Below are 54871 nucleotides of genomic sequence, written 5' to 3'. Positions count from 1 at the left end.
TCACTATTGTTGGAATTGCTATCAATAATACTTTGCTTAGTTAGTGAAATATTGTCAGCGATAATAGTGATATTTCCAGCATTATCACCTTCCTCAGTATCAATAATAACAACATGGGGAGATGGGGAGATGGGGAGATGGGGAGTCAGATAAGCAACTGGAACTCCAAGAGCGCGCTCCATCGCTACTCCCTGCTCCCTGCTCCCTCTCTCACTATTGGTGATTTTTCATAACTATATTTTTCACAACTAGTTGAAAATTGTGATAAGATAGTTTTTGGAAAAAATTCAGGATTAATCAAAAGTTTACTCTCGGATAGTAGGGATTTATGGTAATAACTAAAACTTAGTTATTGTTAAAATATTTGCTTTTAACCGATTCCCGATTCCCGATTCCCGATTCCCGATTCCCGATTCCCGATTCCCGATTCCCGATTCCCGATTCCCGATTCCCTGTTCCCTATTCCCTAACGATATGCAAATTATATTTCGTGAGTTTAACCCATTTGATTTGTGGATTTGGATAGAATTTAGCACTGTTCCCTCCTATCGGGAAAAGGAATATGTGGAAGAATTGTTCAATTCCTGGTTTTTATTAGGGAAATTAGGAGGATTTGATGCAGAAAACCTACCGGTGCAAGAGGTTGGCCTAGAAATCAGCTACATGGAATATGATGATAGAGTAGCGGAAAAGAGTTTAATGGCCTTGATGCATAATCAGGGCGAGTTTGAGTATGAAGGCACTTGGGGGCGCTGCTGGTTTGATTTAGGAACTAGTGATGCGATCGCTCTTGATATTTTAATTAATTCTCTCCGGCAACTTGCCAAAGAATATGTGGAGATTGAAAAATTAATTATTGGTGGTGAAAACGACGATTGGCCAGTGTACGATCGGAGCAAATCAATGTTTTACGAATCTAATTCCAACTAATTCCTACTAATCACTTAGCAAATCGTCCCTGGATTTTTGGGTAAGGGTAATGGGTAATCGTCAAGTACCCATTACCCATTACCCATTACCCATTACCCATTAGCACTTAGACCAATTCAAGTAGGGTGGGCAAAGTAATCTAATCATTAATACTCATTTGAACCAAACTGTTTTTGCCCACCCTACAAGCTACAAGCTCAAGCAGATTAGAGATTAAACAGCCTCTAAATTCCTTTCTCCAGTCCTAATCCGGACAACTTGCTCAATGGGACTGATAAAAATTTTCCCGTCGCCGATTTTACCGGTGTGAGCAGCAGCGAGAATTTTTTCTACTGCCATGTCAACTAAGCCATTTTCAACAACGACTTCTAGCTTTACCTTAGGAAGAAAGTCTACCCTGTACTTTGTACCGCGATACTGTTCAGTTTGACCTTTCTGTCGTCCAAATCCCCGAACTTCAGACACGGTCATGCCAACGATACCAGCATTGACTAAAGCGATTTTGACGTCTTCGAGCTTATAGGCTCGGATAATTGCCTCGATTTTTTGCATTTTCCCAGCCCCTTACTGGGGCTACCACTCCAATTGACTAAGACCAGCATGACACATATACCACGAAAAATAAATTTTTCTGTAAAAAATAATACTTTTGTCATAGGTCATTTGTTAACGCCCATGTTCGTGCCTGCCTTGCTCAGAGAGGATAAGGGGGAATCCCCATTTTTTCGTTTAACTTTTACCATTTAACTTTTCCCGTTTAATTTTTATAGCAATTCCCATCACGAGTGAGGTACACAGGTTTTTTTACCACTCCCTACTCCCTACTCCCTACTCCCTACTCCCTACTCCCTACTCCCTAAAACCCAGAAATTTGTACCTCACCCAATTGAGAAGTGCTATATCTTCAATGAAATCCGAGTGCTAAAGCTCCCTGGTAAAATATCAAGCTAGCTACCCAAGCCAAGCCTAAGGAAAACACTAAGGAAAATAGGGTAAATTTCCATGATTTTGCCTCATTAAATAGGGTAACAATAGTAGTTAAACAGGGAGTGTAGATTAAGCAAAAGATACAAAAACTATATCCTTGGATAAATGTCACTGTATCAGTTATATGCTGACTAACAGCCAGGGAGTTAAGTCCATAAATTACGGCTAAAGAGCCAATGACAATTTCTTTAGCAATAAAACCAAAAATTAAGGCTAAGGTTAAATGGGGATTAATACCAATGGGATTCATGATCGGACTTAAAAATTGTCCAATTTGCCCGCCAATGGTATCCAATCCTGTCGCTCCTGGCGGTAAATTCGTGATGAACCAAACAGCAACACAGCCAAAGGTAATAAACCCAGATGCTCGTTGCAAAAATTCTTTGACTTCTCCCCATCCTCTCAGTAAGACTTGTTTGATAGTCGGAATTCGGTAAGGGGGTAATTCTATAATAAAGGGTTCCTCGTTTTTAAAGACTCCTTGGAAAAGAGCAGCAGTGACAATGGCGGCTACAAAACTAAGTAGGTACAGGGAAAATAATACTAAAGCCCCGTTACCATGGGGAAATACAGCGGCAATGATAAAGACAAATACCTGGAGTCTGGCAGCACACAAAGCAAAAGGAATGACTAGCATAGTTAGCAGTCGCAAGGCTTGCGATCGCATAACTCTAGTTCCCATTAATGCGGGCACATTACAGCCAAATCCCATCATTTGCATCACAAAACTGCGACCATCTAACCCCAACCGTTCCATAAAGATATCCATTAAATAGGCAGAACGGGATAGGTAGCCACTATCTTCTAGAATTGCCATTAAGATAAAGAACAGCACAATTAATGGTACAAAGGAAGCAACGGTAGCTAAACCGTTCCAAATCCCATTAATCAAAAAGTCTTGAACCACTGTGGGTAAGGGTTGGATGACAGGCTCAATCATCGCACCTTGAATCCAGCCAGTCATATTATCCATCAGGTCTTGAGAGGGGAGTCCCACAGTCCAAACTACCCAAAATACCAGGAACATTCCTAAGAAAAACAAAGGTAATCCCAATATCGGATGCAGCAGTAACTTATCAATCCTGGCGGTTAAATTGACTGCCATCTCAGAGGGCATTTCTACCGCACCATTGAGGACTGAATCTATCTCTTTAGTGGAGATAGAGCTATGCTCAGATAAACGAGTTTTTAGATTATCTATATTAATCGATTGTTCTTGTGCCTTTAAAGTTTTAGAAATTTCTAGGTATGCCCTCATATAGCCGTCTCCGTATTTGGCACTAATGAGGAACACGGGCATATCCAAATTATCGGATAATAGTTCTGTGTTTATTTTAACTCCATATTGCTTAGCTTCATCAGCCATATTCAGCATCACAACTGCCGGTAAACCTAGGGATTTTACCTGCAATGCTAAGCGAATTTGACTATCAATTTGGGAAGCATTGAGAACAAGAATAAATAGATCAACAGCAAAATTTTCTAAAAAGGTTTTAACAATTTTCTCATCATCAGAAAATCCCTTGAGGTCATAAATTCCTGGTAAATCTACGAATTCCGTAGGTTCGCCATTGAGTTGCACATTAGCTTGTAGTAGATCTACAGTAATGCCGGGCCAATTGCCAACGTGAGCAGTGGTACCTGTGATACGGTTAAAGAAGGTTGATTTGCCCGTGTTGGGCATTCCTAGCAAGGCAACTCGCTTAACCCCTTTGGATTCTTCAATGACAGTGGTGGTGGTATTGTGGCAAGAGGTCATAATGTTACTGCCAGATATTTGTTTAAGTTCTGCAGGCTATCGGGGGGCCTTGAACAGTAACGATTATATAGCAATATTTCCGATTACTATAGCAATACGCGCTTGGGTATTTACAAATAATGGTGAGGGATAAATTGCTACAAGCTTTGTCAAACTTGGCTTTTCTATTGCTAGCATGCCTCTTGCTAGCATGCCTCTTGCCTATTCCCAGCCCGTAGCGCTATGGCTATGAAAGCGAACGCTAAAGTATCGCTGATACAAATTGCAGCTAACCATGACTTGATTGTCTGACCAATTCACCAGTCCCATACTGTAAAGCTTAAATGCCTGTACCTGTTCCAAGGCCACTGGAACTTTTGCCCTAACCACTGCTTCAAAGGCTACGGCTAAATCAGGCTGAAGGTTCAAACGCACAGTTTGGTAACCCTGAGTTTCTGCATGAGCCAGAATCCTCACCATCAGGGATGTTTTCCCCATCTGTCTGGGTGCTTTAATATGAATAAAGGCTCCTGGTTTAACAATCTCTTCGTAACACCTGAATTCATAGGGGACTCGCTCGACATAAAATCGGGAAGCTAAAGGAACTCTTCCCTCTGGTAACTCCAACTGCTGCGATTGAGGATTGAGGATTTGGGATTGGGGATGGTTCGGAAAAGAAACATTTGATATCTGTTCAGTAGCTGTAGATTCCACCTTCCCTTTTTCGTAAGGCTCTAGTCCCTGTTTCAATACCCCAAGCAGCTCCTGAGTATGACTCTATTCTTGATTGACCTGTCGTCTTTCGAGTACACTACGAAAGTTGGTTTTACTAACTTTTTCCCCTAGTGCCTCTGAGAACAGTTTCCATAATTTAGGGGCAACGGTCTGCTTGATATAACTTGCTGAATAGCCTAACTCTTGAGCGATATGGTCATAGGTTTTGCGTTGCCCTTGCCAGGATTTTTGCAAAACTGCTCTTTGGATATCACTGAGAGATTGCCCTGTGTTGGAAAACACTAATTGTTCCGCAAATCCTAATCCTTCCTGAATATCGATCAGGTATTGTAAGTTAAGCACTGCCATTTACTTTGCACCCTACATGATTCTTGGCGGCTAACCTGAGTGTGATATAACCATAGAAAACTGCTAGACTACCGGTTCAGTAATCAAAATTATGGGTAGACGCAAACCAAAAGATGATAGCCCTTTTGCTGAAATCCTAATTGCTTCGTTCTTTGGCTTCGCCTACTTCGTTATTCAAAATGATTAATGTCTCGATGGGGTAGGAGCTAGTCAAGAGTTCGGTGTGTTATATCAAATTCCGTTAGCCTACATCTTTAGTAAGGCTGACGAAAGTTTGCGAACGCGCCCCGCGTGGCCTACGGCCAATCGCGTTAGCTAAACGTATGATTTATGTGTAGGTTATGTATAATATTTATTGAAGCCAAGCTAAACTCAATGGCACGCTCCAATTGCCCTGAGATTAAGCATGATAGCATGATCGCTTTAATACCAAAATCAAGCGAACGCGCCCCGCGTGGCCTACGGCCAATCGCTCTACTCCGACTCCACAAGGGATTGGCTTCATCGTTGCCAGGCTTTGCTGCTGTAGCACCATGAGATGGGACCTAGGAGCCGCTACTTGAGGTGCATCTTGAGGTGAATCAAACCAACCCCAAGGTGGGAAAATTTAGATAAGTATCCGAAAATCCCATTCTCAATCGTGTAGTCTCTAGGAGAATAATCTGGGATCACGTTCTGCTAATTGGCAGTGTTGGATGGTCAGCACCCCCCTGTTGCCTAGACGGGGCGACCTGACTCAACTGCTATGTTTTCCATAACCCTGATGCTAGGTTAGGTAATTATGGCGGAAAAACTTGAGGTAATAATTATGCTTATCCCCTTATCGATGACTTTGATGATCGCCTCAGTAGCCATTTACCTTTGCGTTAAGACTACTGAAGAAATCGTCAAAGTGGCTGCAGCTATAACAGCCTTAATCTGTCTGTTTGTCAGCCTATTTTTTGTTCCTTGGCCAATCAAACTACTAATTTTGATCCTTCCCTTTTTTATTGAAAAACTCCAGCGGGTAGCCTCTCGCTAGGGATTAGCCATGATCGGTTTAGGCTTTAAGTACTAGAAATTAACCATTAACCATTAACCATTAACCCAATACCTAAAACCGTAAGCATATGCTTACCTAAAACCTAACCCCTAAAACCATTCACCTAGCTGCGACCATTACCATTACCATTACCATTGCCAGCGGTGGCCAGCACCCGATCAGCTAGCTTACCTGGCACTTCCTGGAGATGGTCATAGCTCCAATTAAAGAAACCGATCCCTAAAGTAAGCGATCGCAATTCCATGATCAAGTTCTGCATTTCTGCCTGGGGGATATAGCCAGAAACACAATCCCATCCTGTCCAATCAGAACAGGTCTGATAGCCCAGGATTTGACCCCGATGACCGGTGATCAATTGCAGCACCTTAGAGGTGAATTCCTGAGGTGCATAGACCCCAACAGACATAATTGGCTCAAGTAACATTGGCTCACAATCGGGCATACCACCGGTCATAGCTAGCCGTGCTGCTTGTTTAAATGCCTGTTCCGAACTATCTACGGAGTGGTAAGACCCATTGGTTAGAGTCACAGCCACATCTACCACTGGGAAGCCTAAGGGTCCGTGGGACAAGTACTCCTTTACTCCGATCTCCACACCAGGGATATATTGCTTTGGCACCACCCCACCGACAATGGTTTCCGAGAAATTAAACCCTTCACCCCGAGACAAGGGTTGGATATCAAGGTAGACATCACCATATTGCCCATGACCACCACTTTGATGCTTGTAGCGCCCGTGAGAGGTAGTGGATTTGCGGATACTTTCTTTGTAAGGCACTCGGGGTAAGTGAGTGGTCATCGGTAAGTTGTATTTGCGGCTCATCCGGTCTAGAGCAACCTGAAGATGAATATCTCCCTGTCCCCATAGGATGATTTCGTGAGTGTCTCCATGTTGTTCCCACACCAGAGATGGGTCTTCTTCCAGCAGCTTGGTTAAGGCACCACTCAGCTTAACCTCATCTTTGCGCTTCTCAGGAGTAATGGCTAACGCATAGACTGGTTTGGTTCCCTCAGCTATTGGTAATTTAATCTCTGGATTACCCGTATCAGTGGTCAGGGTGTCACCAGTTTTAATGCCCTCTAAGCGTCCCAGGGCAACGATGTCACCAGCAGATACTTGGGAAACTGACTGAGTGTGGTGACCAAACATACGGTATAAGCCTCCGGCCCGGACACCGTTAAAGACCATGCCATCTGTTAGTTTACCTTGCCACACTCGTACTAGGGAGAGTTTTCCACCTTGGGGAGTGTAATAGGTTTTGAGTACCTGTGCCACCGTGCTTGATTCATCACCAGCAATGTCCCGACGCTCGGCAGTGGTTTCTGGGCTTGGTGATTCTCGCAGTAGGGCATCGATCAAGGGGCGAACCCCGTAATCTTGCTGAGCAACACCCATAAATACAGGTACAATCAAGTCGGCCCCCAATTCCATCTTCAGGTCTTGGACAATTTCTTCTTGGGGTGGCTCAATTTCTTCTAGTAGTTCTTCGAGGAGGTGGTCGTCAAAATCTGCTAAGGTTTCTAGTAATTCTGTGCGTGCTTGCTGTTCTGCCTCTTTCAATGACTCTGGCAGTGGGATCGGATCAGCTGGGGCATCAGGATGGTAAAGATAAGCTTGTTCGGTGACTAAATCAATAAACCCGGTGAGGTGTTCTCCCTTACCAATGGGGTATTGGTGCAGTACTAAGGGGCGAGTGGAAACTGAATTGAGGGCATCAAAGACGGACCGTAAGGAGTTACCATTAGCATCATCGGTCAACTCAAACCGATCCATTTTGTTAATAAAGACTAAGTGGGGGATTTCCCAGTCGTCGAGAAATTTGAATAAGGGTGCTAAGGTCAGGACGCGATCGCTTACTGGTTCACAAACCACGACAGCCGCATCCACACCAACTAAGGCGTTGTAGGTTTCTTGAGCAAATTCAATGGAACCGGGACAGTCTATAAAATTGAAGCAGATATCTTGATACTCGGTGCTGGCGGCAGTTACCTCCACACTCATTTGGCGTTGCCTGGCCTCGGTGGCATTATCACCGACGGTGTTGCCTTCCTTTACTGTGCCTTTGCGAGAAATCCTACCAGTAACGGACAACAAACTTTCGAGTAGAGTGGTTTTCCCACTGAGATACGGACCAACAATTGCCACATTACGGGTGGCTTTACACGCTTTGCCGTTCATAATTTACCCCCAAATTATTTCAATTGGACTTATGCATTGAAGCGGAGCTTGAAGGGGATGATCTGGTAGCGAGGTGAGTTGGTTAAAACGTGCCATACGTCAACGCTTCTCTTACCTGCTCATCCTACCTACTTATCTCCTGACTACTGGTTTATGCGTAAGTTTTGTTGAGATGGGATCAACGTTATCTGGTTGTGAGATTAACTTATTTTGGTTTGATCTAGATCGAACTTGCAATGTCTTGTAATGTAAACTACTAAAACTGTTAAGTAAGATAACTCTAGGTCACTAATTTTCAAAAAATATGAATACACGTAACAACTATAAAAAAAAATGTTTCAAAAATCTTAAGCAAAATTTATTCCCACTCAACTTAATGTTTGTTAACAGAAAAGTCACTGCCAGAGGCTATTTCTTCCTAGGAGTCAGTTGGCTGTTGGTGCTGACACAGCCACTAGTTTCCCATGCCCTAGGGGTTAACCCAGATCATCTGAATGATTCACCAGGGAGACTGAGTAGACATCATCCCCTTACTCGCCCTTACCGTTACAGTGGTAGACTAATCGCCCAGTCTCAGTATCTCCCAGCACTCAAACCAACTCAACCCGCAGCCCTTGAGCAACTTAATCAAGGACTGGCATTAATTCAAGAGAGTAAGGTACTTGAAGCAATCGTGGCGTTTGAAAAGGCCGCCCAACTGAATCCCAAGCTAGCACCAGCACACTACAACTTGGGCCTAGCATTGCGGCAGGTTGGAAAATTGCAGGCGTCAGCCGATGCCTTTTATCGGGCGACCCAGACCGATCCAGAATTTGCTCTAGCCTTTGCTAATTTAGGGGCTGCTCTGTTGGAAGGAAAGAATTTGTCTCAGGCACGGGAATATCTAGAAAGAGCTCTGGAACTTGACCCTAAACTTGGTGTTGCTCACTATAACATGGGTCTAGTTATGTCCAAGTTGCGAACACCCGCACAAGCGATCGCATCATTTAAACAAGCAATGCAATTTAGCCGTAATGCTCCCGAACCGCCATATCATTTAGGACTGATTTATAGGCAACAGGGCAAGCTGGAGGAGGCAAAAAAGGCGTTTGAGCAAGCGATCAAAATCAATCCCAAATACCCCGAAGCCCACTACAATATCGGGGGAATTTTATTTAGTCAGAGAAATTTGGATGGTGCTCTGGCAGCATTCCAGCAAGCAGCGGTAGCTAACTCGAATTACGCTAATGCCTATTATGCTGCTGGTGTAGTATTTCTGCGCCAAAACCGGTTTAGTGATGCTCTGCAAGTCTTGCAGTATGCTAGAGACCTTTACAATAGCCAAGGTAATCCCCAGTGGGGACGTAGGGCTGAGCAATTGATGGAGCAAGCCCGTAATTCCGGTTTTTAGTGCGGTTTGTACCATCAGAACTTGTTAGCTTTGACGACTCCCCACAGATAAATCTGGAGCGTTGCACCTGTAGGGGGATGATTTATGGAGATGGGGAAGATGGGGAAGAATCCACCCATCCTCCTGTTGATGTTTATGACGTTTTAATTAGGATTTCTATATCAGTTGTTTTTTGCTTTTTTTAATGGCAGGCTTTACCGAATATTTTTAATTTTTTAAAAAAACTTTAATAAAAATTAAATCAATACTCAATTATGTGAAAATAATCAAACCAATGCCAAGTATTTTTTACTAATTTCTGAGTGTTATGTTAATAGTTAATATCAAAATAATTTTATATATAAATATAATAGTTTTGTAAAAAATAATCGAAAACTATGTCACCTTTGAATTTAAGTTATAGGGCTACAAAACTTAAAAAGCTTAAAATCAATTGTCCTTTATCTGGAAAAATTTAGGTATTGCCCAGGCTAATACTAGCCTAGCTTGAATTTTTTGCCGATTATTAAAAGTGTAGTAACGTTGGGAGACCTTGAGTTTAGGGGATAAGACTGGGTGGCGACGGTTAGCCTAATCTAGACATTATCAAAACCCGATTCCTACTCCCCACTGCGCTCTCCTTCAATTACGGTTAAGACTACAGCATACTATAACTCATAAAATTTAGCCACACTCAATACAAAAAACCCCTGATGGGCGGTTGGGTGCCCCAGGGGGATGCAGCAAAAGGTTAAAACTACCATATACAACAGTAATCGGAAATGACAGTAAACCGTATCCGCAAAATCTCGGAAATCTCTGAGCCACTCGCAATAGTGGCCTACGAATAATTACGTACTTGCCTTATCCATGGTTACTATAGGGCTCTTGTCTACTAATATTCACAGCGATCTGACAAACCAGTAACTTGGGTCGAACTAGGGAACTGGCTCCTATTCCACACCTAGTTCAGGGAATCTCAACGGAATTGAGTTGCCTTGAGCGCAAATCAGACTCGAAGGGCGTGTTCCATGTGCTGAACCCTTTGGAGTTTTCCAGGGTTTTGATCCTGCCGATACAACTTGTCTAAGCCAAGAATGAAGACAGTGAGTATAATTAGTGTAGTGGCCAAATTGCGAGCAAATAGTAAATCGAACATGACTATATCCTGAATTTCTCAATCCCTGGGGGTTCTGAGCCCCATTGCCCATGATTAAAAATTCTGAAGTGCCGATGTTTAATTTAGGGTTGACGCTCAGGTGTACTGTTTTGGTTGTTGTGTAAGAATTGAGGCCAATCGCTACAACTGGTGAAATCTGGTGAAATCTCCGAAATCTCGTAACTTACTAGTAGCTTCCTTGGTGGCTGGTGCTGTCTTGGGCTGTACCCACCAAGTTATACCGACCACACCAGCGCTAGAGGCTAAACCAGTGATTAGCAGATCTGTTACTGATCTAATTCAGATTGAACCCTTACCGATTGCGACCAAGTATAGGAATCAGTGGACTCCTGAATTGGAATCGGAATTCTGGGTGCGAGCCAACCAGGCCATTCAGTATTACGGTGGTAAAGGTTATGGCAACAACTACGGGGAAAATGAGAAGCGGTCTTATCCCTATGCCATGTTTGATTTTATTTTTGGCAATCGGGAGAAAGCCCTAGAGTTTCTGCAATCAGAAGATGCCCAAGCTGAAGATAACCAACACACTGAGGGTATTGACTACTATTACGCTTTCACCCTCAAAGGACAAATCCGAAAATACTTCTTCTTTGGGCAATTTCTCGACCCGACCTACAAACAGCGAATGTTTGACGGTGCTAAAACCTGGACAGAAACAGACCCCAACGGGCGTCCTCACCCCATTTATGGTAAGGGAAAAGGTGGTGATGGTTGGGGACCGGATGTGCGAGGAGGTTGGGTGGATGGACGCAACACGGACAATCTCCGGGCAATGCGAGAGATTTCCGTTTATCTGATGGCGGAGGAAACCGGAAATGAAGAGACTAGGCGTCTGTATAAAAAGAAAATTCAGCGCTATGTCTGGGCGCTCTACAACATTGGTATGGGAGAGTGGGATTCAGAGACTTACCATGGTCACACCTTTGCGGCTTATCTAAATCTCTACGACTTTGCGAAGGAGCCGGAGGTGAAACAACTGGCGAAAGCGGCTCTAGATTGGATGTCAGCGGCGGCAGCAGTGAAATATTATCGAGGTGGTTTTGGCGGACCGACTAAGCGGGATTACGGCAAAAGTAATGTGGTATACGGAGCCAGTGCTGCCCGTCTGTTCTGGCTTTATTTTGGCGATGTTACCTTAGTGAATCCTAAGCCAGAACGGGATGTAATTCACGTAATTACTAGCGCCTATCGACCTCCCCAGGCGGTGGTAAAGTTAGCTCGTAAGCAGTTTCAGAAGCCTGTGGAAATCCTGGCGAGTAAACCAGTCTACGAAAATTGGAAAGCTGGAGGTGAGGATAAACCAGGATATTGGGAAACCACCTTCTTTGGTCATACCTATCAGTTGGCGAGTTTGGCGGGTGAATTCCCTGATGGTGATGTCGGACCATTCAAGCTAATGGCATACAATCAAGAGCGGGGTGTGGATTATTTTGTTGCTAATACTGGTGGTGATTGGGTGAAGCCAGGAAAACATCAGGGAGACCAAGTTGGGCAATACCGTAACCTAGTTCTTTGGTTAAGACCAGCTACGGATAGACCATTCTTTTTCCAATTACCTAAGACGGCTCAAGCAGAAATAGAAGATGGGATTTGGTTCTTTAAACTGGAGAAAACCTGGTTAGCGATTCGCTCGATTAATTTGGATACCTATACTGAGGTGGCTATACCCAACCAGAAATTTGCCCAGCTCTATAGTCAGGAAAAAACTCTGAAGGCAACACCCCTAGGCAATAGCTATGCTGGCTTTGCTCTAGAAGTAGGAGAGGAGGAATCTCATGGTAACTATGAGGATTTTAAACAGGCAGTTAAGACAAAAAGTCAGTTAGATTTACGTGAAATTGCCATAGGTAAAGTGCAGTGGATTGGTAGCACTGGTGAGAGTCTTAAACTGACCTACAATCCTAAAAATGACTTGCCAAGTCTGACGCGAAATGGGATAAAACATGACTGGTCAAAACACCTTGATCTGTACAAACCAGTTAATGGGAATGGACCAATTTCTCTAGGTTGGAAAATAGGTAATCTCCGGGTTGACGCAGGGGATTTGGTGTTTGAAAATTGATTGTTAAGTGTTGAGTGTTGATCGCTGAATATCCCCTAAGATGATGTCTGAAACCAAGGGTGCATCTCATATTTGTAAAAAATTTGCGTAGGGTGTGTTAGGGTAGGGGGGGCCTCATTTTCCGCCTCGTAGCCAGGTTTTAGACAGCCCGCCCCGTAACGCACCACCTTGTCAAACAACAAAAATGAGATGCACCCGAAACCAATAGTCAGTAATTATATGGTCATATAAGTCATTTTTTAACCAATAACGTTGATTATATAATTCATGATTATGGAGTTTAGACTAACTGGTGTTGAAGGAGTTGTAATCTCTTCAGCGCATCCTCATTGCTTAGGTCTGGTGCCCTAGAAAGCAGAAGGTTAAAATTTTCAATAGGATCGGTTAAACAAGCACCATTAGCCCCCTACTAGGGTGACTGATACGAAACTTGTCAGACATGTTAACGTTCAAGGCTAAAGGTCTTGCTTCTCCCATGGAGGAGGGGCTTGCTTGGAAATTTTATCAATAAGTTAGGATTTTAGCCCCGATGTATTTATGAGAAACAAAAAAAATAAGTCTTTATGGATAAATCTCTATTTTTAGATCATCAAGAAAATGCCAAAAATCAGGAAACTATCAAGCCGAAGCGGCAAATTTATCCTTTACTACTGAGCCTATTGGGTTTAATCCTAGCTGGGATAGCTGTGTCAAGCAAGTATTTTGTATCAACATCCCAAGATAGAACAATCCCACTAAGTGGTCGGATTGAGGGGGACGAAACTGATATTGGGACGAAAGTTGGAGGTAGAGTTAATTTTGTAGCTGTGCAGGAAGGGAAAGAAGTAAACAAAGATCAGAACATTGTGCGGCTTGACGATCAAGAAATTCAAGCTCAGTTAAAAGGTGCTACTGCTCGTTTAGTTTCTGCTCAGCAACAGGAACTTAAAGCCCGTCTGCAAATCAATTTAGTCGAAAGTCAGATTCTGGAGGTGCAGCTAAATCTCAAAAAAGCACAAGAAGATACCAGAGGTCAAGTCTTACAAGCTGAGGCATCAGTTGCAGCTAATATTGCTCAACTTAATCAAGCGTTTGCTAAGTTAGAAGAAGCTCAATCTGAATTAAACTTAGCAAAAGCTAATCGCGATCGCTTTGCTCAATTGGTGGAACAGGGAGCCATAAGCAAACAACGATTTGACCAAACTCAGACAACGTTTGAAAAAGCCCAAGCAACTGTTAAAGCAAGTCAAGCATCAGTTAATGCCATCGGTAAATTAGTAAATGTAGCACAGGGTCAGTTAGTACAAGCCCAAACCTCTACTCTCAACCCAGAGATTATCAACGCTCAACTGAGCAGATTACAAACTCAGTTAGCCCAGGCTCGTTTACAACTGGCTATGGTTCAAGCTGAAGTTGAGATTGCCAAAGCTTTCCAACAAGAGATTAAAAGCAAAATAAGTGATCTGAAAATTGCCAGTCCCATTGATGGTGTGGTTATTACTCGTCTAGTTGAACCGGGAGAAATAGTTAGTGCTGGTCAAACACTCTTAACGGTGATCGATCCCAACAATGTTTATCTACGAGGATACATTCCTGAAGGAGATATTGGCAAAATTCGAGTAGGACAGAAAGCTAAGGTATTTCTTGATTCATACCCATATCAACCTTTAAGTGCTACAGTGACTACTATTGATAGTCAAGCATCCTTTACTCCGGAGAATATCTATTTTCGGGAAGATCGGGTGAGACAAGTCTTTGGGATTAAAATCACTATTGATAATCCTGGGGGGTTTGCTAAACCAGGGATGCCAGCCGATGCCGAAATTATTACTGAATCGAATACAGTAAAAATACAGATGAGAGATTTGAGGGAATGACAAATATATAAGATAATAGTCAATAGTTTAACTGACGGATATCAATGTTTAACTCAGATATTTTATGGAATATAGCGTTTATCAAGTTGGTGAGGGACAATTCCTAACCATCTACCCAGCTTTGTATAGGGGTTTGGGTATTGAGGGCTGTACCTCATGATTCCGATAAACGCTAGATAGTGATGTATCTAACGAATTGCAGACGACAGCAATGCAATCTTTAGATCCCTTTAAATCCTAGATACTAATGGGTTTAGATGAATTTAGAAAATGGACTTTATGAAAACTGTAATCATTGTTGGTGCTGGACCCTGCGGACTATTAATGGCTCACTATTTGTTGCAACGTGATAGTAAATATTGTGTCGAGCTATATGACAAACGCCCTGATCCAAGACTTAATCCTCTGTCAACTGCTCGCTCCCACATTATTTCCCTAGGGTTTCGAGGACGAGCCGCCCTTCGTGAAGTTGGTTTAGAGTCCTTGGCAATAGAACGGGGAACAATGGCTTTGGGACAAGAAATCCATAATTCCCGTGGAGTCGTTCAATCTATTTCTCGAAAACAACCTCGACTCCTGATCGAGCGCAATGTCCTCACCAATCTTCTTTTAGAAACCTTGACCAAACGCTATGATGCTAGTCGCCTAAAGATACACTTCCAGCACGAATGTATAGCTGTCGATCTAGAAGCAAAATCGGCTGTTTTTCAATCAGCTTCAGGCTATCAACCATGCAAAGCCTACGATCTTTTGATTGGAGCTGATGGGCTACGGTCTAAAGTCAGAAATATACTACAGCATACAACCGGTCTTGAGGTCAAGCTCGGCAAAAGTCAGATTGAGCTTAAAACTTTAACGCTGCGCTGTCCTGAAAATCACCCTGAGTTGACATTAAATAGGGATAGTGTTCATTTGTATTCTTTGGGATCGTCTGGAAGTCTTCTGTTTTGGCCTACACCTAATGGAAATTACAACGGTATAGTTTGCTTTGCTCGATGGTATAATCGTTTAGCCAATATCTCATCGGGTTCAGAGGTTTTAACCTTCTTCAGAAAGTATATGGGGGATTTCAGGCAGTTGATATCACCCGAAGAAGCCGAGGCTTTTGCCCAGAAGCCTTTCTTCGAAACAACAACGGTGAGGTGTAGTCGCTACCACTTTGGCAATAGTGTTTTGCTAGTTGGAGATGCTGCTCACGCCGTTTCAGCCATTATAGGCCAGGGATGTAGTGCGGCTCTCGAAGATGGTCTAGTGTTTAACCAACTGCTAGATGAATATGATGATAACTTAACCCAAGCTATCCCTCAATATACCCAATGCCGTCGCCCCGATATGATCGCCCTAGAGCAAATAAGCCATAGCCTGTTTCCTTTAAATATTTATCTAGTAGGTCTAATGTTGCTGAAGCACGTGTTTGATCGCACACTCCATCGCTGGTTTCCCAAGTTTTGGACTTCCTCTTCAGTGGATATGATATCAGAAACCACTATCCCCTACCGTCATATTTTGCACAGCCATTCCCGTTGGTTTAAAATAATAGATGTCTTATATCATGTCAGCTTAAATGCACCTAATATAGAAGAGTTGCGTACGCTCAAAGCCACTATGCCCAAACGAATCAGTATCATCCCGCATCTGACCATTGATCAATTAGAACAACGTTACCGTCAGACAACTGATGGGATTGAGCGCTCACACTATCAAATCATCTGGTTACTCGCCCTTGGCCTACCCACCGAGGAAGTGGTAGCAGTAACTGGCTATAGTCGGGACTGGATTTATGAGCTGGTGCGCAGCTACAACCGCCTCGGAGTAGAAGCGTGTGCGTGATTTACGCCGTCACAATCGAGGAGGTGTACCGAAACTCAATGATGTACAACAAGCCCAATTGCTCGAAGCCTTACGCGGACCTGCTCCGGAGGTCGGTCTGGGTCATGGACGCTGGCGTCACTGATTACCTGCACGAAGCCTTTGGCATCTGTGTGAGTCGTCAACAAGGGTGGGTGTATCTCAAACAAATGGAATTCCGCTTGAGAGTACCTCGTCCGGAACATCAACAGGCAGATTGGAAAACTCAGGAGGAGTGGAAAAAAAAGCTGGCCGCCGAGGTAAAGAGGGTGCAACAGGAGTATCCCGACGCTACCGTCGAGAAAAAGGCCGAGGATGAACATCGTATTGGCTTGCAACCACTGACCCGTCGCATCTGGGTGGAAGCAGGGGTTCCGCCCATAGGCAAAGTTAACTGGAAGCGAGAATGGTTGTGGTTGTATGGTTTAGTCCAACCCCAAACTGGAGAAACTTACTGGTGGCTTTTACCCAAAGTCAACACCAAGCTATTCTCCCAGGTGCTCGAAGATTTTTCTCAGCATTTCGGAGTCGGTTCAAATAAACGAGTGATTCTCCCTCTCGACCAGGCAGGCTGGCATATGAGCACAAAGCTGCAAGTCCCAGAAGGGATTCACCTGTTACCCCTGCCACCCTATTCTCCTGAGTTACAGCCCGCTGAGCGGTTATGGCCGTTAGTCAATGAACCGTTAGCTAACCTTGCCAATGACCGCTATGAAATGGTCGAAGATTTGGTCGAACGTCGATGTCGCCAATTACTCCAACAGCAGAAGTTGATTGAGGGCTTGACATTCTATCATTGGTGGCCCGAGGTGAAAGTGGCTTAATCAGGGGCATTCAACCCGACATGATATTAAATCAGCTAATTCTGTGGAAAGGAAAACATTCATTTAATTATAAACTATTTTTAATAAATCTATTCACTGATAAATTTAAAGGTAAATATGATTGACCAGAACTTTTTAGTTAAACCGATGTGAGAGTTGTTCAAGTTAAAATTTAAATCGCGCTCAGTCCATAAAATAGTAAAAGGAAATTTTAAAATGGCAAAAATTGCGGTAGTAGGAGCAGGTCCATCGGGTTCTTCAACAGGATACCATCTAGCTAAAAATGGTCATCATGTAACCTTAATTGATAAAGAATCTTTTCCCAGAGATAAAGCTTGTGGAGATGGTATCACTGCTAAAGCAGTTAGGGCATTGACAAAAATGGGGATTGATTATGAGTATTTAAAAAAATTAGCTTCAGAGTATTATTTATGGAATTCTTCAATAATTAGTTATTATAGCCAAGAATATCACCAAGAATATAGTGATTGGAGTATTTGTATTCCTAGATATATTTTTGACAATATTATCTACGAAAAAGCTATTGATGCTGGATGTATTCATCACCAACAATCTGTTACTAATATTTCTCAATTTAGATCTAATTTTAAGCACGAATTTGATTATATAGTTGATGCTCGTGGAATTTTTGCTGGTGAATGTAATGTTATTGGTATTCGTGAATATTGGACTTTACCTATAGAGTTATTCCCTCATTATTATCATTATAATATACAAGTTTATCTTGAACAAGAGTTAGGATCTCAAGAGTTAGGATCTAACGGATATCTTTGGATTTTTCCAGTGGGTTTAAATGATAAATTATTGAAGATTAATGTAGGACTTGGTTTGTCTCTCAAGGATTATGAGAGAAGAGGAACTAATTTGATTCGTTTCTTTGACGAATTTGTGGTCAGGCATCATGTTGCAGGTAAGTTTCTAGATAATGTAGTTACTAGAACTAGAAAAAAAGTATATCCATTAGCTACAACTAAGTGGAACAATAAAATTTATGAAAATAATATTTTTAAGGTTGGTGATGCTGCAAATTTAACAGATCCTGTTACGGGGGAAGGTATTCATAATGCTATTGCTAGCGGTTTTTATTTAGCCCAAGCAATTAATATGAGTGAAGATATTGAAAGTGTTAAAATTAATTATCAAAAATTCTACCAAAAATATTTTCAAAAGAAACTAAGAACAAGACTATTGCAAGAAAAAATGTTGTCACTTCCTGTACTCAGAAATTTCTTGCTATACAAGATAGGTAAATTAAGTAAATAATATGTTCTTGTGAGAGCCTGTCAAGCACTTTTATTTTTGATATTCTTTTAGTACCCTAGCTGTTTATCTGCCTTTTAGCTGTTTTACCTTCCTATGTGCGGTTTAAGATGAATTTATAATATCCCAAAGAACCTTGGTTAGTATTAAAAGCAAAATGCATTAATAGACCTGGGACAGCATTTCTAACCAGGTATTTTGGCAGTAAAAAAGTTAAAACTTTTGACCGCCAATAAGATTTAAAAAAAAGTAGTGACAGCGATTGCAAGCGCAAAAGAGTTGGTTGTATGGCAAAGGTTAAGTCTTCTCTTGTTTCCACAGAAAAACCCACATTTTTGGCAACCTCAGTCCAATCTTCAAGTTCACAGAAACCATGTTGCACTGCCATGCCAATTTCAGTAAGTTGAGTTAAGGTTTGTAACTCTTGAGAAAAACTTTCCAGTTTAGCTTGACGATAACCATCAAAAATAACGAGTTTTCCCCCCGGACGGAGGATGCGGAAAATTTCAGCTAGGGTGATGCGGGGTTGATGTGCGTGACACAGACACTCGCAAGCAAACACCAGATCGAATGATTGTGACGGGAAATTTAAGCAATTAAAGTCCCCGATTTGATAAGTTAAGTTGGTAAAATCCCTTACCTTGCGATTAGCTATGGCGATATGCGACGGTGTTAAATCGATGCCAACAAATTGAACGCTGGGAAATTGCTGAGCTAAAAATAGACTATTAAATCCTTTGCCGCAACCCACTTCTAGAACGTTCGTTGCACCCAGCTTATCGATTTGTTCAGCGACAATTCGAGGTTGAGCTTGGTAGCCATCAACGTTAAAAACACCATCAAAATTTAATGCCATGTGAATGGCATCTTCAGCGGAATGATAGAGACGATAACCTAACTCGCTCTGGGTGTAGTAAGGAACCGTAATATCGGCATCAAATTCTTTTAACATGCTATCGCGACCAAAAAAGTGATCAATTTGAGCAATGGCATTTTCTAAGGATAGTTCTTCAGTTGGTTGATAATAATTATTTTTTATACCTGCTGTCAGAAGTTTAATAATTAATTTTTTCATGCTATTTCACTAAAAATAAGTGGCTAATCTATCTATCTTGCCAATCCCGATTTCAGGTTAATTATGATACTTTTGCAATTTAAAAAGATACAAGCATAAGATAAACAATCCTACGGCTATTATCACCAGTAAAAGTAAGGGTTGCCACAACATCTCAAACCCAATTCCTTTTACTATAACACTACGCAGAATAAAGATGTAATAGTGCAGTGGATCTAGAAGGGTCAATCCTTGAAACAAAGGAGGCATAGCTTCAATGGGGGTGTAAGCTCCAGATAACTGCACTAGAGGCAAATTAATAAAAAGCGTGGTCAGGAATGCTTGTAGCATATTCTGGTTTAGCAGACCTAAGATTAGTCCTAGTTCAGATGTCAGCACAATATAAACAATTGTGCTAGTCATAAACATTGGCCAACTACCACGAAATGGTAGGTCAAAGACAACCAGGCTAAAGCCGGTTGCCATCAACACCATGACTAGGATAATCCCCACAATGGAAAGCAGTTTGCCTAGAAGCACTTCCCAAGGAAGTAGGGGAGTAAGCAAAAGTTGTTCAAAAGTGCCATAGTCTTTTTCTGCTGTCATGGTGGAGGCAGCGGCAAAAGTGCTAATTGCCGTCAAAATTACCCCCAATACCCCCGGCACAAAATACCAACTGCTCACCAGTCCGGGGTTATATAAAATAGTTGTCTGTAGATTAATCAGGGAAGATTCAGGGGAATTGTCATTACGATAGCGATACTGACGGATGATTTGGCTGAGATAACCCCGAAGAATACCGACTCGATTAGCATCAACCCCGTCAATCAGGACTTGCAGCTCAGCTAAGTTACCTTGAGAGAGTTGGCGATCAAACTCTGGCGGAATTACAAGGGCAACCTTGACTTTTCCTGCCAGTAGCGATCGCACTAAATTCTTTTCTGCCAAAGTCTGCACCCTAGTAACAACTACATCACTCGTCGTTAGGGTTGCAATCAGCTCTCGACTGGCTGAGGACTGGGCATAGTCCACTATCCCTAAGCTAACCTGTTCAACACTGGGGTTAAGGGCAAAGCCGTAAAACATTACGAAAAACACTGGTACCAAGACAATTGTGGTAATAAGCTGGCGATCGCGGAAGATATTGGTCATTTCCTTGAGAACAACTGCCCAAACACCTCGACCTGGGAAAAATCCGAGCTTACTCTTCGCCATGTTTGATTACGGTTTTCTATCTCTGCCGAATTCGCCACCACGATAACATGAACATTCCAATTCTCAGCAGGAATAGAATAGGAATAACATGGCCAATACGAAGCCAGCCCACACCTACTACAAATGCATCTCGGGTGAGTTCAATATAGTAACGAGCTGCCACGACATTGGCAACCAGTGACAGTGGCCAAGGAATATTTTCCACAGGGTAAATAAAACCTGACAGCCAGGTAGACATTAAAAGTCCAGTATTCATAACACTCTGCACAGCAACCAAGGCTTGCTTGGAATAAACGCCAACTACCAGTCCATAAACCACACTGACCATCAAAAACAGCCCAGTGCCCACTAGCAGCGGCCAAGGATTTGCTACTGGCCAAAGGTCAAACAGCAACCCCCCCAACCCCATCAACAGCACCGCTTCGCCGATGGCAATCAGTACATAGGCCAAAGCCTTCCCCAGAAGAAACTCCCAAGCACTAATCCCTGATGCTTTGACCTGAACTAACGTCCCTTGTTCTTTCTCCCGTACCACCGCCATTGCTACTATCAAACCAGGATAACTAAATAAAATGACGGCATAAACACCCGGCACAATAAAAAGAGATTCTTTTCGCCCCGGATTAAACCAGATACGGGTATGAGCGAAAACATCGGGACGCTGAGTCTGGAAACCCTGTTTTTCCAAGAAAAATTGAGTGGTAGCACGAAGGCTGTTCTGGATGACCCGAGCATTGTTCACATCTGTGCCATCGATTATGACCTGGAGGGCATTGATTTTTCCCCCTTTCAATTGCCGTGAAAAGTTGGGAGGAATAACCACTATTGCTTGAGCGATGCCCCGATCAAGCAAGTCCATGCCATCGGTTGTGGTAGCTGCTACAGGCTTAAACTGATTAGTGGCAAAAACCTGCTCAATATAGGCTCGACTGAGGGGGCTATTGTCAAAATCTCTAACGGCTAATGGTACATCCTTAATTTCAAGGCGAATGGCAAAGCCAAAAATCAGCATGGTCATTAAAGGCAACAAAAAGATCAATGCTGCCCCTAGGCGATCGCGACGAAATTGCGCCAGTTCTTTGATGCACTGAGCCAAAATCCTGTCCATCGCGCTACCTTTTCTTAGGATGTTGTGAAATGTTGAGAAACGCTGCTTCTAAGGAGAAGGGGATGGGAGTGATTTGGTGAGGTTCAACTTCTACCGAAGCTAGATAATCCTGTAGCTGGGAGATATTTGACGGCTGATCCAGAATCATCTGGATGCGATCGCCCATAAATACCATGCGCCAAGGCTCAAATTGTTGTTCTAAGCTATACAGGGTGTTTTTGGGAGAGGCAGACAAAATTTCGACGAGGGTACCGGTTTGCTGGGCTTTGATAGCGGCAGGAGACCCTTGCAGAATTAGCTCTCCCAACCGCATAAACAGCAGATTAGTACAGTATTCCGCCTCTTCCATAGAGTGGGTAGTGACAACAATCGCTGTACCTTGGCGGGCAAACCCCTGAAGAATTTGCCAGAACTGCCGTCCCACCAGAATATCCATGCCACTGGTAGGTTCATCTAGAAACAGGATATCTGGCTCGTGTAGAATAGCAGCTCCGAAAGCCACTCGCTGTTTATTCCCCCCAGATAGATTTCTAACCCGTTGATTAGCGGACTGGGTTAAGCCAAAAGTCTGAAGTATCCAATCGATGCGAGCATTACGTTGCTGACGAGGAACTCCATAAGCTCGACCAAAAAAAGACAAATTTTCTAGGATGGTTAAGTCTGGATACAACGTCAATTTCTGACTCATGTAGCCAATTCTTTGCTTTACTGAGGGTGAATAGGGTAGCAAATGCTCAGATGTGTAGCAAATTTTTCCGCTACTGGGACGCAGTAGACCACATAGGAGCTTCATTAGTGTCGTTTTGCCAGCACCATTGGCCCCCAGCAGTCCCAAAATTTCACCTCGACTAATAGTAAAGCTTAGCGATCGCACGGCCTGAAAATTACCATAAACCTTGCTGACCTGATCAACCTTCACTATCCAATTAACATTAGAAGCTGAGTTATAGGGTGGTGAAGATCTCTGGGACACTGTAGAGAACAACCCTGGAAAACTTGTCTTTACCCCTGAGGATCGCTGCAAATGATTGGCCATGACATGCTCCAGGGTAGGATTGGCAGGGTGTATCCGAGCTGAGGGCAGTTGGTGAAGATGTAATATTTGTTGTATGGCCTCCTCTGCAGAGATAGCCTGTTTGCTCACAAAAACCATCATGCGATCCCCCAGGGGTTTGAGATCTACGACTGGAGTATGGTTACTAGCGATCGCATTTTGCAAAGCCTGTTCAGTTGCGGCAAAAATTGGCCCCGATGCCAACATTGGATCCTCAGGCACCACCTCAAAACAAGATAATTCCATACTGGCACGCAAATCTTCTGGAGGTCCGATTTGTTGAATGGTGCCGTTGTGGATTAAGGCAACGCGATCGCACCGTTCTGCCTCATCTAGATAATGGGTTGCCACCACAATAGTAGTTCCCTGCTGAGCAATTTTTGCTAAAAAGCTCCAAATCTCACGGCGGAAGACAGCATCAATACCAGTAGAGACCTCATCCAACAGTAGAATTTGGGGCTGGGTAATCAATGCACAGCATAGAGCCAGCTTTTGCTTCATTCCCCCTGATAAATGTCCTGCTAATCTATCAGCAAAAGGCTTAAGGGCTAACCATTGGAGATACTGCTTTCGGCGAGATTGAAAGATTTCCTCGGGTAGACGACGCATTTTAGCGTAGTAACGGAGGTTTTCCTCCACACTCAAATCGGAATACAGTGAAAACTGTTGTGTTAAGTATCCTAGGGATGACCTTACCATTGCTGGTGGTTGTCCCATGACCCGAATCATTCCAGACGTTACTTTTTGTACCCCAGCTAAAGCTTTTATTGTGGATGTTTTACCAGCACCGTTGGTACCTATCAAGCCAAAAATCTCGCCGGGATACACTTCAAAGTCAATGCCATTGACAGCAGCAAATTTATCGTAATACTGTCGTAATCCTTTTACTTGAATAATGGCTTGATTTTGTTTCATTCCGGTTTTTTAGTTTGTTGAATCCTGTGCTAATACCACTGGCTTGCCTAGGGGAGGCATTGATGTTTTAACTGACGTTAACTAGGATATTTTGGGCTAATTAGTCACGAAGCAATATAGTTGCTTACTTAAATAATTCACTAGTTGTATTTTTAAAACGACATTTTATTTTTTTTGTCAAAATTATTTTCGATGATAATCACTGAGGCAATATATAGCGCTAGTTTTTTTGGGCTACCAAGCCATGAAAGTTTATTCACTAGATGGAAAACTTAGCAAATAATCAGGCGTTGCTGAATCAATTAATGAATCGGAGTAGAGTGGGCATCCTGCCCGCTCCACAAGATATCGAACGGGCAAGATGCCCATTCTACAAAACTTTTCAAATCATTCCATTATTCAGCAACGCCAATAATCAGGGTTTCACGGGTTGTTTTCCTGTTCCTAATCTGCGTTCGCGTCGCGTGACCTACGGTCAATCCCTTTTGGTAAACAACAAAAAATCCCCCACCGGAAGGCAGGAGATTTCAATTAATTACCTACAATTCAAATACCTAAAAAGCTAGTTTCAGCAACCATTAGCCAAACGCACCAGCTGTCGAGGCAATCAAGAATGCCGCGTAGGTAAGTATATAACCAACCGTGAAGTGGGTTAAACCAACCAGACGAGCTTGAACGATGGACAGCGCAACAGGCTTATCCTTCCAGCTAACCAAGTTAGCCAGAGGAGTACGCTCGTGTGCCCAGACCAAAGTTTCAATTAGCTCTTGCCAGTAACCACGCCACGAGATCAGGAACATGAAACCAGTTGCCCAAACTAGGTGTGCCAATAGGAACATCCAAGCCCAGACAGAAAGGTTGTTCGTTCCAAACGGGCTGTAACCATTGATCAACGGAGCAGAGTTAGCCCACAGGTAATCCCGGAACCAGCCCATGAGATAAGTAGAGTTCTCATTGAACTGAGCCAAGTTACCTTGCCAGACGCACAGATGCTTCCAGTGCCAGTAGAAGGTCAACCAGCCTAGGGTATTGAGCATCCAGAACATGGCGAGGTAGAAGGCATCCCAAGCAGAGATGTCGCAAGTACCGCCACGACCAGGACCATCACAAGGGAAGGCATAACCGAAGTCCTTCTTATCGGGCATTAGCTTGGAACCACGGGCATCCAGCGCACCCTTGACTAGAATCAGGGTGGTGGTGTGCAGACCTAGAGCGATCGCATGGTGTACCAAGAAATCGCCAGGACCAATGGTCAGGAACAGGGAGTTAGTTCCGCTGTTGATGGCATCCATCCAGCCAGGTAGGTAAGCTGCACCAGCGCCAGAAGCTAAGCTATCGGGATTGGACAGCAGAGTATCAAAGCCGTATAGCAGTTTACCGTGAGCCGCTTGGATGAACTGAGCAAATACTGGCTCAACCAGGATTTGCTTCTCGGGGGTGCCGAAAGCAACCACGACGTCGTTGTGGACATAGAGTCCTAAGGTGTGGAAACCTAAGAACAGAGTTACCCAGCTCAAGTGAGAAATCAGAGCTTCTTTGTGTTCCAGCATCCGGGCTAACACATTATTCTTATTAGCCTCTGGGTCATAATCCCGCACAAAGAAGATGGCACCATGAGCGAATGCTCCAACCATCAGGAAACCAGCAATGTACTCATGGTGAGTAAACAGTGCTGCCATGGTGGTGTGATCCTTGGCTATGAAAACATAGGACGGCAGCGCATACATATGATGGGCTACCAAGGAACAGACCACAGCCAAACAGGACAGAGCTAACCCTAACTGGAAGTGGAGAGAGTTGTTGATGGTGTCATATAGACCCTTGTGACCCTCACCTAACATGCCCCCAAAGGGAGTACCTGCCGGAGGATTGTGGGCACTATGAATCTCCTTGATGCTGTGACCAATACCCCAGTTGGTGCGGTACATATGACCGGCAATGATGAAGATCACTGCGATCGCCAAGTGGTGATGGGCGATATCGGTCAGCCACAAGGACTCAGTCTGGGGATGGAAGCCACCCAAGAAGGTCAGAATCGCTGTCCCTGCACCCTCAGAGGTACCAAAGATGTGTCCAGCGGTATCTGGGTTCTGGGCATAGACTCCCCAATTCCCGGTAAAGAAAGGTCCTAATCCAGCTGCATGGGGTTTGACACTCAGGAAGTTATCCCAACCAACGTGCTGTCCGCGAGATGCGGGGATAGCCACGTGAATCAAGTGACCTGCCCAAGCTAAGGAGCTAACACCCAACAAACCTGCCAAGTGGTGATTCAGCCTAGACTCTGCATTCTTGAACCAGCTCAAGCTGGGGCGGAACTTAGGCTGTAAGTGCAACCAACCTGCAAACAGTAATAGGGATGACAACAATAACAAGAACATGGCACCACCATGCAGTTGGTTATTGGTTGTCATGCCAATGGTGTAAAACCAGTGGTAAACACCAGAGTAGGCGATATTTACGGGGTTAGAAGCACCAGCTTGGGTGAAGGCATCAATTGCCCCTGAGCCAAATTGGGGATCCCAAATCGCGTGGGCGATGGGCTTGACAGTTTCAGGATCTTTAATCCACTCTTCAAAGTTACCTTGCCAGGCGACGTGGAACAGGGTGCCAGAAGTCCACAAGAAAATGATTGCAAGATGGCCGAAGTGAGAAGCAAAAATCTTTTGATATAGATTCTCCTCGGTCATGCCATCATGGCTTTCAAAGTCATGGGCTGTGGCAATCCCGTACCAGATTCGACGTGTTGTCGGATCTTGAGCGAGGTCCTGGCTAAATTTTGGAAATTTTGTTGCCATATGCTTTAAGGAAATTCTCCTCGCTGACCTATGAGACTTATGCAATCATGCTGCTCATTGTTTTTTGTTAATTAACTCCCTGGAACCGAAGTTCCAGGTTGCTTAGGGTATCGACAGGCGAGACACAGGTTATGGTATCCCACTCAAGGTTTGGCATCGATTCCTGGTAACCAGTTATCCCACTGACAGGATTCGTGCCAGGAAGAATGACCAGGTAACGACGATTCCTCCCAGGAGGTAGTGAGCTACCCCCACAGCCCGACCCTGAGTGATGCTCAGAGCACGAGGCTGAATCGATGGGGCTACTTTCAATTTATTATGGGCCCAAACGATGGATTCGATCAGTTCTTGCCAGTACCCACGACCACTAAATAGGAACATCAGGCTAAAGGCAAAGACGAAGTGACCAGCTAGGAACATTATGCCGTATGCCGACAGAGCTGAGCCGTAAGATGTGATTACATTTGAGGCTTGTGCCCACAAAAAGTCCCGTAACCAGCCATTGATGGTGATCGCACTTTGGGCAAAGTTGCCATTGGCAATGTGAGACACAGTCCCATCCGGGAATACTGTTCCCCAGACATCAGATTGCATCTTCCAGCTGAAGTGGAAAATAACCACAGAGATGCAGTTATACATCCAGAACAAGCCTAGGAACACATGATCCCAACCAGATACTTGGCAGGTACCGCCACGACCTGGACCATCGCAGGGGAAGCGGAAGCCTAGCTCAGCTTTATCGGGGATCAGACGTGACGAACGGGCAAACAGTACCCCTTTGAGCAGAATTAGTACAGTGACATGGATGGTGAAGGCATGGATATGGTGAACCATAAAGTCCGCAGTACCCAGCTCAATCGGCATCATTGCCACTTTACCGCCTACTGCTACAACGCCTCCGCCAAAGGCATAGCTAACGGTTTCCAAAGCATTGGGAGCAGTTCCTCCCGGCGCTAGGTTGTGGATGTTTTGAATCCACTGGGCAAAGATTGGCTGTAGCTGAATCGCCGTATCAGAGAACATATCCTGAGGGCGACCCAAAGCCCGCATCGTATCGTTGTGAACGTACAGACCAAAGGCATGGAAACCCAACCAGATACACACCCAGTTCAGGTGAGAAATAATTGCATCCCGGTGACGGATAGCCCTGTCTAATAGGTTGTTCACATTCTTGGCTGGGTCATAGTCCCGCACCATGAAAATAGCACCATGGGCTGCACCTCCCACAATACAGAAGGCACCAATCCACATATGGTGGGTGAATAGGGACAGCTGAGTACCATAGTCTGTGGCAATGTACGGATACGGAGGCATCGCGTACATATGATGAGCCACAATGATGCTCAGAGAGCCTACCATGGCTAGGTTAATCGCTAGCTGGGCATGCCAAGACGTAGTCAGGATTTCATAAAGACCTTTGTGTCCTTCGCCAGTGAACGGACCCTTATGAGCCTCTAGAATTTCCTTCATGCTATGACCAACACCGTAGGTATTACGGTACATGTGGCCAGCAATGATGAATAGGACTCCTAGAGCTAAGTGATGGTGAGCGGTATCTGACAACCACAATCCACCGGTTACTGGATTGAGACCACCATGGAAGGTGAGGAAGTCAGAGTAGACGCCCCAGTTCAGGGTGAAGAAGGGGGTTATGCCCTGAGCAAAACTGGGATAAAGATCTGCCATCAAGCTCTGATTGAATAAGAACTCATGGGGCAGTGGAATCTCACTAGGAGCCACCCCAGAATCCAAGAGCTTGTTGATGGGCAAAGACACATGGATCTGGTGAGCTGCCCAACTTAGGCAGCCGCAGCCCAGCAGCACAGATAAGTGGTGGTTCATCATCGACTCCACGCTCTGGAACCATGACAGTTTCGGAGCTTTCTTGTGGTAGTGGAACCAGCCAGCAAATAGCATCAGGGCTGCCATTACCAGACCACCAATAGCTGTTGCGTACAGTTGGGTGCTATTGGTGATACCGGAAGCACGCCACAGCTGGAAGAAACCAGAGGTGATTTGGATGCCGTGGAAGCCCCCACCAACATCGCCATTTAAAATGCCTTGACCAACCACAGGCCAAACCACTTGAGCACTGGGCTTAATAGTAGTGGGATCACTCAGCCATGCTTCGTAGTTGGAAAAACGAGCACCATGGAAGTACATGCCGCTCAACCACACAAAGACAACGGCTAGGTGACCGAAGTGTGCACTAAAAATTTTGCGAGAAACGTCTTCTAAGTCACTGGTATGACTATCGAAATCATGAGCGTTAGCGTGAAGGTTCCAAATCCAAGTGGTGGTTTTGGGACCTCTCGCTAGGGTTCGATCAAAATGACCTGGCTTACCCCACTTCTCAAAGGAAGCTGGTACCGGGTCTTTATCGACCTCGAGTGGCATGAGGAATCTCCTCTCTAGACAAGGAACGACTAATACCCCTAGGGGAGTTTTATTTTTATGGATAAGAAAGCACTTTTCTAATCACTGCTTTCTAACGGCAGCAAGGACCTGTTCTGAATTTACGTCAAAACGGATACCTCCCTTAGAAGATAATAGGTCTTGCTTCAGGGGATTTTTGAATTTAGTTAAAAATAGTTAACAATTTTTTTGGCAATTGTCAATTATTCTCAATTAGCGGTATTACTATATATACCACTGTTTGTGTCTAAGCCCTCATCAGAAAAAATCAAAATTAACTATAGAAGAATTCAATGATATTTTTTTCACAATGTTACAAATTGCAAAGAAATGCTAAATATTTTTTGAAAAGAGTGTCCCCGATCTATAAAGAGGACCCTCAAAGGTTAAACGTCTAGGGATATGGTTAATACAGAAGCGGAATATTTATAAAAAAGCGGAAGACTTGAAACAGGGGTGCGACCCCGGGGAGATCCCCTAACCAAGGGAACGGGCACCAAGAGGGAAAAAGTGAGAACACACTTGATCATCCTGCCAATAGGCAACCCCAACGCTCATAGACCAACACCATTAGACAAGCAGCAAGACTAGAGGTCAACCTGTAAGTTAAGATTAAAGGCTGGTGATCAAAGGAGATGGCTTGTTGGGTAGGAACAGCCAGATAATCATGGTGAAAAGACTTTTTTTCTTCCTAATCACAACGATTTTAGTTTGGGGTCTGGTGGCCTGTGGAAGCGATCGCATCAAGACATCGAAGGGGTTTGGCATCGATGGCAGCTCCCAAACCAAGCAAGTTAATCAGTTATCAGAAGTAGGGCCACCCCTAGCTATTCAAGAACTTAGTCAGAGCCTAGAGGCTTACCGGCCTCAAGTCATCATTGTCAGACCTGGTGATGACATGGTGCTCGAAGATACAACAGTATCAGTGAAATTTCAGGTTCAGGACTTGCCAATTTTCCAAGATCCCGATCTAGGTATAGGTCCTCATCTGAACCTCATCCTGGACAACCAACCTTTCCAAGCCATCTATGACCTAGACCAACCTCTAATCCTAGAGGATTTATCCCCTGGCACCCATACCTTGCGGGCATTTGCCTCTCGCCCCTGGGATGAGAGCTTCAAAAATAAAGGTGCCTATGCCCAGACCACATTTCATATCTTTACTAAAACTGACGACAACAACCCAGATCCAGCCCTGCCACTGCTAACTTACAGCGTTCCAAAAGGCGACTACGGAGCCGAGCCCATTATGCTGGACTTCTATTTGACGAATACGCCCTTGAGTAATACCCCTCTGCAGCTAGTGGCTCAAGACAATCTAGATGATGATAGTGTTGATTGGCATATTCGGGTTACTGTCAACGGTCAAAGTTTCCTACTCGACCGTTGGGAATCGATTTATCTGACAGGGTTTAAAGAGGGCAAAAACTGGGTAGAGTTAGAGTTTCTGGATGAACAGGGCAACCCAGTCAAGAATGTTTTCAACAACACAGTAGAGGTGATTAACTACCAGCCTAACGGTGAAGACACCCTTTCCCAGCTAGTACTAGGTCAACTCTCGGCTGAGCAAGCTGGTGGTATTGTAGACCCGAACTATCAGCCACCGCCAACCCCAATACCTGTACCAGAAGTCACACCAGCTCCGAGTCCATCACTGACTACTTCACCTACAGTAGAGCCAACACCAGAGCCAACACCAATACCCTCGGTTGTTCCTATAGTTGAAGAACCTCTAACCTCTGAACCGACTTCCCTAGAACAAGAAACTACAGAAGAAGACACTACACCACCAGGGGAATTAGACACTACTGAAACAGAGCAAATACCAGAACTAGAGGAATCTGTAACACCCAGTGAACTGCCAATAACTCTGGAGGAAGCAACCCCTGGCGTTGAGCCCAACCTACCTGAGGTGGAAACAACTTTGGAAGCAGAAGAGCTGGTTCCTGCCACTGAAACCCCAGTACCAGTTGAGGAAGCAACTACTGGCGCTGAATCAGTAACCCCTCTACCTGAACCGTCAGAAAAGCCAAAATTAAACATCTGGAGTCGCTTTGGCAGTTTCTTCGGACGTTCCGCTGTCACCCCTAGCCCCTCACCTGAAGCGCTAGAGGAACTGGACATTACATCAGAGGAACCTGTGGTAGCTCCGAGGGAATCTGAGTCCACTAGTGTGGTTGAGGAGATATCGGCAGAACCGGCAGTAGAGACAGGGGAGGATGAGTCCACTACTGTGGTAGAAGATAGTTATGAACAACCGGCGGTAGCTCCAAAGGAATCTAATTCAACTAGTGTGGTTGAGGAGATATCGGCAGAAATGGGAGTAGAGACAGGGGAGGATGAGTCCACTACTGTGGTAGAAGATAGTTATGAACAACCGGCGGTAGCTCCAAAGGAATCTAATTCAACTAGTGTGGTTGAGGAGATAGCGGCAAAAGCGGCAGTAGAGACCAGGGAGGATGAGTCCACTACTGTGGTAGAAGATAGTTATGAACAACCGGCGGTAACTCCAAAAGAATCTCAGTCCACTGCTGTGGTTGAGGAGATATCGGCAGAAGCGGCAGTAGAGACCAGGGAGGATGAGTCCACTACTGTGGTAGAAGATAGTTCTGAACAACCGGCGGTAGCTCAAAGGGAATCTAAATCCACTAGTGTGGTCGAGGAGATATCGGCAGAAGCGGCAGTAGAGACCGGGGAGTATGAGTCCAACACCAAAGTCGAAGATAGTTCTGAACAACCGGCAGTAGAGACAAGGGAATCTGAGTCCACTACTGTGGTTGAGGAGATATCGGCAGAACCGGCAGTAGGGAATGGGCAGTCTGAGTCCAACACCAAAGTCGAAGATAGTTCTGAATAACCGATAGTGGCAACACTTGAGTGCGATCGCACTATCACAATAGACAGTTAGCCCATTGCTAGATCAACTGTTTGAGCACCAAAGGCGATCGCTTTTAGCGTGGCCTACGGCCAATCGCGTAGCGTGCGCCAATGCGCAATCCCTGAACCAGTGGGGATGGCTGGTCGATGCTCGATGTGCAGCTGGCGGTGGCTCCCCAAGCCGCCCTGCATCGATTTCAGTACTCAAAGTCGATTGTTATGACTTTCTTTATTAAGTTTTTTTGTAATAGTGCCAGCTATCAGCATAACTCCCCAAACTTTTCCCGATAACGAGCCAACAACGATTCCCTATCTGCTAATTGATTTATTACCGATTAGCTATTATTAAAGTGTATCTATAAACTCTGTCTAAGAGTAGTGTTGGTTTAAAAGTTTCCCTGGGTAATCTAGGATTAGGCGATAAGTGCCGATTCATCCTTCAGCCTTAATCCTTCCTAAAAGTTTGTACTAATCAAAAATTATGGAGTAGATAAATCAGGTGAAACCCTATTTACCAATCCAACTATTAACAACATTATTTGTAATCACAACCAGCACCCTCACTCCTGCTGTTTCTAACGCTCAAATCGATTTAGCCTGTTTCATGCGGGATGCCAATGGCAATCTGATTGACCTTGGCAAACTTTGCGGCATATCAAAGCAAAACAGTTCAGGGGTGATTACAATCCCGATCAAACGCCGAGTCTATAACACTCCTGTGATTGATGTCACCTTTAATGGTAAACGAACCTTTGAAATGGTGGTTGATACAGGAGCATCCGTCGTGACAATTACCCCAAAAATGGCAAAAGCTTTGGCATTGAAACCAGAAGGAACTGCCACGATGGATACAGCTAATGGTACAGTAGATGTACCCCTGGGTCGCTTGGCCTCCGCTGCCGCAGGAGGTATTGTGGCTAACAACCTATTGGTTGCTGTGAGTCCATCCCTGTCAATTGGACTGCTAGGACACAATTTCTATCAAGATTATGATCTGACGATTAAGCAAGATGTCATTGAGTTGCACCTTCGTTAATCCGTAAGGTTAAACACACGCTCTTTACACAGGTTTGGGGAACTCGCCAACAAGAAAGCGATCGCTTAATCAAATCAATCATTTGGGATTCCGTCAGGGTAGAGGCTGCTTCATCCCACATCACCCTGATCACGCGACCTCTACGCACTAGGAACTCGAAGACAATTTCACCAGCTACCCCTAGGGGTAGGTTCAACCGTTGCAGATGTTGGGTTAAACAGGTTGTCCCTATTTCATCTAATCCCTTAACTCTGACCAACTGTAACCTGTGATGGCTGATTGCCGCTGAGCTTAATATCTCTGACTTCACCTTTTGAATCAATCTAGGACAGACCAAGGTCAATTCAAAATTATCTGGTGATTGAGTACCGAAATAGTCCTCAGTGATTATTTCTGATTCCTGATCGCCAGAATATGGATTATCATTATCATTGTTCCTATCCTGAAGTGTCTTAGAAGTAATATACTCCTGAGGGATAATTTCTGATGCCTTACCGGGAGCATATGGATTATCATTATCATTACTTAGCTTAGATTCCTTGGACCTGTTTTGCCTATACTCTGACTGTTGAATCCAAGCTTTGGTTTTAACCCCTAATTTCCTATATTCACTTATTGGTAGGACAGACCTTGGGATAGGAGAAGACCAGGCGGTGGGAGAAGACAAGGCAGAGAGGGAAAACAGTAAAGATCGGTTAATCTTAGAGTTCTTAGGTGTCCCCTTTTTCCCCTGGTCATGAGGAAATGGTTTTGAATTGATGTCAATTCCTGCTTGTCTGCGGCTCCCCTTATCCCCTGCTCTCAACCCTGAACGCCACTTCTGTAGCCTGAGTCTATCCTGAATTGCACTAGCAAAAGTACTTTTGATCATGCCTTCCCAGTTAACTCCTTCTGGTATTGTTACTGGTACTTGCATCGATATCAGGTGGCTTTCTCCTGCAACCGTTACCTGATCACTGACAGCAACAAAAGCGGTGTACTGGCACAATAGTTGATAACTCAACGCTGTTGCGGTCACTGCCTCTACCCCAGCTTTGGTTTCACAGCTCAACATTTGCTGCATCAGGTGTTTAATCCTTGCTCTACCCCACAGCTGGGCAATGGCTGGATTGTCGGCTTGATCAAAATTGAGGTTAAATCTTTTCTCGTAGTAACTACCATCCGCCCTAGTACCGGTAATCCTGAGAGTACCAGTAGGGATTGTTCGGGTAGCGTAGCCTTTTGGCCAAGGTTGGTTTGGGGTTAGGGTTGAATGTTGTTTGGTTGAAAGTTCTAAGGCCGTAGGCCACGCTACGCGATCAGCTGTAGCATTCGAGTCGGGTTGGTTATTCTCCAAACCTTTAACCTTCAACTTACTAACCTGCAACTGTTCTGCCTGGAACTCTGGACTCAGAGAAATGCGTCCACAGATAACCAAAGGCTGCTGGGTAAATAGATCCGGAGTGGGATTGGGATAAATTATCGCTTCCCCTGGGCCTTCCCAAGTAACGTGAATATTGGTTAGCACTGGGTTATTAATTTGACGGAAAAACTGTTCCGCTACTGCTTCAGTTGGTTCATCCTGACGCACCATTCTAGCTATTCCCCGTCCAATTTCAGCTAAGCGATTGAGCAGAAAGCGGTTCGGAGAACTGCCGACACCAAAGCTATAGATGCGATTTCCAGGTTTAAGCTGTTGCTGTACTTCTGCTAGTACCTGATTCTCATTGCTAATGTAGCCATCACTTAGCAGTACAATACTCCGTAGTCGTCCCTCTGGTGCAGCCGGTAAATTCAGCAAGTTACGAATACCTTTGAGTAAATAAGTACCACCGTTGGCTTTTAATTGATTGATGTAGTTAATCGCCTTTCTACAGTTTTGGGGGGTATTCGATAAGGGTTTGGTAGATAGCTGGGTAGCAGTATCTGAAATATCAATAATGGTAAAGGTATCCTTCGGATTGAGTCCATTAATAAACCGACGCATCAATTCCTGAGACTTTAGCAGAGGATCCCCCATTTGAGAACCAGAGGTATCGATCAGGAACACCACATCCTTTGGCACAATCTCATCGGTGCTATAGTCCAAAGCGGGGATAAGATACACAGCAAAATGATTGCCCCGTTGATCTGCGTGGGTAAGTACTGTTGTCTGAGTTTGCTCCTTGGCAATCCCATAGCGTAGAATCAGGTCTTTGTTGGGAATCGTGTCTTCCTGACTCAGTTTTACCCGCAGGATTTGCCCCTGTTGTTCAATGTTAATCTGATGGGAGGTAGAATAAACCTCTGTAATTGCTACTCCAGCGTCAATCTCGACGGTTACCCCAATGTCATGACCTGAGCGCATGTCTGGCGGAATCAAGGGTGGAGTGATCCGGGAAGCATCGGGAACGAAGTCAGTATCCCCACTCTCATCAATGGGAGTACCAGGTATGAAACGGGGGCCAACTACCATTGGGAAGACAAATTCATAATTACCCCCCTGGAACTGTAGCTGATCGGTATAGCGAATGGTGACCTCAATTTGCTCCCCTGGTTTAATGTGAGCTAGAGATTGAGTAAAAATATTATCCCGTTCTTGCTCTAAGAGTCCCGCAGTCCGCCCCTGACTGCAAGCTTGCTCGTAGATAGTTTGAGCCTCTTCCCGTTTTTTGATATTGCCCTCAATTATGCGATCGCTTAATTTAATCTCCATCTCATCCACCGCCGCTTCATCCGGTAGTGGAAATATATAGACCGCTTCTAAGGGTTCGCTGAACGGATTCTCAAAGGTCTGTGTGACCTCTACCCGTGACAGGTGACCGGTAATTTTTGCGTAAACCTCTGTATGTTTCAGAGGAAATACCGAGTGTTCCTCGTCTTCGTTAACGTATAGTCCCCCTAGCAACTGCTTGGAGCATAATAGTGCATGAGTGGGCATGGGCATTTACCTTAAGATTGAGCAAATGGGTGAGCTTCGCCACTGTCCCTATCAGTAGCAAGGTCTTGGGTAGACGCACCATGCTAGCCACAAATCTAATGATAAATCCTTACCAAGAGTGAACTTGGGTCAATCTGCCTTTTAGTTAGCCATCATAATCGCTGTCAATCTCAATATCGAGAGTTTCTTGATCTACCCTTACATACAAAATGTTTGGACGACAGCACACTTGACAATCTTCGATATAGGATTGCTGTTCACCAGCGCTTAGATCAACAAAGGTCAAATTGGTTTCACCACAATAGGCACAGGAATATTGAGCAGTCTCTTGCATTCACTCAGAATTTTCTTTGAGTGTAGCAATAATTTTATTGGGTCAGGGCTGACGGAGATCACAACTGACCTATGAAATTGGTAACTGATAAATTTACAGGCTGACGGTCTGTTGTGGAGTCGTTTTTTGTGGAGTCGTTTTTTGTTGAGATTTGACGGTTGACGGTTGACGGTTGACGGTTGATGGTCAACCATAAACAAAAATTCAATTTACAACAGCTGATGACTAAACCATCTCCATCGTTACCACCAGGATGCATTTTCCGCCCTGCCTGTGCTAAGGATACCTGGGCAATTCTGAAATTAATTCTGATTGCTAAACTAGAGCCTACCCAGTTACGTTGGACCCAGTTTCGGGTGATTGAATTTGAGGGGCGTGTGGTGGCTTGTGGACAATTGCGCAACTTTCCCGATGCCCAAGAATTGGGGAGTTTGGTTGTGGCACCTAAGTGGCGCAATCGGGGCTTGGGGAGTTATCTGATGGAAAATCTAATCAAAGAGGCAACTCAGCCTCTTTATCTCGAATGTATGGGTTGGCTGACGGCATTTTACAACCGTTTCGGTTTTGTGTCAGTATCCTGGCAAGACTTACCCAAATCCCTTAAAGTTAAGTTTGGCTTGTCCAAACTAGCAACTACAGTATTGGGTATTCCTCTATCCATCATGACCTACCAACGAAAGGATGAAGGATGAAGTATGTTCCCGTAGCGTGGCCATTCGCGTACCGTGGCCTTTTGGCCTTGGCCAAGGCCAAGGCTGAATTTTTTGGGATCCATGCTTTTTGTCTTCAGACTTTATACTTGGTATCGAGCTATTGTATGGAGCTATAAAATAAGCAGTATTGGAAGCAGCCAGCCGCCTATGGCAACCGCCGCATTTTTTCAAGGTATATTAGGAGCTTCGAGTTTGGCATTGGGAGCCTTAGTTGGGGTTTTCTGGCAGCCAAACCGCACTGTTTCTGCTGCCATCATGGCATTTGGTAGTGGGACCTTAATTTGTGCGATCGCATTTGAAATCACCATCATTCAACTCCAATTACCCAACGGGCGCGTTGCTGAATTTCGGTATTGATTGGTTTTGTATTTTGCCTTCAACCTTGGCCTTTCGGCCACGCTACGCGAACAACCTTCAACCTTCAACCTTGGCCTTTCGGCCACGCTACGCGAACAACCTTCAACCTTGGCCTTTCGGCCACGCTACGCGAACAACCTTCAACCTTGGCCTTTCGGCCACGCTACGCGAACAACCTTCAACCTTCTGGACTTGGTGATGAATCACTAGATTTGACATCCAACCAAGCTCGGATTTCTTCAACTAACCAATTCAATTCAGCTTCTGGTAATTGTTCGCCAAAGATGTAAGTTTGGGATTTTTGACCAAANTAACGGCCTTGGTGTAAGGGAACGATAAATTTGCCCAAAATCCCGAGTATTAGTCCAAAATTCTCCCCATCTCCCCATCTCCCCATCTCCCCATCTATTTTTTGCGAGAATGAAACAGCCCTGCCCTCCTGGGAGGGGTTAGGGGTGGGTTACTCTTACCTGCTCCCTGCTCCCTGCTCCCTGCTCCCTGTTCCCTATCTCGACAGTTAAACCTAATTTTGTACGACTACTTAGAGTTCACTCAATTTTCTTCAAAAAAATGAAAACAGAAACAAAATTAGACGAGATTAATCTATTAAAAAGTATATCTCTTGGCGATCGCACTGCCTTTTGGCAGTTATGGCTGGTCAATCAAGACTATCTTTACGGTCGGTGCGTAACTTGGATGGGAGGCGATCGCACCAATGCTGAAGAAGCATTAAGTCTGGCCAGAATCAAGGCGTGGGAGAAACTACCACACCACGCCGAAAAAATTACTAATCCCAAAGCATGGCTAACTCGAATGACTCATAACCTCTGCGTAGATCTGCATCGAAAACGCCAGAGAGGTGCAATCGGTATGGAGAGCATTGAAGAAATGGCAGTGGGAGAACACCAGACATTAGCTTCTAGTGAGTACTCTCCTGAGTCAGCTATTCTCCGTCGCGAGTTACGAATGTACATCCGCCGTGAAATAGAGGCTCTGTCTCCCCAACTGCGAGAGCCTTTTGTGCTGCATTTTTACCAAGATATACCCTACCCAGACATTGCCAAAAAACTTGCTCTCTCGGTGGATAACGTTTACAAACGCATTCAAAAGGGGCGAGCAATTATGGAAAAGCAGTTGAAGCGGTATCTATCAGGAATAGATGATTCTTACCCCTTGTTAAAAGAGATTGACAAGGATGAGATTTGGGATGAATTTAAAACTAAAAACTCCGTGATTAAATCTCAAAATGCGAAGACAAAAGAGTGCCATTTTGAGCAAATTAATGATAAAATAAATTATGCGATAACAGCGATATGTCTAGAAACACTAACCCCTGTTTGGTAACCTTATCTCAGTCTTCAAAGGTCGAGTTAAATGTACAACTGTTATTAGATAAAAAAACCACCCGAAAACAGCAGAAGTTGAAAACCTTAACTAACTATGTGCAGCAGTATCCCTCTGGATGGAAAAAACGGTTGGAATTGGCTGATTTACTCTATGAAAGTGGAAACTGGGAGCAGGCTGTTAAGGAGTATGACCAAGTTATTGAGCGGCAATCTCAATTAATTCAGGTAAGGTTGAAACTGGGGAAACTTTTACAGTTGATGGGAGAGGTGGCTAAGGCAATTGAGGTTTATGAGAGTGCTTTGCCATTATCCAGTAATGTTGCTACTGGGCATCATATCCGGGGTTTGATAGAGGTCTGTCGCCGTCAGCCAGAGAAAGCAGTAAAAGCCTTTGAGACAGCCGCATCTTCTGAGCCAGAAAATCCGTCTCACTGGCTGGCATTGGGGCGGGTTGAGATGGAACTGGATCATGCTCACGCTGCTTTGAAAGCTTTTGAGCAAATCTTGTTACTTCAGCCAGATGATATTGTTGCTATGATTCACAGTTATGATGCACTCCTAATACTGGGTGATTTTCAGTCAGCAGAGTTGAGGTTAAGTAGAGCAGAAGAGTTAGCCCCTGGTGATTACTCAGTTTTAAAACGACGCTTGGCCTATCGTTGCCGGATGAAATTAGTATTGGGTAAGGAAGGGAAGCAGACTAAAAAGATAGTTAATGCTGTATTGAAACTGGCTCCCCACTCCGCTGATGCTCATAAGTTGCAGGCTGACTATTATCGGTTGCGAGGAGAGTCGGCAAAAAGCGTGGCTATATTGAAGCAGTTTACTGAGGAGTACCCAAATAATCCTCATGGCTGGTGTTATTATTCCCGGTTTTTGTCTGATAGGGGTGAAAATAAAAGGGCGGTTGAAGTTATTGAGAAAGCTGATCATCTATACCCGAATAATTGGCTAGTTTATGGAGCGTTATGTAAGTTGTAGGGTGCGAAGCATGAAATGTAACGCACCGTATTGATTCAAGAGCATTATGATTGGTTTATTATTATTGAACCTGATAGTGGGGAGTATTTTATCGATGAAGATGAAAAGGTAGCACTGGCAAAATACCGTTCTCAACATCCAGGTAAAAAGTGTATTATTATGCGAATTAATGAAACGGGAACTTGTGGTATAATATGATCCAAGGTGAATTTAAAGCGGTTTGCAATTCATTTAGGTACAAAGTTCTGGTTTTTTAGGGAGCAGGGAGCAGGGAGCAGGGAGCAGGGAGCAGGGAAGAGTAACCCACCCCTAACCCCTCCCAGGAGGGGAAGTGAGGGAAGAGGGAAGAAGGAAAACAATCCTGTGTACCTGATAGTTATGCAAACCGCCGTAATAGTCGAGGAGAGTTGTTTTTTGAAATTGGCTTGATGTCTGATGATGGAGAGATTTTTGCCGTAATGGCACTGTTAGATACAGGGTTTACTGATGATTTATCATAATACCAAAAACTGCTCGGATATCTTGACTACTGTTCCCTGTTCCCTGTTCCCTGTTCCCTTGAGATATCAATCCTATGTTCACATCTCAAATACAAACGCTATATGAGGGAAAGGTGGTTATTGAGGAAGAGGAGTTTACGGTTGAAGTGTTAGGAGGAGAGGGTGCATCTCATATTTGTAAAAAAGTTGCGTAGGGTGTGTTAGGGGGGCCTCATTTTCCGCTCAAGCGCCAGGGTTTAGACAGCCCGCCCCGTAACGCACCACCTTGTCAAACAACAAAAATGAGATGCACCCGGAGGAGATCAACTGGTGAATAGTCTTTTAGGTGTTTTGTGGTTACGAACAAAGCGTTTAGTTGTGGATTTTCCCATGGGAGTGTTAACCCTAGGATAAGCGATGCTCAGCAAAGAGCTGCTATGGGAAAGTATTACTGATAGTTAAAGAGGTGCGTTACACTTGGTTAACGCACCCGACAAGATCAGGGATTAGCCCAAAGGGCAGTGCTTCGCGATTGACCGTAGGTCACGCTACGGGAACGCACTAATTTGGGATCTTTAGCAAAAGATATTGCTTCTTCAGTACCTTTTATGCTAAACCGACAGGTGAAGTACCCCAACCTGCTTGACCTTTGGTCACGCTACGCGAACGCTGAGGTTGGGGCTTCCAATTCTCAACTCAAATCAGGGACGGTCTTATTCGTCTTTGAGGTTTCCCGCTTCATCCGCCGATGCCTCAACCAGAGGAGCGACCCTAGGCCGGGGAACCCGACCTAGGAGGCGCGCGCCTGCTGGAATTGGTCTTACTCAGCGTCCACAGGCAGACATCCGCCTTCCGCAGACGTATAACTTTTACGACAGACTTACCATGGAATTACAGCTCTATGGCTAACCAGCCGGGGCAAGTCTCTTCCCTGAGCTCTGCTAGTACTTTTACACCTTGAAGGTAGCCTTTTAGTCAGTCAGGTGGGTCATCAACCAACTTTATTCTAACACGATTCCCAACAAGTCCTCGTCTCGCTATCCATCCCCACCGTGAAAGACGGTGGGGAATTCCGCGAGTTTTGTTAAAAAACTCAGAAAGCTTACGGTACAAGGGTTCTTAGGCTATTTAACTAGCAAAATTTTCTGAATACGGCCTCTTTCCCCTGCTCCGAACGCGCCCCGCGTGGCCCACGGCCTCAGTCCCTTTGCCAAAGTGTTTATTTAGCATGACCGTAGAGTCAAGATATCATCGATGGCACGATAGGTTTTTTTACTGACAATCCCATCAACAATCAAGTGGTTAGGATCAGATTCGTAGAGGGTTTCGTTGTAGTCGCTTTGGAACTTCATTACTACCTGTTCTGTTTGGGAGCCAAACTGTCCGTCAATAACCAAATAATAGCCCATGTAGCAATTTAAGAACTGCTGGAGAAAGCGGACAGCTTGACCGGCTTTTCCCTTTTTCAAAACTGGTAGGTGGGTGACGTAAGCAGCGTTAGCCTGACTAGTTACTTCAGAACCATTAGCTAGTGCCAAACCATTAGCTAGTGCAGAACCATTAGCTAGTACAGAGTTAGAATTGATAGTGTTAGTTCCCATGATTGATTTCTTTTCCTTGATGATTTGACGTTTACGATGGAATACCTTGTCAGGTTTCGACATTGGACAAAGTTTTTATTTTCTGTCTTTTGTCTCTACACCTTTAAGACGATATCAAAACCCTATTTTGGAATTTTTCGAGTTAGCACCAATTTTTGTCGATCGACTCACCCCATTAAACCTACTTGACCTCTCAAACCCCTCTTGCCATCTAACTTGTAGCCGTTTCAGTGTCAGGGACAATTGGGTGCATCTCAATGGATGAAATTAGGCAAAAATTCCCACACTTCCCGCGCCCCCGCCCCTTATTTTTTACAAATATGAGATGCACCAGGGACAATTTACCCCTGGTGCAACCGAGGCTATATCCCTGCCCTTGTATTTGTTACAGAGAGTACAAGATAAGGCTAAATTGGATTAATTACTAACAGTAACGAGCTGTATAGACCAAATAGCCGGTCGGGACTTCCTGGGATTCTGTTAGCATCAAAAAACCCCCTTAACGGGGGCTGTTCAGAGGTAAACTTGAGGGAGTTTGGTCGGTAGTTAGATATTATATATTTTGAAATTGTTTAGGTTTAGGACTTGATTTTGGTCAAGAATTTATTGTAGAATTATGACCTGCTCTTCAGATGATACCGCCTTAATTGCCAGGATGCGGCGAGGCATTTTGGGTTGAGTTGGGAGTAATTCAGTGACCAGTCACCAGTGATCAGATGATTGTAACGGGCGGTGAGCAGGGGCTGAGTTCACCGCCCTGTGCTATATCCCTACTAATTCGGGATCTTTAGCAAAACATATTACCGATGGCACGATAGGTTTCTTTCCCGACAATCCCATCTACAATCAAGTAGTCAGGATTAGATTTGCCCTGGTAGTTGTAGTCGCTTTGGAAATTCCTTACTGCCTGTTCTGTTTGGGGGCCAAACTGTCCGTCAAAAACCAAAGAATAGCCCATGTAGCAAATTAATAACTGCTGGAGAAAGCGGACAGCTTCACCGGCTTTTCCCTTTTTCAAAACTGGTAGGTGGGTGACGTAAGCAGCGTTAGCCTGACTAGTTACTTCAGAACCATTAGCTAGTGCAGAACCATTAGCTGGTGCAGAACCATTAGCTAGTGCAGAACCATTAGCTAGTGCAGATTTAGAATTGATAGTGTTAGTTAGCATGATGGATTTCTTTTCCTTAATGATTTGACGTTTACGATGGAATACCTTTTCAGGTTTCGACATTGGACAAAGTTTTTATTCTCTGTCTTTTGTCTCTACACCCTTAAGACGATCTCAAAACCCTATTTTGGAATTTTTCGAGTTAGCACCAATTTTTTGATATCGACTCACGCCATTCAAACCCATTTCAAAGCCCAAAACCCTTTTAAAACCTAACTTTTAGCCGTTTCAGTGTGTTGGGGGAAAAAGCTCGGAGCCGCTACCCGAACCCATTACTGATAGCAAAAAAGGTGCGTTACACGTTGTTAACGCACCCGACAATATCAGGCATTAGTCCAAAGAGCGCTTCGCGATTTACCGTCTACGCGAACGCACTAATTTGGGATCTTTAGCAAAACATATTACCGATGGCACGATAGGTTTCTTTCCCGACAATCCCATCTACAATCAAGTAGTCAGGATTAGATTTGTCGAAGTAGTTGTAGTTGCTTTGGAAATCCCTTACTGCCTGTTCTGTTTGGGAGCCAAACTGTCCGTCAAGAACCAAATAATAGCCCGTGTAGCAATTTAAGAACTGCTGGAGAAAGCGGACAGCTTCACCGGCTGTTCCCTTTTTCAAAACTGGTAGGTGGGTGACGTAAGCAGCGTTAGCCTGACTAGTTACTTGAGAACCATTAGCTAGTACAGAGTTAGAATTGATAGTGTTAGTTGCCATGAGGGATTTCTTTTCCTTAATGATTTGACGTTTACGATGGAATACCTTTTCAGGTTTCGACATTGGACAAAGTTTTTATTCTCTGTCTTTTGTCTCTACACCCTTAAGACGATCTCAAAACCCAATTTTGGAATTTTTCGAGTTAGCACCAATTTTTTGATCTCAACTCACCCCATTAACCCCACTTCAAAGCTCAAAACCCTTTTTTAACCTAACTTGTAGCCGTTTCAGTGTGTTTGTTGAGAAAGCGATGCTCGGTACGAGCTGCTACGCGATGCTCGGTACGAGCCGCTACGCGAACCCATTACTGATAGCAAAACAGGTGCGCTACACTTTTTAACGCACCATACAAGATAGGCGATTAGCCCAAAAAGCTAGCGCTTCGCCATTGACCATAGGTCACGCTACGCGAACACACTGCACTATCTCCCTATCTCCCTAAAAAAAAATCGGTCAAGTTTGGGTTAACCCCAATCCTTGACCGAATTCTGTACTTTAACGTTCCACAAATACAGCTGAGCTGCACTCAACTATCGATAATTTCAGATCAACTATGACATGATTCCCGAGTTAGTCAGCAACTACTGGAAAGCAATAACATTCCAACTCATTTTGCTTGATGCTGCTTCATATTCCTCCACAAAACATCCTTCGCCAGTCCTGATTTGCCAGGGGGCAACCCTGGCAAAATCCTATCTTAATCTACGTAAAAATATCGAATCAAAAAGGTCATAACCTCACCAGGTTTTCCCGTCGGCTCCGGAGTGCTCCACTCGTCTGGTTCCGCATACTTAAGGGAATAAATGGCATTAATTGTTTTGCGAACCTTTTCAGGAGAACCGATCAAAAAGAGCTTGGCTTTCTTGGGTTTAGGACTTTGGTTGTCGGAAGGAGGAAAATTGTTACTCATCTGAAATTATGGATTGATTTTGTGGACACTATTAATTTATCAATAAGTTAATCTTTTGTCAAGGGGTTTAGAAATTTTTTTTATTAAGAAATCGGGAATCGGCAAAATGAAGAATGAAGAATGAAGAATGAAGAATGGAGAATGAAGAATGAAGAATGGAGACTGAAGAATGAAGAATGGAGACTGAAGAATGGAGACTGAAGAATGGAGACTGAAGACTGAACTAATTCTAAATTAGAATTTATAAATTATAAAAGTGCGATTGACCTACGGTCACGCTACGCGATCGCAAAAATGATTTGTGGTGGGAACCCCTGTGAGATCTCCCCATCTCCCCCTCTCCCCACACTTCCCACCCTCCCCACTTTTGCCTTTTGACTTCTGACTTCTAACTTCTGACTTGCGCGTAGCGCTATAATTGATTCAGTCAGTTTCAGTAAATCCCTGTCCCACATTCATCTACCTATTGATCAGGCAGCATTCCATCGGACCATCCTGTCGGCGGAATGCTAAAAAAAGCACTACCCCCATCACTCCTCTAAACAAAATCTAATGTCTGGTAACTCACCCCCACTGATTCAAACCCTGACCCCAGACCGTTGGGCAGGGTGGAGCATGGACTTTATCGGGGCAGGCTATATCGCTTTATTTGTCAAAAATGGTCGGTGTGTGCGGGTATGGAAACCAGGGCGTCATGTCAGCTTTGCCCTACCCTGGCTAGAAAAATGTGAACTGCTCCTAGTAGACAGCAAACTCCGGCACTTGCCCATTACCTCTCAGGGAGACTTTCTATCCCGGGATCAGTATCTTGTCAATGTCTCTTTGAATGTAATGTATCAAGTCGTAGATGCCAAACGAGTTGCCCTAGAAATATCTGACCCCATTGCTGCCCTAACTAGTGCCGTTAAAGATAGTTTAGGAGTAGCAATTAGTCACCTGAGGATGGAACAGTTAACCAATCAGGGACGAGTAGAAGTCCGACAATACGTTCTCGACCATGTTGACGTTTACTATACCGTAGGCTTTTCCATCGAAGATGTGCGAGTCAGTGACATCAGCTTTCCTAACACACGGGGGATAATTCGTCAAGTCGAAGGGATGAGTGCTCGACAGGAAGCAGAACATGAAGCCGTCCTAAAAATGCAGATTGCCAATGCTGGTCGCCCAGAACTCTCCCCACCACCAATCCAGCAAGTCAATATCCTGCCTGGTGGAGAAGCTAACTCTAAACACTCCATTGTCAATCAGGAAGTACCTAGGGCTACAATTCCAGACGAATCAGCCGCCACACCCAGTCTGCCGATTCGCGATCAACCAGTACTTGCCCCAACCGTACTTTTTTCCAATCCTACCCCACCAAGCAAGGGGCGTTTAGTAAACCGTTCATCCGGTGCCATCATTGTTTTGTCTGCTAATCCTTTCACCATTGGCAGAGAACCCACGAACACCCTAGTGTTAGAAGATGCGATGTGTTCTCGCAACCATGCCCAAATTCTCCAAATTCCAGAGCCTCAGGATAAAGTGCGCTATCAAATCATTGATGTTGGTAGTTCCAATGGTACTTTTGTGGACCAACAGCGGCTTACCTCCCATCAACCCTTTTGGCTCAGTGCAGGAAATGTGATCCAGATTGGTAATCAGGAATGGACTTTCCAGTTACCTTGAGCAGTTGATCCGCATCTAATACTCTACGAGGCAGCATGACCGTAAACGTAGTGCCAACACTGACATCACTGTTTAGACTAATTGTCCCGCCATGGATATCGACACATTTTTTGACAATAGCTAACCCCAGTCCAGTACCAGAAATATTTTCTACATTCGAGCCATGACCGGAACATATTCTTCCCCAATATGGGAGCTAATCGGGATTAGTTCTATAGTTCCCACTTTTCTAGGCAAGAGCGTCAACCAACAAACTGCGTAAAAATTGGGTTCGATTACCCATTACCTATTACCAGTTGGGTTAACGGGGGTATTCAACCCTGATTAGGTATGGCTATCGATGCTTGATTAACAGCTTTTGTGATAATATACGGGTATATTGCGATTGGGGCTGTGGCTCAGCTGGATAGAGCAAGCGCCTCCTGAAAAATCGGGCACCATGGAAGAAATTCCGTGAGTGAATGTGGTCAAATTCGGTGAAACCTAAGGGGTATTTAGCTTACTCAGTACTCTAAGGCAATACCGAGCCAAGCCTGAATCTGTGTGCGAGTCATCGCCCTTGGTTAAATGCAGGAAGGTGGAGAGACTAGACGGCCACCACCTAAGGGGTATTAACCTTAAGGGGTATTAACCTAGGGTGAAGGTATAGTCCAGAGAGTGGGGAAACTCACACCAATCTGAAGCGCTAGGTCGCCGGTTCGAATCCGGCCAGTCCCGTTGATAAGCTATTAGCTATTAGGTAGGTTAACTAGTGCAATAACTACTGCAATACTTCTTCTAATTGGTGCTGCTCCCAAAGAAAGCGATAAATACCGGGTTGTTGTAGAAGTTCACCATGAGAACCAGTTTGGACAATTTCCCCTGCGTCCATGACCAAAATCCGGTCAGCCTTGGCAGCAGCTGAAAGTTGATGGGAGATAAAAATTACAGTTTTGCGCTGGACTCCTTCCGAGAGATTGTCCAGAATTTGGGTTGCTGTCTGATTATCCAAACTGGAAAGGGCATCATCAAGAATCAGCACTGGTGCATCCATCAGCAGAGCTCTAGCTAAAGCAGTACGTTGTCGCTGCCCCCCAGAGAGGGTTATTCCCCTTTCCCCAACAATTGTTTCGTACTGCTGGGGGAAATTCATAATTTCCGGGTGAATTTGGGATTGCGAAGCTGCGTATTCTACCTCTGAGTGTTCGCTGATTGGTATACCGTAGCAGATATTGTTTTTAATGCTAGTGCTGAACAAGAAGCTGTCTTGAGGAACATATGCGATCGCATTCCGCAAGTCCTGCAAGGGCAGCTTAGTAGTATCATATCCATCCAAAAACAGTTGACTAGCTTGAATATCCAGCAAACGAGGCAAGGCATTAGCCAGGGTAGATTTTCCACAACCAATGGCTCCCACAATCGCTACTGTCTCACCTGCATTAATCGTGAAGCTAACATTTTTCAGGGCAGGAGTTTTGCTGCCGGGGTAAGTGTAACTCAAGTTGACAGCCTTGAGCTTACCCCTTACTGGCGTTGGCAGGCTAACCGAATCTGGGGCATTTGTAATCCGAGGCTGAGCCAAGAGAATCGACTCAATACGATCAATACTCACTTCACCACGTTGATAAGCAGTGATGGTAAACCCTAGCAGTGCTGTGGGGAAGACTAAACGTTCAGTGTAAATAATCAGCGCCACAAAGTCACCAATACTAATAGCACCGGACTCAATGGAACCAGGACCAATGCTTAAAAGCACCAGTAAGCTGAGGTAGGTAAGAGCCTCAACTATCGGAAACAGAAAGTTTCGTGTTCTTGCCAAATTGAGATTTGCTCCCAAAAGCTGCTGATTGAGCTGATGGAACGCACGACGCTCGTTTTCTTCCTGAGCGTAGATTTTAATCATGGCGATACCACTCATATCTTCCTGAATCAGCTCACTGAGGTTAGAAAGTTTCTCCTGGACTTCTTGTTGTTGGCTGCGCAGTTTCTCACTAAATAGCTTGACAATAATCAACATCAACGGATAAACCGCCAATGCTAAGAACGTCAACCACGGATCAATGGCAATCATAACCGGCAGGGTCAAACAGTAGGCAAACACCGTATTCGCCAGACTCAAAACTGCAAACCCCAATAGACGCCGAATATTATCCACATCACTGGTGGCTCGGTTAATCAAATCACCTATCGTGTTCTGAGAAAAATAGGCTGGTTCCAATGTCAGCAAATGCTTAAAAATCCGCTGCTTCAGGTCAAATTCAACTTTGCGCCCCACTCCAAACAATAGGATGCGCGAAACCATCCGAATCCCCCACATCAATGAGGTGAGTATCAAAATAAGCAGCACAAAGCTCCCGACTTGGTCGAAGCTCAGGGTTTGACTCAACTCGTCAATAGTATCCCTGATCAGTAAGGGGATATAAACACCAAGTCCATTGACAATAAGGAGGGCAAAAATACCTAGGGCTGACTGTCGCCAGTATGGGCGCAGGTAAAGCAGCAGTTTTTTTAGACGGGAATTCAGCATGTTACAATACTATACAATTCCAGTCCTGGTTACAATATTCAACCATACCCCTCCTTTAGGCTTAACCTTTCACCAAAAATTCGGGGAGTAATTACCCTCAATGGAACCGCAGATCAGGATAAATCATCGACCCTTACTGAAGGTGAGAGCTGAGGGTGGTATCGGTTTACTTCCAATTAAACCAGAAACCCACACTATACCCGATCGGGTTAATGTGGGTAGTTAACATCAGGTGCAACATTTAACCTGTACAAACCTACTTACAAGCAGATAGGACGATGGTATAGCAAAGCGTGAAAACTAATGGTTGTTGCCGACAAAGCAATGCCAAAAGCATTGCGCTAATTTTATTGATGGAGGCTCTCGGCCTACTCTCAAACCGCACTGTAACTTCACTCAGTCCATTATTTTACGTCGCTTAACTTACGACCAGCTTATCAGCTTTTAGTTCTTCGTTGGGCGGTAGTGTTCCCTTGTTAAACAAGTTACTAACTTATTTCAGTGTAAAACAATGAATAGTGTTTGACAAGGTTTAGATAGCTATAAGGCTAATAGTTGCACCTCTATATGTCAAGAAACATCTCTTGCGGTCGGCGATTCAACTTCTGTGCCGGTAACTCGTCCTCCTCGTAGTTGGAACAAAATATTGCTAAAGAAGGTGTTAATTACCCCGGTAGTCTGCTCAAGGGCTCCGATAGAAGGAATAAAAGCTCGGATGCCAATGGCTTGATTGGGTGGAACAAGTTGAGCCAACACAGCGTCCCTAGGGAAAGGACTAGCATTAGTAGTAAGCTGAATTGATTCCCCATTGGGGACAAATGCAGTGAGGGTTTCCTCCTGCCACCCAATTGTTTTCGCCATTTGAACCGCAGGTTGGTTTTGAACGACTCCAGGCCCGAGAAGTTGAGCCAGCCGATTAGATAGAAAAGGGGTGCTGGCCACAAGCAAGACAAAAAATCCTGTCCAAATCAAGGTAGGTCCTGGGTTAGAGATATTGTCACCTTTAATTCGCATTGCTCCTAGGAACCACAGCACAAGTGCTAAGCCCAATGGTTGAAAGGGAAGTGAGAGAATTGTCCATATCGGTGAAACCAGGGCATTGTTTGGGCGGAAAAACAGCAGGACAATGATGGCAAAAACCAAAAACCCCCCAAGCCAGGTGAAATACTGTTTAGGGATGATTTCGAGCAGCAGCTTGGCGAGCAAAAATCCAAGCACTACCCATAGCAGGACTAGAAATAGTAGTTGCATAAGTGAATACCATTGTAAGTTTTTGACCGTTAGCTGTTTGTTGTGGAAGTTTGATCCGACAACTCAACGTCCTATCCGGCTAGTCGTATTCGGCTAATTGATAAACTGTGGTAATTTGATAGGCATACATCCCTCAAATTGGGGGGACATGCTCAGTTTGAGGAATCTCTCAACAGGTAAATCACCCCAGTCTGAATTGCCTTAACACCGGCATTATACTTGCCATTGGCTGAAAAGCGTCACTTTGAAATTGGTGTGAGTGCGATCAAACTAGGAAACGTTTTCTGTCAAAGGGGTTGAAATTTGGCTAGTTCAACCAATAATCATAGAATACTCTTGGCGAATTAAGAGGGGATATTTGGATCTAACCCCATTTAATAGCAGACTAGGCAAGACTTCATACTCCATGCCTGTTTGCCTCGCGCCGATGATATTGATGGCCGATATTGATGGCCGATATTGATGTTTGTTTGATTGAAAACGTTGCCGGTGGATAAACCAGCTCAAATGGGAAACACTTCATACAACACGACTCCTACCATACAAGAGTCGCTGACGGTGGAAAACCGCATCAGTCGTTTGGAATTAATTGTTGGACAAATCGGAGAGGCAGTGCTTGCCACTACCGAAACCATAGACCGTCTAGCTGACCGGGTCGATAACTTTGTCATTCAAGTACAAAACCAAGGGCAGCAAGTTCAACAACAAGGCTACCAGCTTTTTGCTCTCAGTGATGCGGTGCAAACCTTGGCAGAAACTCAAAATGAGTCTCTAAAACAGCTTGAGCAAGTCACACAAACCTTGCAAAAGCTTGCTGCAGCTATTGAAACAGGGGAACACTGACCTTCCTTGCCCTTGATTTAAGCACCAAGCTTGTCTATTGAGACTGGGTATGGGGTGTCAGCGAACGGCTGTGCGGTTACAAGAAGGCTAAAGCCCTTTTTTACCATACTTTCGCCTGTCAAAACCGCTCAAAACTTTTGGGGATTATTTACAGGTTTATTGACAATAAATTGCTCAATGTCAGCCTAGACCCACCCGCTCACCCTATCCTGACTCTGAGCGCCGTGCATTGAAGAGTGGAGTGTTGTGGAATTCAAGCTAAAGCTTTTCAGCATGGTAAAAATATGCTACCACAACGAGAGTACCCAAAACTGATTAGGAGAGCATTAATGCATTTTCCAACGCGGTACTTCCTCCTTGTTACGGTGAGTGTACTCATGAGCTTATTGACCGTTAGCTGTAGTGGCCAAAAAGTTGAATGTCAGAAGATTATTGAAGTGGCGAACCAGGCAGTTGAAGAAGCTAAAACCCTGACTAATGGTGGAGAATCAAGCGATCCCGAGGCAATGCTCCAGGCAGCTGATGCTATGGAGGGGGCATCTCAAGACATGGAATCGATAATAGTTAAGGACGAACAGCTCCAAGACTATCAAGCTGGTTTTATTAAGATGTATCGCAATACCAGCAAGGCGACTCGCGACTTTGTAGAGGCTTTTAAGAAGCAAGACCGCTCAGCTGCTGAGGAAGCCTTGAGCAATTTGCAGAAAGCCACCACCCCAGAACCAAAATTAGTGGCGGATATTAATACCTATTGCTCAGCTAACTAGGGGGTTGAAACAATTAATAAAACCCTATTATTACCTCGACGTCTGTATTGCCAGACAGGTTGTTTAGATTTCTTGTGGCGGGCTGACTGCGCTATAGAATCGCCGTCTAGAGCGCAGCTGAAAAACCCTATATTTTTATATCCTGCTTAGGCAATACCCAAAATACCGTATCTGCTAGGTCTATCGTAAATTTACCATTGAAGTCTATGGTATGTTTCGTTTGTCAAGTACTGCTATTAGTATATTTAAACAATCTGCCGTTGATATCTCATGAAATATGCCTTGGTTCATGAGTGGTTGACTCCCAAAGCAACTGGTGGCTCGGAACTGGTAGTTCAAGAAATACTCAAACACATTGATGCCGACCTGTACGCCCTGATTGATTTTGAATCAACCAATCCCCAGAGTTATCTATATCAGCGTTCTATTGGCACAACCTTCCTACAGAACTTACCCTTCGCTCGTAACGGGGTTCAGAAATATCTGCCGCTGCTACCCTTAGCGATTGAACAGCTGGAACTAGGGGAGTATGATGTTATTCTCTCCTCTTCCCATGCTGTTGCCAAGGGTGTCCTTACTAGTCCCCAACAACTGCATATCTGCTACTGCCATACGCCCATGCGTTATGCCTGGGACTTGACGTTTGATTATTTGCGCAGTAGTGCTATGGGACAGGGTTTTCCAGGGTTGATCACTCGCTATCTGCTTCATCGGTTACGTCAGTGGGACGTGATTACAGCAAATCGGGTGGATTACTTTATTGCCAACTCTCATCACACAGCACGGCGGATCTGGCGCTGCTATCGGCGTAGGGCTGAAGTGATTTACCCACCGGTTAATATTGAACGTTTTCCTTTCCAGGAAGAAAAAGAAGATTTTTATCTGACCGTTTCCCGGATAGTAAGTTACAAACAAGTATCTTTAATTGTTCAAGCTTTTAATCAACTGGGATACCCTCTAGTGGTGATTGGTGATGGCTCAGATTTAGCAGGGATTCGCAACTTGGCTCACAAGAATGTAAAATTTTTGGGATTTCAACCCAATCAGGTGGTTGAGCAGTATATGGCTAAAGCTAAAGGGTTTGTCTATGCTGCCTGTGAGGATTTCGGCATTGCCCTGGTGGAAGCCCAAGCTTGTGGTACGCCGGTGATTGCCTATGGTGCTGGTGGGGCACTAGAAACAGTTCTAGATATTCGGCAACATTTAGACAGTGGTACAGGTCTATTGTTTCCAGACCAAAGCTCAGAGGCTTTGATTGAAGCCATGGAAACCTTTGAGACCTTGGCAGGAAAGTTTAATCGGGAAGCGAGCCGGTTAAACGCTGCCAAATTTGCCCCCAACATTTTTGCTGATCGCTACCTGACATTTCTGGAAAAGTGTTATCAAGACTACCAGTTTTAATTTCTCTGGTAAAAAATTAAATATCCGAGCTGGCTATGGGCTATAGCGAGTGTCTCGTAGCTTTATGATTATGACGTGTGGTGTGAATTGAAGGAGTGAGATGACTGCCGAAAGCCAACTTAACTCCGTCAAGATATTGCGAGCATTCGTGAAGCGAGGTTTTCAGCCCCTCGCTTCACGTCGTATACACAAGAATCTGACTCGCTATCGCTTAGACGGAAATTTTGCCAAGCGACTGTTTGATGTTACCTTTTCCCTATCAGTTCTGATTTCGTTTTTTCCCGTTTACCTGCTACTGGCATTGCTAATTATGATCAGCTCACCTGGACCAATTTTTTATGTTCAGGAGCGGGTGGGTAAAGACTACAAACCTTTTGCTTGCCTGAAATTCAGAACTATGGTGGAAAATGCAGACGAAATGTTGCTAGAGATGATCGAAAAATCCCCTCAGATACGAGAGGAATTTCAGGATAATTACAAGCTCAAGGATGATCCTCGAATTACTGGAATTGGAAAATTTCTACGGCTGACTAGCTTAGATGAGTTTCCTCAGTTCTGGAATGTACTCAACGGACAGATGAGTGTGGTTGGTCCAAGACCGTTAGTGCCAGAGGAATTGCCCAAATACGGGCGTCACATGGATAAAGTCTTGAGAATTCGACCCGGAATTACTGGCTTATGGCAGGTTTCTGGACGCAATGACATACCTTACCACCGCCGTGTGCAAATTGATGTTTACTATGTCAGTTTCCGGAATTTTTGGCTGGATTTATGGATCATATTGAAAACCATTGGTGTTATTATTTTTCCCAAAAATAACGGTGCTTACTAGAGGTAACTGGTACCTGCTAGAGGAGAGATTAGGTAATGGGTAATGGGTAATGGGTAATAAGCCCAGTTGCCAATTACCCATTACTGATACCAAGTTGCTCTCAAACCTATTATTTAACCTATTATTTATTGCTTAAGGGCTCAATTGAACGGAATGGGGAGATGGGAGTAAACAAGCTCCTATCTACTACCTATAAATGCAACTCGGTATGATTACCCACTATCAGCATAGTTTGTTGATATGATCGCCCTATCAAAGCGGAGGGAAGATCAGATGAACAAAGCAGAACTACGCCGATCCCTGCTTCAAAAGCGCCAGTCTATGTCTGTAGAAGAATGGCGGCAAAAAAGCGATCGCATTTGTACCCATCTGCAATCTGGCGTCCTAGTGACCCAGCCACAAACAGTCTTAGCCTATTTCAGTTTTCGAAAAGAACCAGATCTAAGTCCCCTATTTACAGACACTAAGCACTGTTGGGGACTACCGAGATGTGTGGGAAAATCTCTCTTATGGCATACCTGGAAGGCGGGCGAACCCTTGCAAAAAGGAAATTACGGTATTTTAGAACCATTACCTAATTCTACCAGCCTAGAGCCAAAGGATGTGAATTTAATCCTTGTCCCCGCTGTGGCTTGTGACCAGCGGGGGTATCGTTTGGGCTACGGTGGTGGTTTCTATGACCGATTGCTTAATTCACCAGAGTGGGATTCTATTCCTAGGATCGGCATTGTATTTGAATTTGCCTATATACCTCAACTACCCATTGATCAGTGGGATAAAGACTTGCACAGTGTTTGTACAGAAACAGGATTCAAGAAGGTGGAACAGATCTGAAATTCTGTGTTTTATACTGTTTAATACTCTTTGTCTACAAAAACTGGAGACTTCGTACTTCATTTAGGAGACGACTGACAATTAAGTGCTCCCTTTGGATAAGCAATACGTTGGTGATTATATTGTTGCCAAACTCTGATGAAGACTTGGGCAATTTTTGATAAATCCTGTCGGGTTAGCCCAGAATCCACTAATTGGTTGTCCTGCCAGCGAGCTTTGAGAATTTTATTGACCACCGTAAGAGCCGTTTCCGGAGTAACCTCTTTGAGTGAGCGTAGAGCCGCTTCACAGGCGTCAGCTAACATAACTACACCAGTTTCCTGGGACTGGGGAATTGGACCGTCATAACGAAAATATGACTCGTCCACAGACCCAGTACCTTCGAGTTGGGCTTTTTGCTGAGCCTGGAAATAAAAATAGG

General features: G+C 44.4%; 46 protein-coding genes and 5 pseudogenes. 26 read left to right on the top strand and 25 right to left on the bottom strand.

The genetic code is table 11. The annotated features are described in order from the left end of the window. Positions 1–352 precede the first annotated feature (352 nt). Both F6K49_RS08630 and F6K49_RS08625 read left to right on the top strand, forming a co-directional pair. Positions 353–526 carry a hypothetical protein gene (locus F6K49_RS08630; RefSeq protein WP_293095818.1) on the top strand — a complete coding sequence of 58 codons (174 nt, stop codon included), beginning with the start codon at positions 353–355 and terminating at the stop codon, positions 524–526. Continuing rightward, the gene (locus F6K49_RS08625; RefSeq protein WP_293017508.1) at positions 475–930 is read left to right on the top strand and encodes a DUF3531 family protein; all 456 of its coding nucleotides are present in this window, start codon (positions 475–477) and stop codon (positions 928–930) included. Before F6K49_RS08630 ends, F6K49_RS08625 begins: the two co-directional genes overlap by 52 nt. 213 nt (positions 931–1143) lie before the next feature. Here the strand turns inward: F6K49_RS08625 and F6K49_RS08620 are convergent, their stop codons facing one another. The 5 genes and pseudogenes from F6K49_RS08620 to F6K49_RS08600 all read right to left on the bottom strand — a co-directional run bounded on the left by F6K49_RS08620 (position 1144) and on the right by F6K49_RS08600 (position 4738). Beyond that, a complete protein-coding gene (locus tag F6K49_RS08620) occupies positions 1144–1482 on the bottom strand; it encodes a P-II family nitrogen regulator (protein ID WP_293017509.1) in 339 nt (112 codons plus the stop codon). A 352-nt stretch (positions 1483–1834) separates the two neighbouring features. Further along, positions 1835–3676 (bottom strand): ferrous iron transport protein B, encoded by a 1842-nt coding sequence (feoB, locus tag F6K49_RS08615; RefSeq protein WP_293095815.1) that lies wholly within the window; start codon positions 3674–3676, stop codon positions 1835–1837. Between the two features lie 201 nt (positions 3677–3877). Continuing rightward, on the bottom strand, positions 3878–4090 hold the full coding sequence (locus F6K49_RS08610) for an AAA-like domain-containing protein (protein WP_293035941.1): 213 nt from the start codon (positions 4088–4090) through the stop codon (positions 3878–3880). Then, positions 4073–4279, bottom strand: a pseudogene (locus tag F6K49_RS08605) (AAA-like domain-containing protein); the annotation flags it as partial. The pseudogene F6K49_RS08605 and the gene F6K49_RS08610, both read right to left, overlap by 18 nt. Before the next feature lie 153 nt (positions 4280–4432). Further along, positions 4433–4738 (bottom strand): sigma factor-like helix-turn-helix DNA-binding protein, encoded by a 306-nt coding sequence (locus tag F6K49_RS08600; RefSeq protein ID WP_293095812.1) that lies wholly within the window; start codon positions 4736–4738, stop codon positions 4433–4435. 808 nt (positions 4739–5546) lie between these two features. Here F6K49_RS08600 and F6K49_RS08595 point away from each other — a divergent pair. Beyond that, positions 5547–5759, top strand: coding sequence for a hypothetical protein (locus F6K49_RS08595; protein ID WP_293017513.1), 213 nt, complete (start codon positions 5547–5549; stop codon positions 5757–5759). Between the two features lie 124 nt (positions 5760–5883). Here the strand turns inward: F6K49_RS08595 and F6K49_RS08590 are convergent, their stop codons facing one another. Beyond that, complete coding sequence (locus tag F6K49_RS08590; RefSeq protein WP_293095809.1) at positions 5884–7959, bottom strand: elongation factor G; 2076 nt, start codon at positions 7957–7959, stop codon at positions 5884–5886. A 304-nt stretch (positions 7960–8263) separates the two neighbouring features. Between F6K49_RS08590 and F6K49_RS08585 the strand changes: the two genes are divergently transcribed. Next, a complete protein-coding gene (locus tag F6K49_RS08585) occupies positions 8264–9349 on the top strand; it encodes a tetratricopeptide repeat protein (protein WP_366514146.1) in 1086 nt (361 codons plus the stop codon). Between the two features lie 988 nt (positions 9350–10337). On the opposite strand, the gene F6K49_RS08580 is transcribed toward F6K49_RS08585, so the two are convergent. After that, complete coding sequence (locus F6K49_RS08580; protein WP_293074938.1) at positions 10338–10487, bottom strand: hypothetical protein; 150 nt, start codon at positions 10485–10487, stop codon at positions 10338–10340. 160 nt (positions 10488–10647) lie between these two features. Between F6K49_RS08580 and F6K49_RS08575 the strand changes: the two genes are divergently transcribed. From F6K49_RS08575 to F6K49_RS08555, 5 genes and pseudogenes are all read left to right on the top strand, one after another. Then, positions 10648–12570, top strand: coding sequence for a hypothetical protein (locus F6K49_RS08575; protein ID WP_293017515.1), 1923 nt, complete (start codon positions 10648–10650; stop codon positions 12568–12570). Between the two features lie 563 nt (positions 12571–13133). After that, on the top strand, positions 13134–14426 hold the full coding sequence (locus F6K49_RS08570) for an HlyD family efflux transporter periplasmic adaptor subunit (RefSeq protein ID WP_293095805.1): 1293 nt from the start codon (positions 13134–13136) through the stop codon (positions 14424–14426). A 270-nt stretch (positions 14427–14696) separates the two neighbouring features. Next, positions 14697–15665, top strand: a pseudogene (locus F6K49_RS08565) (FAD-dependent monooxygenase); the annotation flags it as partial. 366 nt (positions 15666–16031) lie between these two features. Next, positions 16032–17098 (top strand): annotated as a pseudogene (locus F6K49_RS08560) (IS630 family transposase). Positions 17099–17254: 156 nt separating this feature from the next. Further along, positions 17255–18382, top strand: coding sequence for an NAD(P)/FAD-dependent oxidoreductase (locus tag F6K49_RS08555; RefSeq protein WP_293095802.1), 1128 nt, complete (start codon positions 17255–17257; stop codon positions 18380–18382). Between the two features lie 91 nt (positions 18383–18473). Here F6K49_RS08555 and F6K49_RS08550 read toward each other — a convergent pair whose 3' ends face one another. From F6K49_RS08550 to F6K49_RS08535, 4 genes are read right to left on the bottom strand one after another with little or no spacing between them, the layout of a single operon-like run. Then, a complete protein-coding gene (locus F6K49_RS08550; RefSeq protein WP_293095799.1) occupies positions 18474–19454 on the bottom strand; it encodes a class I SAM-dependent methyltransferase in 981 nt (326 codons plus the stop codon). A gap of 57 nt (positions 19455–19511) precedes the next feature. Next, a complete protein-coding gene (locus F6K49_RS08545; protein ID WP_293095796.1) occupies positions 19512–20648 on the bottom strand; it encodes an ABC transporter permease in 1137 nt (378 codons plus the stop codon). 16 nt (positions 20649–20664) lie between these two features. Continuing rightward, complete coding sequence (locus F6K49_RS08540) at positions 20665–21756, bottom strand: ABC transporter permease (RefSeq protein WP_293095793.1); 1092 nt, start codon at positions 21754–21756, stop codon at positions 20665–20667. A gap of 4 nt (positions 21757–21760) precedes the next feature. Further along, positions 21761–23725: an ATP-binding cassette domain-containing protein gene (locus F6K49_RS08535; RefSeq protein ID WP_293017520.1), complete on the bottom strand. Its 1965-nt coding sequence runs from the start codon at positions 23723–23725 to the stop codon at positions 21761–21763. 263 nt (positions 23726–23988) lie between these two features. On the opposite strand from F6K49_RS08535, the gene F6K49_RS08530 reads away from it, so the two are divergent. Beyond that, positions 23989–24291, top strand: coding sequence for a hypothetical protein (locus F6K49_RS08530; protein WP_293017521.1), 303 nt, complete (start codon positions 23989–23991; stop codon positions 24289–24291). 12 nt (positions 24292–24303) lie between these two features. On the opposite strand, the gene psaB is transcribed toward F6K49_RS08530, so the two are convergent. Both psaB and psaA read right to left on the bottom strand, forming a co-directional pair. Next, positions 24304–26520, bottom strand: a complete 2217-nt coding sequence (gene psaB, locus F6K49_RS08525; RefSeq protein WP_293017522.1) for a photosystem I core protein PsaB — start codon at positions 26518–26520, stop codon at positions 24304–24306. A gap of 174 nt (positions 26521–26694) precedes the next feature. Further along, entirely contained in the window at positions 26695–28917 is a 2223-nt protein-coding gene (psaA, locus tag F6K49_RS08520; RefSeq protein WP_293017523.1) for a photosystem I core protein PsaA, read from the bottom strand. 685 nt (positions 28918–29602) lie between these two features. On the opposite strand from psaA, the gene F6K49_RS08515 reads away from it, so the two are divergent. From F6K49_RS08515 to F6K49_RS08505, 3 genes are all read left to right on the top strand, one after another. Then, a complete protein-coding gene (locus F6K49_RS08515; RefSeq protein WP_293064346.1) occupies positions 29603–31792 on the top strand; it encodes a hypothetical protein in 2190 nt (729 codons plus the stop codon). Between the two features lie 55 nt (positions 31793–31847). Next, a complete protein-coding gene (locus F6K49_RS08510; protein WP_293017525.1) occupies positions 31848–32048 on the top strand; it encodes a hypothetical protein in 201 nt (66 codons plus the stop codon). Between the two features lie 263 nt (positions 32049–32311). Beyond that, positions 32312–32848 carry a retropepsin-like aspartic protease gene (locus F6K49_RS08505; RefSeq protein WP_293017526.1) on the top strand — a complete coding sequence of 179 codons (537 nt, stop codon included), beginning with the start codon at positions 32312–32314 and terminating at the stop codon, positions 32846–32848. On the opposite strand, the gene F6K49_RS53245 is transcribed toward F6K49_RS08505, so the two are convergent. After that, positions 32826–35747 (bottom strand): VIT domain-containing protein, encoded by a 2922-nt coding sequence (locus F6K49_RS53245; protein ID WP_366514145.1) that lies wholly within the window; start codon positions 35745–35747, stop codon positions 32826–32828. The genes F6K49_RS08505 and F6K49_RS53245 overlap by 23 nt on opposite strands. Positions 35748–35892: 145 nt before the next feature. Beyond that, entirely contained in the window at positions 35893–36081 is a 189-nt protein-coding gene (locus tag F6K49_RS08490; RefSeq protein ID WP_071103615.1) for a CPXCG motif-containing cysteine-rich protein, read from the bottom strand. Between the two features lie 221 nt (positions 36082–36302). Between F6K49_RS08490 and F6K49_RS08485 the strand changes: the two genes are divergently transcribed. From F6K49_RS08485 to F6K49_RS08460, 6 genes are all read left to right on the top strand, one after another. Further along, positions 36303–36773, top strand: coding sequence for a GNAT family N-acetyltransferase (locus tag F6K49_RS08485; RefSeq protein WP_293017528.1), 471 nt, complete (start codon positions 36303–36305; stop codon positions 36771–36773). A 168-nt stretch (positions 36774–36941) separates the two neighbouring features. Beyond that, a complete protein-coding gene (locus tag F6K49_RS08480) occupies positions 36942–37151 on the top strand; it encodes a hypothetical protein (protein WP_293017529.1) in 210 nt (69 codons plus the stop codon). A 13-nt stretch (positions 37152–37164) separates the two neighbouring features. Beyond that, positions 37165–37350, top strand: a complete 186-nt coding sequence (locus F6K49_RS08475) for a hypothetical protein (protein ID WP_293095788.1) — start codon at positions 37165–37167, stop codon at positions 37348–37350. A gap of 371 nt (positions 37351–37721) precedes the next feature. Next, entirely contained in the window at positions 37722–38495 is a 774-nt protein-coding gene (locus F6K49_RS08470; RefSeq protein WP_293095784.1) for an RNA polymerase sigma factor, read from the top strand. After that, on the top strand, positions 38465–39478 hold the full coding sequence (locus F6K49_RS08465) for a tetratricopeptide repeat protein (RefSeq protein WP_293041776.1): 1014 nt from the start codon (positions 38465–38467) through the stop codon (positions 39476–39478). The genes F6K49_RS08470 and F6K49_RS08465 overlap by 31 nt, the downstream gene beginning before the upstream one ends. Before the next feature lie 30 nt (positions 39479–39508). Beyond that, a complete protein-coding gene (locus F6K49_RS08460; protein ID WP_293041779.1) occupies positions 39509–39676 on the top strand; it encodes a hypothetical protein in 168 nt (55 codons plus the stop codon). Positions 39677–39705: 29 nt separating this feature from the next. Here the strand turns inward: F6K49_RS08460 and F6K49_RS08455 are convergent, their stop codons facing one another. After that, entirely contained in the window at positions 39706–39837 is a 132-nt protein-coding gene (locus tag F6K49_RS08455; RefSeq protein WP_293095782.1) for a hypothetical protein, read from the bottom strand. Positions 39838–40523: 686 nt separating this feature from the next. Here F6K49_RS08455 and F6K49_RS08450 point away from each other — a divergent pair. Then, the gene (locus tag F6K49_RS08450; RefSeq protein WP_293095779.1) at positions 40524–40751 is read left to right on the top strand and encodes a hypothetical protein; all 228 of its coding nucleotides are present in this window, start codon (positions 40524–40526) and stop codon (positions 40749–40751) included. A 429-nt stretch (positions 40752–41180) separates the two neighbouring features. Here the strand turns inward: F6K49_RS08450 and F6K49_RS08445 are convergent, their stop codons facing one another. The 5 genes from F6K49_RS08445 to F6K49_RS08425 all read right to left on the bottom strand — a co-directional run bounded on the left by F6K49_RS08445 (position 41181) and on the right by F6K49_RS08425 (position 44806). Next, positions 41181–41621 (bottom strand): peptidoglycan-binding domain-containing protein, encoded by a 441-nt coding sequence (locus F6K49_RS08445; RefSeq protein WP_229415271.1) that lies wholly within the window; start codon positions 41619–41621, stop codon positions 41181–41183. A gap of 724 nt (positions 41622–42345) precedes the next feature. Continuing rightward, complete coding sequence (locus F6K49_RS08440; protein WP_229415272.1) at positions 42346–42789, bottom strand: peptidoglycan-binding domain-containing protein; 444 nt, start codon at positions 42787–42789, stop codon at positions 42346–42348. Positions 42790–43114: 325 nt separating this feature from the next. Continuing rightward, positions 43115–43504 (bottom strand): peptidoglycan-binding domain-containing protein, encoded by a 390-nt coding sequence (locus F6K49_RS08435; RefSeq protein WP_293025359.1) that lies wholly within the window; start codon positions 43502–43504, stop codon positions 43115–43117. Positions 43505–44138: 634 nt separating this feature from the next. Further along, entirely contained in the window at positions 44139–44351 is a 213-nt protein-coding gene (locus F6K49_RS08430; protein ID WP_293025358.1) for a hypothetical protein, read from the bottom strand. A 278-nt stretch (positions 44352–44629) separates the two neighbouring features. Then, a complete protein-coding gene (locus F6K49_RS08425; protein WP_293046679.1) occupies positions 44630–44806 on the bottom strand; it encodes a hypothetical protein in 177 nt (58 codons plus the stop codon). Between the two features lie 97 nt (positions 44807–44903). On the opposite strand from F6K49_RS08425, the gene F6K49_RS08420 reads away from it, so the two are divergent. Further along, on the top strand, positions 44904–46016 hold the full coding sequence (locus tag F6K49_RS08420; RefSeq protein WP_293025357.1) for an FHA domain-containing protein: 1113 nt from the start codon (positions 44904–44906) through the stop codon (positions 46014–46016). Here F6K49_RS08420 and F6K49_RS08415 read toward each other — a convergent pair. From F6K49_RS08415 to F6K49_RS08405, 3 genes and pseudogenes are all read right to left on the bottom strand, one after another. After that, positions 45958–46179: pseudogene (locus tag F6K49_RS08415) on the bottom strand (ATP-binding protein); the annotation flags it as partial. The gene F6K49_RS08420 and the pseudogene F6K49_RS08415 overlap by 59 nt on opposite strands. Before the next feature lie 597 nt (positions 46180–46776). Beyond that, the gene (locus F6K49_RS08410) at positions 46777–48522 is read right to left on the bottom strand and encodes an ABC transporter ATP-binding protein (RefSeq protein WP_293025356.1); all 1746 of its coding nucleotides are present in this window, start codon (positions 48520–48522) and stop codon (positions 46777–46779) included. A gap of 570 nt (positions 48523–49092) precedes the next feature. Continuing rightward, entirely contained in the window at positions 49093–49773 is a 681-nt protein-coding gene (locus tag F6K49_RS08405; RefSeq protein WP_293025355.1) for a hypothetical protein, read from the bottom strand. A gap of 507 nt (positions 49774–50280) precedes the next feature. Here F6K49_RS08405 and F6K49_RS08400 point away from each other — a divergent pair. From F6K49_RS08400 to F6K49_RS08380, 5 genes are all read left to right on the top strand, one after another. Further along, the gene (locus tag F6K49_RS08400; protein WP_293095775.1) at positions 50281–50616 is read left to right on the top strand and encodes a hypothetical protein; all 336 of its coding nucleotides are present in this window, start codon (positions 50281–50283) and stop codon (positions 50614–50616) included. A 377-nt stretch (positions 50617–50993) separates the two neighbouring features. Then, positions 50994–51383 (top strand): hypothetical protein, encoded by a 390-nt coding sequence (locus F6K49_RS08395; RefSeq protein ID WP_293070579.1) that lies wholly within the window; start codon positions 50994–50996, stop codon positions 51381–51383. Positions 51384–51653: 270 nt separating this feature from the next. Then, positions 51654–52784, top strand: a complete 1131-nt coding sequence (locus F6K49_RS08390; RefSeq protein ID WP_293025352.1) for a glycosyltransferase — start codon at positions 51654–51656, stop codon at positions 52782–52784. A gap of 100 nt (positions 52785–52884) precedes the next feature. Beyond that, on the top strand, positions 52885–53616 hold the full coding sequence (locus tag F6K49_RS08385) for a sugar transferase (protein WP_293025351.1): 732 nt from the start codon (positions 52885–52887) through the stop codon (positions 53614–53616). Positions 53617–53889: 273 nt separating this feature from the next. Continuing rightward, positions 53890–54450 carry a 5-formyltetrahydrofolate cyclo-ligase gene (locus F6K49_RS08380; RefSeq protein WP_293025350.1) on the top strand — a complete coding sequence of 187 codons (561 nt, stop codon included), beginning with the start codon at positions 53890–53892 and terminating at the stop codon, positions 54448–54450. Positions 54451–54509: 59 nt separating this feature from the next. Here the strand turns inward: F6K49_RS08380 and F6K49_RS08375 are convergent. Then, positions 54510–54871 (bottom strand): annotated as a pseudogene (locus tag F6K49_RS08375) (hypothetical protein); the annotation flags it as partial.

Source organism: Moorena sp. SIO3I6 (assembly GCF_010672095.1).
This window is presented reverse-complemented; position numbering and strand designations above follow the sequence as displayed.

Bases quoted from the DNA above. Each gene is read 5' to 3' on its own strand.
- F6K49_RS08515 (WP_293064346.1), top strand. From the start codon at position 29,603: ATGGTGAAAAGACTTTTTTTCTTCCTAATCACAACGATTTTAGTTTGG.
- F6K49_RS08400 (WP_293095775.1), top strand. From the start codon at position 50,281: ATGGGAAACACTTCATACAACACGACTCCTACCATACAAGAGTCGCTG.
- F6K49_RS08490 (WP_071103615.1), bottom strand. From the start codon at position 36,081: ATGCAAGAGACTGCTCAATATTCCTGTGCCTATTGTGGTGAAACCAAT.
- F6K49_RS08465 (WP_293041776.1), top strand. From the start codon at position 38,465: ATGTCTAGAAACACTAACCCCTGTTTGGTAACCTTATCTCAGTCTTCA.
- F6K49_RS08445 (WP_229415271.1), bottom strand. From the start codon at position 41,621: ATGTCGAAACCTGACAAGGTATTCCATCGTAAACGTCAAATCATCAAG.
- F6K49_RS08570 (WP_293095805.1), top strand. From the start codon at position 13,134: ATGGATAAATCTCTATTTTTAGATCATCAAGAAAATGCCAAAAATCAG.
- F6K49_RS08535 (WP_293017520.1), bottom strand. From the start codon at position 23,725: ATGAAACAAAATCAAGCCATTATTCAAGTAAAAGGATTACGACAGTAT.
- F6K49_RS08430 (WP_293025358.1), bottom strand. From the start codon at position 44,351: ATGAGTAACAATTTTCCTCCTTCCGACAACCAAAGTCCTAAACCCAAG.
- F6K49_RS08385 (WP_293025351.1), top strand. From the start codon at position 52,885: ATGACTGCCGAAAGCCAACTTAACTCCGTCAAGATATTGCGAGCATTC.
- F6K49_RS08585 (WP_366514146.1), top strand. From the start codon at position 8,264: ATGAATACACGTAACAACTATAAAAAAAAATGTTTCAAAAATCTTAAG.
- F6K49_RS53245 (WP_366514145.1), bottom strand. From the start codon at position 35,747: ATGCCCACTCATGCACTATTATGCTCCAAGCAGTTGCTAGGGGGACTA.
- F6K49_RS08435 (WP_293025359.1), bottom strand. From the start codon at position 43,504: ATGTCGAAACCTGAAAAGGTATTCCATCGTAAACGTCAAATCATTAAG.
- F6K49_RS08550 (WP_293095799.1), bottom strand. From the start codon at position 19,454: ATGAAAAAATTAATTATTAAACTTCTGACAGCAGGTATAAAAAATAAT.
- F6K49_RS08425 (WP_293046679.1), bottom strand. From the start codon at position 44,806: ATGTGGGACAGGGATTTACTGAAACTGACTGAATCAATTATAGCGCTA.
- F6K49_RS08410 (WP_293025356.1), bottom strand. From the start codon at position 48,522: ATGCTGAATTCCCGTCTAAAAAAACTGCTGCTTTACCTGCGCCCATAC.
- F6K49_RS08440 (WP_229415272.1), bottom strand. From the start codon at position 42,789: ATGTCGAAACCTGAAAAGGTATTCCATCGTAAACGTCAAATCATTAAG.
- feoB (WP_293095815.1), bottom strand. From the start codon at position 3,676: ATGACCTCTTGCCACAATACCACCACCACTGTCATTGAAGAATCCAAA.
- F6K49_RS08405 (WP_293025355.1), bottom strand. From the start codon at position 49,773: ATGCAACTACTATTTCTAGTCCTGCTATGGGTAGTGCTTGGATTTTTG.
- F6K49_RS08380 (WP_293025350.1), top strand. From the start codon at position 53,890: ATGAACAAAGCAGAACTACGCCGATCCCTGCTTCAAAAGCGCCAGTCT.
- F6K49_RS08480 (WP_293017529.1), top strand. From the start codon at position 36,942: ATGGCAACCGCCGCATTTTTTCAAGGTATATTAGGAGCTTCGAGTTTG.
- F6K49_RS08485 (WP_293017528.1), top strand. From the start codon at position 36,303: ATGACTAAACCATCTCCATCGTTACCACCAGGATGCATTTTCCGCCCT.
- psaA (WP_293017523.1), bottom strand. From the start codon at position 28,917: ATGCCACTCGAGGTCGATAAAGACCCGGTACCAGCTTCCTTTGAGAAG.
- F6K49_RS08390 (WP_293025352.1), top strand. From the start codon at position 51,654: ATGAAATATGCCTTGGTTCATGAGTGGTTGACTCCCAAAGCAACTGGT.
- psaB (WP_293017522.1), bottom strand. From the start codon at position 26,520: ATGGCAACAAAATTTCCAAAATTTAGCCAGGACCTCGCTCAAGATCCG.
- F6K49_RS08395 (WP_293070579.1), top strand. From the start codon at position 50,994: ATGAGCTTATTGACCGTTAGCTGTAGTGGCCAAAAAGTTGAATGTCAG.
- F6K49_RS08580 (WP_293074938.1), bottom strand. From the start codon at position 10,487: ATGTTCGATTTACTATTTGCTCGCAATTTGGCCACTACACTAATTATA.
- F6K49_RS08590 (WP_293095809.1), bottom strand. From the start codon at position 7,959: ATGAACGGCAAAGCGTGTAAAGCCACCCGTAATGTGGCAATTGTTGGT.
- F6K49_RS08595 (WP_293017513.1), top strand. From the start codon at position 5,547: ATGCTTATCCCCTTATCGATGACTTTGATGATCGCCTCAGTAGCCATT.
- F6K49_RS08470 (WP_293095784.1), top strand. From the start codon at position 37,722: ATGAAAACAGAAACAAAATTAGACGAGATTAATCTATTAAAAAGTATA.
- F6K49_RS08600 (WP_293095812.1), bottom strand. From the start codon at position 4,738: ATGGCAGTGCTTAACTTACAATACCTGATCGATATTCAGGAAGGATTA.
- F6K49_RS08420 (WP_293025357.1), top strand. From the start codon at position 44,904: ATGTCTGGTAACTCACCCCCACTGATTCAAACCCTGACCCCAGACCGT.
- F6K49_RS08545 (WP_293095796.1), bottom strand. From the start codon at position 20,648: ATGGCGAAGAGTAAGCTCGGATTTTTCCCAGGTCGAGGTGTTTGGGCA.
- F6K49_RS08530 (WP_293017521.1), top strand. From the start codon at position 23,989: ATGGAAAACTTAGCAAATAATCAGGCGTTGCTGAATCAATTAATGAAT.
- F6K49_RS08540 (WP_293095793.1), bottom strand. From the start codon at position 21,756: ATGGACAGGATTTTGGCTCAGTGCATCAAAGAACTGGCGCAATTTCGT.
- F6K49_RS08620 (WP_293017509.1), bottom strand. From the start codon at position 1,482: ATGCAAAAAATCGAGGCAATTATCCGAGCCTATAAGCTCGAAGACGTC.
- F6K49_RS08625 (WP_293017508.1), top strand. From the start codon at position 475: ATGCAAATTATATTTCGTGAGTTTAACCCATTTGATTTGTGGATTTGG.